Raw genomic sequence first — 52,247 nt, 5'->3', positions numbered from 1 at the left:
CACTGGACGAGGGTTTACGGCGGTTTTTGCTAACTATTACCAATAAGAATCTGTTATATTATCAGCCTCAAAACGATTCTTTTCTGACAAAATCAATCAATAATTCAACAAATTCATCAGGATGAGAAATAAAAGGCGCATGGGCGGCATGACGCATCATCGCTGACACTGAACGCAGCCATTTCTCATCAAGAATACTGATCACTTTTCTTGGCACCAAACCATCCAGATAACCGTAAATCCGCAGGAACGGTATGGAAAGTTCAGCCAAAGGTTCCCTTAAATCTTCAGTGCGCAAAATCTCCAAACCAACATTAAGCACTTCAACAGAAGGCATCGGCTGCGCCAATACAACGGATTTCAGTAACCGCGCATCCTGACGGGCGCTGTCAGTGCCTAATGTCTGTAAAGCAAGGAAACGCTCCACTGTGCGCTGGAAATCTTCACTAAGCTGATGCTCGAAACCGCTCAAAACCTCAGGTTTAATCCCCGGCCAGTCACCTTCTGCACTGAAATGTGGTGAAGACGCCACAGTAATTAATCCGGCAACCTTATCCTGATGGTCAAGCGCAATCCGGCTGGCAACCAGCCCACCTAACGACCAACCCAGCCACAACGCATTTTCAGGCGCATACCGCCAGACTTCATCCGCCATCTCATCAAGGCTCATCGGACCGTATTTCTGGCTGCGGCCATAGCCCGGTAAATCCACCAGATGTAAACGAAAATGCGGAGCGCATCGCATTTCAATGGAACGCCAAACTTCCGCATTCAACCCCCATCCGTGCAGCAACACAAGATCACGCGAATCTCCCGCAGAAGTCTGCCAAAACAGATCAGCCATTGTTATTCTCAACTTTATTTGCCATCAAGGAAGAAGCCTATGCTAACAATGGTTGGGTACTGTTGGCTATGCCATCAACCCCTTTGGTTTCCACATCACGGAATATGCAGCTTTTGCAGCAAGCAGCTGAAACGTCTGACAAATATGTGCCCTCGTTGTGCACTGCCCTCAGAATTAACTTCACTGCCTTGTGGACGCTGTATCAAGAAACCCCCGCTATGGGAACATATGATCGCGATTACCGATTATCGCCCACCATTGAGCGGCCTGATTCGCCGCTATAAATATCACAGCACGCCACAACTCGCCTCAGTTCTGGCGCGTCTGTTTCTGCTGCACTGGCAACAAGGCTATCGTGATGGACGATGGTATAAACCCAATATTCTGCTCAGTGTGCCACTGCATCGGCACAGGCGCTGGAAACGGGGATTTGATCAAGGTGTATTAATCGCAAAGCAACTATCAGAATGGCTACAATGCGATTATCAGCAAAGCATTCTGCAACGGACGCGTGCTACACTACCGCAAAGAAATTTATCAGCGGCACGTCGTAAAACTAATCTTAGGAAAGCGTTCCGGCTTTGTGGCTCCGTCATAGGACAACATATAGCCATAATTGATGATGTAATTACCACCGGAGCGACGATGACCGAAATTTCCCGTTTGTTAATTCGTGCTGGCGCCCGCTCAGTGCAGGTCTGGGCGATTTGCCGAACCTTGTAGTCAAGATGAGAATGGGCGTATTATAACCAACTAAAGCAGTCAACTATTGAGCAAATGATATGATTAATATTACTGAAGCAGCGCAAGCTCATTTTGCCAAATTACTGGCAAACCAAGAACCTGGCACTCAAATCCGCGTATTTGTCATCAATCCGGGTACACCTACCGCAGAATGCGGTGTGTCTTACTGCCCGCCTGACGCCGTTGAAGCAACAGATACCGAGCTGAAATTTGAGAAACTGTCAGCTTACGTTGACGAGCTGAGTGCGCCGTTCCTTGAAGAAGCAGAAATCGATTTTGTCACTGATCAGTTAGGCTCTCAACTAACACTAAAAGCCCCTAACGCCAAAATGCGCAAAGTTTCTGATGATTCTCCACTGATTGAACGGGTGGAATATGTCTTACAATCACAAATTAACCCACAATTAGCGGGCCACGGTGGCCGCGTCAGCCTAATGGAAATCACTGATGAGGGCTTTGCTATCCTTCAGTTCGGCGGCGGTTGCAATGGTTGTTCAATGGTTGATGTCACCCTGAAAGAAGGGATTGAAAAAGAGTTGTTGAACATGTTCCCGGAATTAAAAGGTGTCAGAGACTTGACTGAACATCAACGCGGTGAACACTCTTATTACTGACAACTGACTTTCCCGTTCGGATAACCGTCGGGAAAATGTCACTACAATAATAATCTAATGGGATAATCTCTAAGTTCTAAGAGCAATTCAGAATACATATGGAACATTTTCAAACAATCAGCCCTGAGCAGGCTTATCAACATTGGCTAGATAAATCCGCCATTATGGTGGATATCCGCGATCCACAAAGTTTCCGGGGCGGCCATGCATCTGGGGCCTTTCATTTAACCAATGACACATTAAATGAATTCATGTTGCAGACCCATTTCGAGCAACCTGTCATGGTCATGTGTTACCACGGTCACAGCAGCCAGAGCGCCGCTCAGTATTTACTGAACATGGGTTTTGAAGCAGTTTACAGCATTAATGGCGGCTTTGAAGCCTGGCAGAGAGACTATCCTCAAGCTGTTGATTCCTTATTACATAATCCGGCATAACAACACCTCATGATCCACGTAATCGCTATTTCAAACCCGCGTCTGGCACAAGCTTTTATTGATTATATGGCAACCCATCAAGTACATCTGACTATGCGTCCGGGTCACGATGGGCAGCACGTAGAACTGTGGCTGGAAGATGACACTAAACTCACCATCGTTCAACAAGAGCTTGAACAATTTACCCGTGATCCGCTGAACGAACGTTACCAGACGGCCAGCTGGCAATCCGGCGATGTGAATCACTCATTGAAATACCATAACAACCTGAATTGGCAATATTTGAGTCGTCAGGCTGGCCCGCTGACAATGACAGTTCTGATCCTGAATATCGCCGTTTATCTCTGGATGCAATTCTCCGGGGATTATCAGGTTATGTCCTGGCTAGCCTGGCCTGACAACAGTCAACATCTGGAGCTATGGCGTTGGGTTACTCATGGTTTACTGCATTTTTCACTATTGCATATCATCTTTAATCTGATGTGGTGGTGGTATCTTGGCGGACAAACAGAAAAGCGCCTTGGTACAGGAAAACTGTTTGTTATCACTATCGTTTCCGCTGTTTTCAGTGGCTGGGGACAATCATTATTCAGTGGCTCTCATTTTGGCGGTCTTTCCGGTGTTGTTTACGCTTTAATTAGTTATGTCTGGTTAACCGGTGAACGTGCACCTGAGCGCGGCATTGGCGTCCCCCGCGGTTTGATGGCTTTTTCGATCCTCTGGCTGATTATTGGCTACTTCGACACATTTGGACTCGCTATTGCCAACGCGGCCCATTTTTCCGGTTTAATTATCGGCTTACTGATGGCGCTGTGGGATAACCGTCATACCTTCAAAAATAACACTCACAACCGGCATTTTTAAGAACATTAGGGGACTATCGTGAAGCAAACTCAACGGCATGATGCAATAGTTGAGCTGGTACGTCTTCAGGGCTATGTCAGTACTGAAGAGTTGGTTGAACACTTTAATGTCAGCCCCCAGACTATCCGCCGTGATTTGAACGACCTGGCAGACAAAAACAAAATACAGCGACATCACGGCGGTGCCGCATTGCCATCAAGTTCAGTCAATACCGCTTATAATGACCGCAAAAGCATGTGGTCAGAAGAAAAAGCCCGTATTGCCCAACGTGTTGCCAGCCATATCCCGGACGGCGCAACACTGTTTATTGATATCGGCACGACACCGGAAGCCGTCGCTCACGCACTGCTAAACCATAAAAATCTGCGGATTGTCACTAACAACCTCAACGTAGCTACCCTATTGATGACAAAGGAAGACTTCCGTTTAATCCTTGCGGGTGGGGAGATTCGTACCCGTGATGGGGGGATTATCGGTGAAGCTACACTGGATTTTATCTCCCAGTTTCGGCTCGATTACGGCATTCTCGGCATCAGTGGTATCGATATGGATGGCTCACTACTGGAGTTTGATTACCATGAAGTACGCATTAAACGCGCAATTATCGAAAATTCCCGTTGCGTCATGCTGGTGACGGACCATTCTAAATTTGGTCGCAACGCTATGGTCAATCTGGGTAACATGAATCTCATTGACTACTTATTTACTGACCAACTTCCCCCGTCAGACATCCAAAAAGTGATTGAACAACATAACGTTCAGCTCGAGATCTGCTGATAATTTTCTCTCTATTTGGGGATAGCGCTATCCCCAACATCCCCTTCTCGTTCCACGTCACCCCAGCTTTATCACATTCTAATTAATACCATGTGAATTATATGATAATAATAATATTTGTTACCTATATCACGCGAGCATGTTTTTTCTAAGTAAATAGTTGGCTATTTATGGATTTCTGATTACAATTATGAGCGAAAACGAACATTAAAGAACTGTTTCGAACATTTTAGGGGGATGCATGGAAACTAAAGACTTGATTGTAATCGGTGGCGGGATCAACGGCGCCGGTATCGCGGCAGATGCCGCTGGCCGGGGACTCTCTGTTCTGCTGCTGGAAGCGCAAGACTTAGCCAAAGCCACTTCATCCGCCAGCTCAAAACTGATCCACGGTGGCCTGCGCTATCTGGAACATTATGAGTTCCGTCTGGTCAGCGAAGCGCTGGCAGAACGTGAAGTTTTATTAAATCTCGCACCACACATCGCTTTCCCAATGCGTTTTCGTCTGCCGCACCAGCCGCACCTGCGCCCGGCATGGATGATCCGCATTGGCTTGTTCCTTTATGACAATTTAGGCAAACGCGTCAGCCTGCCGAGCAGTAAAGGGCTAAAATTCGGTACTCATTCCGTTCTGAAACCAGAATTAGTCCGCGGCTTTGAATATTCCGACTGCTGGGTTGATGACGCTCGTTTAGTTGTCCTTAACGCTCAGGAAGTCAAAAAACACGGTGGAGAAGTCCGTACCCGAACAAAAGTTACCCGTGCATGGCGTGAACAAGATGGCTGGATGGTTGAAGCCGAAGATCTGCGGACAGGTAAAACCCATACCTGGCGTGCAAAAGGTCTGGTTAACGCCACCGGTCCTTGGGTTAAAGAATTCTTTGACGATGGCCTGAAACTGAAATCACCTTATGGGATTCGCCTGATCAAAGGCAGCCATATTGTGGTGCCAAGAGTGCATGATGAGCCGCAGGCTTATATTCTGCAAAACGAAGATAATCGTATTGTATTTGTGATTCCCTGGATGGATGAATTCTCCATTATCGGAACAACTGATGTGGAATATAACGGCGATCCAAAAGAGGTAAAGATTGACGATCAAGAGATAAACTATCTATTGGAAGTCTATAACAACCACTTTAAGAAGCAAATTAGCCGTGAAGATATCGTCTGGACCTATTCCGGTGTACGTCCACTGTGTGATGACGAATCTGATTCACCTCAGGCGATTACCCGTGACTACACTCTTGATATTCATGATGAGCAGGGTAAAGCGCCATTGCTGTCTATATTCGGCGGTAAATTGACCACTTACCGTAAGCTGGCAGAACACGCAATGGAGAAAATGATTCAATACTATCCAAATGCCGGAGAAGCCTGGACTAAAAATGGTCAATTACCGGGTGGTAACCTTGAAGGCTGCGATCGCGACGGTTACGCCCGCTTACTGCGTAAACGCTACAACTGGTTACCGGAAGGCGTTGCTGTGCGCTATGCCCGTACTTATGGCAACAATAGTGAACTGATTCTGCAAAGTGCTAACAATCTGGCGGATCTCGGTGAATCCTTCGGCCAAGGTCTTTATGAAGCTGAACTTCGTTACCTGGTTAACAATGAGTGGGTTGTTGAACTGGATGATGCAATTTGGCGCCGTACCAAATTGGGTATGTGGCTGAATGAAGAGCAGAAACAGCGCATTGCAGTATGGCTAGCAGAGAATGCGAAACCACACACCGAGATTTGATTTTTCTTCATAAGAAATCATTGCTCTTTCAGTTTAGAAAATACGATTACCGCGAGAAAGTTTTTAACATTCTTGCGGTTTTTTATTGGATCTTTGCTCAAATTATCTACCCTCCTTAAACGCTATAATATGATCCGTGAACAGATATTTTCTATATTTGAAATATCTGTTATTAGAATTATCTTAATTGCAAAAATTTTTTCTTTATATTGACATCTAATAGCGACCTCATAGCAATTATTGCCATTCCTCGCGCAAACTATTTTTATATTCCAATCCATCCGATCTTTTATCCCTTCATAAACCAAAAGCACTATTATTCTGCTCTGAAATATTAGCATCAAGATAAGCACCTATTGCTCCAGAAGGAGAATTTCCCTTCTGGAACAGACCATTAGAAGTTTGGACGTTGAAAGTGCCATTAAACATTAACCCAATCCACCGCCTCACGGGTCAGACGACCAATTTCCTGCCAATTATGACTATCCACCAGCGCTTTACTCACCATCCATGAACCGCCACACGCCACAATACGCGGTACTGCAAGATAATCACGAACATTCTTCAGCCCGATACCTCCGGTAGGCATAATCTGGAGTTCAGTATAAGGTGCCAATATCGCTTTAATCATCGGCAAACCACCGGAAGGTTCTGCCGGGAAGAATTTTAACAGTTGCAGCCCCAATTCCATTGCCCCTTCAATAGCACTTGGGTTATTCACACCCGGAATAATGGGAATATTCAGTTCCTGACAGGCTTTGACAGTATTTGGATTAAAACCCGGAGAAACAATAAAAGTCGCTCCTGCTTCTTTGGCAGCAACCACTTGCTCACGATTCAGAACGGTTCCTGCGCCAATCAGCATATCCGGCCGAGCTTCTTTTAGCAGACGAATCGCTTCTGCTGCTGCCGCAGAACGGAAAGTAATTTCTGCTACCGGCAAGCCATTGTCAGCCAGCGCGTTACCCAGCGGAATAATGTCTTCCGCACGATCAACCGCAATCACAGGAACAATTTTTAGCTGGCGTAGCTGCTCAATCATTTGTTTCATCGTTTTTTCTCCTGCCCTTAAAAGAAGCTGTCGGTTATCGTTTTGGTGGCGCTGATTGGAATAATCGCCCCTTTATGCTGAATAACGATACCCGCAAGACCATGCCCCATTTTTATCGCTTGTTGTACTGAGCAATCTGTCAGATATCCAGCCAGAAACCCGGCGTTAAAAGCATCTCCCGCAGCCGTGGTATCGACCACTTTAACAACCGGATCGGTTGGGATCTGCTCAATCGGCGTACCTTGCACCAAATTCTGATAATAGCAACCGGCTGCACCCACTTTAACAATAGCTTCTTTAACCCCTGACCGTTTGAGGCGAGTCATGATTTCTGTCACTGATTTATCACCCCACAAATTGCCTTCATCATCATCTGTCACCAGAGCCAGTGCAGTGAAAGAGAGCAATTTCTGATAACAGGCTTGGGTTTCTGCCACATTTTCCCATAATGCCGGACGGTAATTACTGTCAAAAAATATTGTTTTTCCTTGTGCAGCCAGTTCAGCTAACAGATTCAGTAATATTTCACGATCATCAGCAGGCAAAATAGCCAGGCTGATGCCACTGAGATAAATAGCATCCATCTGCTGCAACGATTGAATAACAGAAAAGAAATCAGGATGGCGAACCATATAACGAGCGGCGGAATCATTACGCCAGTACAGAAAAGTGCGTTCTCCCTGCTCATCAAGCTGAATCAGATACAACCCTGGCTGATGAGCCGGATCACGCAACACCAGATGCGTATGGATACCCTCATCTTGCCAATGTTTGATCATGCCTTCGCTGAGTGAGTCCATTCCCAGCGCAGTAACAAAATTCACAGCAATCTTTTGCTGGCTTGCCCGTGCTAAGTAAACCGCACTATTCAGCGCATCACCACCAAAAGTCTGATGCATAGTGCCAAAAGGCGCACCATTAAGCTCAATCATACATTCACCAAGAAATGCAATCCGCTTCATTGGTTTTCTCCCGGCAAAGCAAAATAACGGCGGGCGTTATTAAAGCAAATATCCTCAACCATCTTTTCCTCCAAAGGGTACTCCCGCCGACATAAGGCGGGAGGGGAATTTAGACGGGCTCGAAAAACCCGAAGAATCATCAGCCACGCTGATGCTGAATATACTGTTTAACCCCTTCCAACGGCGCATCACCGCACGAACCCGCAAAATTTGTATTTTTGCATTGAAATTAACCGGATATTCCGTAGGATAGCGAACAAAATGACGACATACTGAATGCCCATGCTCATCCTGAAAGCCTACAAATTCAGACTCGAACCTACAGTAGCACAGTCGCAGCGTTTGCGGCAGTTGTGCGGTTGTGCCCGTTTTATCTGGAATTACGGGCTTGCCGAAACGCAACGCATTCTGGGCTCGGGTGGCAGGCTCCCTTCAGCCTTTGAGCTGAACCGGATGCTCACCGGATGGAAAAAAATGCCGGAGCATGCCTTCTTACAGGCCGCCTACACCGATAATCTTCAGCAGAAGCTTAAAGACTTACACGGCGCCTGGCAGCGCTGTTTTGATAAAACACTGGCGGCAAAAGCGCCTGTATTTAAAAGGAAAAATGACGGTCGTGATTCGGTCCGTTTTGTTAACTTTGAAAAATATTGTCGGCTTGAGAGCCGACGTGTCAAGCTCCCGGCGGGTCTTGGCTGGATGAAGTTCAGGCCGTCACGGGATGTCAGCGGGAAAATCAAAAATGCGACCCTCAGCCAGCAGGCAGGTCACTGGTTCATCTCATTGCAGGTGGAAATTGATGTCCCGGCGCCGCAGCATCAATCCACCTCAATCGTGGGGCTGGATGCAGGCGTGGCCAAACTAGCCACACTCTCAGACGGCACCATTTTCGAGCCGGTTACCCGTTTTAAAACCCGTCAGCGCCAACTGGCGAGGCTCCAGCGCCATCTAAGCCGAAAAGTGAAGTTCAGCGCTAACTGGCAGAAACAGAAACGAAAAATTCAGCGCCTGCACGCGCATATTGCCAATATTCGCCGCGACTATCTTCACAAGACCACCACGACAATCAGCAAAAACCACGCGATGATAGTGATTGAGGATTTGAAAGTGAAAAATATGTCGAAATCAGCGGCAGGCACGCTGGCGCTGCCTGGACGGAACGTGAGGGCTAAATCCAGTTTAAACCGCTCTATATTGGATCAGGGCTGGTACGAAATGCGTCGTCAGCTTGAGTACAAACAACGCTGGCGCGGAGGTCAAGTGTTAGCCGTCCCGCCGGCCTATACCAGCCAGCGGTGCGCCTGCTGTGGTTATACAGCGAAAGCAAACCGCCGGTCACAAAGCCAATTCGTCTGTCAGGAATGCGGATATACCGCGAACGCCGATATAAATGGCGCTCGTAACATCTTAGCGGCAGGGCATGCCGTGCTGGCCTGTGGAGGGAGGGTGCAGTCAGGCCGCCCGTTGAAGCAGGAACCGGACACTGAGCGATCAGCAGTCACCCACTAACGGGGATCCCCCTCCTGAGTCACAAAGTGCGAAGGTGGGGGAGGATGTCAATTATAGTGATCCCCTTTTTCCTGTTCCCCCGTTCAGAATACTGCCGCCGCCTGACGAGCGCCGCAATCTAGTAATCGCTGGTAAGCTTCAGTCACTGCCCGGACAAAATGCGGATTGCCTGACAATGGGTTGCCAAAAACAGCCAACAATGCAGGTACCACATCAGCAGATAACCCATATTGCTGGTAAATAGATTTAAATTGATCCACCAGTGGATCGCACACATCAATCCATTTGTCTTGCTCATCTTTACCGCTGACATAACGCATCCAACCGGCGATACCTAAAGCCAAGTGAGGATAATCGCTGCCATTGGTCAGGTGATAAGTCACAGAGTCCAACATACGCTGTGGTAATTTCTGGCTGCCATCCATTGCTATCTGCCAAGTCTGGTGTTTAAGGCTGGGATTACTGAAACGCTCAATCAACAAATGGGCATATTGGGAAAGATCTGTTCCTATCGGCATCGTCAGAGTGGGTGCTTGTTCTTGCAACATCAGATCCAAAACGGCTTGCCGGTAATCGGGATTAACCATCGTATCAGCAATATGTGCATACCCTCCCAAATAGCCCAGATAAGCCAAAAATGAGTGACTACCGTTCAGCATCCGTAATTTCATGGTTTCAAAAGGCACAACATCTTTAACGAATTGAGCCCCTGCTAAATCCCAATTTGGGCGGCCATTGGCAAAATTATCTTCAATCACCCACTGACGGAAAGGTTCACAGGTGATTGCACAGGGATCATATACACCTAACTGTTCGGCAATCTCCCCCAACGATTCTGATGTCGCGGCAGGAACAATGCGGTCAACCATTGTACATGGGAAAGTCACATTCAATTCAATCCACTGTGCCAGTTTTTCATCACGCAAACGGGCAAAACCCACCACCGCTTCACGGGCAACATTGCCATTCTCTCTAACATTGTCGCAGGACATCACCGTCAGCGGCGGTAAACCACGTTCATAACGCAGGCGAAGCGCTTCAACAATATAGCCAATAGCGGATGTTGGTGCGGTTGGGTTGGCTAAATCTTGTTGAATCAACGCATTATTTTCATCCAGCTTACCGCTGGCTATATCGGTACAATAACCTTTTTCAGTGATTGTCAGAGAGATAATCGCAACCTGCGGCTGTGCCATGGTTTCCAGAATACCTTGCTGACCAACAAACTCAGGATGCAAAGCATCAACCATAGAACCAATAATTTTCAGCTCAGTTTTTTTTGCCCCTTTTTCCGCAATGGTACACAAGCAATCCTGATCTTTAAGTTGCTGAATCAACGTATGGCCGGAGAATAAACTGACTTCACAAATTCCCCAATCACTGTTTGTTTTTTCCAGCATATGATGCGTAAAAACTGCCTGATGTGCCCGATGAAACGCGCCACACCCCAGATGAACAATACGGGCAACCAACCTTTTACGATCATAGGAAGGGCAAGAAATAGCAGAGTTGATTTTGCAATTGGCTATATTGCGAATCATGGAACAATTCCTTTTTAAAACGCAAATTACCTGAATAATTAGTAATTCAGTAACATCTTAGGCAACCACAGACTCAGCTGTGGCATAAAAGTCACCAGCATCAAGGCGATAATCAAAGCGCAGTACATTGGCACCAGCGGTTTCAAGACCTGATTAATGCTGACCTCACCAATGGAACAGCCAACAAATAGCGCACTCCCTACCGGCGGCGTACAGATACCAATAGCCAAATTGAAAGTCATAATGATGCCGAAGTGTACCGGATCAACCCCCATATTCTGCGCCACAGGCAGAAAAATCGGCGTAAAGATCAGAATCGCCGGGGTCATATCCATAAAGGTTCCAACCAGCAACAGAATGATATTAATGACCAGCAGAATAACCAGCGGATTTTCTGAAACTACCATCAATGCATCAGCAATTAGATAGGGCAGATCAGCATTTGCCATTGCCCAAGACATTCCCATTGATGCACCAATCAGCAACAGAACAATGGAAGTGGTCACAGCAGAATCCAAAATGATTTTTGGCAGTTTGGTGATACTGACTTCACGATAAATCAGGACTGCCAGTACAAAGCTGTACAACACTGCAATCGCGGAAGCTTCTGTCGCGGTAAAAATACCGGCAATGATACCGCCCATAATAACCACAATCAGCATCAGAGAAGGCAATGCGCGAACCAAAGTGATAAAAAACTCGTTCCACGTGGGCCTTGGTGAGACTGGATAGCCACGGCGTTTAGCAATAATTGCCGCCACTATCATCAGAGATACCCCCATCAGAATGCCAGGAATATAACCAGCGAGAAACAGGGCGGCAATGGATGTACCACCAGAAACCAGTGAATAAACAATCAAGGTATTACTGGGCGGGATCAACAAACCAGCAGGACAGGAAGCAATGTTGACAGCGGCAGAATACTCCGGTTCATAACCCTCTTTTTTCTGCATTGGCGCCATCGTTCCGCCGACTGCCGCAGCAGATGCCACCGCAGAACCCGAAATCGCACCGAAAAACATATTCGCCATAATATTGACGTGAACCAGTGAACCGGGCAAGCGACCACCAATAACTTTTGCCAGATTAATCAACCGGGTAGCAATTCCCCCCTGATTCATAATATTTCCCGCCAAAATAAAGAACGGAATAGCCAGTAAAGAGAAGTTATCAACACCCGCAGCCATACGTTGAGCGACAACAGTAATAGCCGCTTCCATTGGTAGCGTCATCATAATGGCCAGTAATGATGACAAACTAATCGCAAAGGATACCGGGACACCCAGTGCCAGTAATACCGCGAAACTACCAAACAAAGCTAAAACAACTTGCCAATCCATAAGCTCATCCCCTTCTGTCTTGTCTGGTGATTTCAATAATTTTCTGAAACGGTGGTATCTTTGCCTGAAAAATTCTGAATAAGAGCAACGCTATCTACCAGTGCATAGAAGATTATCAGAACACCACTGATTGGCAGACATAAGTAGACATATCCCATCTGTAGCCCCAACGCGGGAGTGATTTGCCCAGTTTCAAGCGTCGAGATAGCCAACACCGATCCGCCATACACCAGCACCACGGAAGCAAACAGAGCAATCGCGGTCTGTACAACTAGACCCACAATATTTTTACCTACCCCCTTAAGTTTCATCGCTAACAGGTCGATAGCTAAGTGGCGGTGTTGGCCTGTGGTATATGCCGCGCCAATCATGGCGACCCACATAAACAGATAACGGGCGAACTCATCCGTTACCGTACTCGGTGTACCAAGCACATAGCGGGAAACGACTTGCCATGTAACACAAAACACCAAAAAAGTGGAAAGGCAGATTGTAAAAAATGCCAAACCTTTATTGATGCAATCCACCAAGCTTTTCATGGAACTTATCCTTTTATTGATCTTAACGGAATTGACCTTAACGGATTCCTTTGGTCAACCAGATAATAGGAAACTGCCTGACCAAAATAAGTAAAGAGAACCTTACGTCACCGGGATTATAAGATCCAGGTCAAAAAAACATCCAGTGAGCGGGATCACAAACTGATTGGTTGACCAAAAAACCCGGTTATTTTGGGATCTTGGTCAACCAAATGGTTTTTACTTTTTGACGAAAGCCAAAGTAGCGCTTATGGTTTGGCCGTCAGTTCAGTTGTGCCCGTAACCTATTTACAGCAATTGGAGAACGAACAATGAACCATTCTAAGCGTGTTTTATGTACTGTCATCGGCGCGATGTTCGCCTTAGGAGCATCACAAGTCATGGCAGCGACAACATTAAAACTCAGTCATAACCATAACCGCGATCACGCAGTACACAAGGCAATGACTCAGTTTGCTAATGAAGTTCGCCAAAAAACAAATGGTGATGTTCGTATTCGGATCTATCCGGATGCACAATTGGGCAATCAGCGGGAATCGATGGAGCTGATGCAAAATGGGGCGCTGGATTTGGTCAAATCTAACGCAGCGGAATTGGAAGCGTTTACGCCTGCCTATTCCGCTTTTAATTTACCTTATCTGTTCCGTGATAAAGCACACTACGAAAAAATCAAAAACGGAGAGATAGGTAAAGAGATCCTCGCTTCCAGCAAAAACAGCGGGTTTGTCGGTATAACCTATTATGAAGCCGGTGCACGTAGCTTTTACGCCAAAAAGCCGATTCGCACTCCTGCGGATTTAAAAGGCATGAAAATCCGTGTACAACCTAGTCCAACCGCCATTTCAATGGTGAAAAACTTGGGCGGCAACCCAACACCGCTAGCTTACGGCGAACTGTATACCGCCCTGCAACAGGGTGTAGTGGATGCCGCGGAGAACAATATTCCCTCTTTCAACCTGAGCCGTCACAGTGAAGTTGCAAGGTATTTCTCACTGGATAAACACACTATGGTGCCGGATGTCCTGGTGATTTCTAATAAATCACTAAATAAACTGTCATCAGCACAACAAAAAATCCTCATGGATGCGGCAGCCAACTCTTCCAAATATATGACGAAATTATGGGAAAAGTCAGAAGAGAAAGAGCGCCAGAACGCAGAAAAAATTGGGGTCAAGTTTGTTGATGTTGATAAAAAATCATTTGAAGAAGCGGTCAAGCCTATGTACGACGATATCAAGAAAACTGATCCGATGCTTTACCGCATGGTAGAACGCATTCGCGCAGTAAGATAATTATCCTCGGTGAAGGTCAAATGGCCTTCACCCTTAAGCGGCGTTTTTGGTTGACCAATTTCTGTTTTTGACTATGATCTATGCAATACAATAATAATTATCATAATGGTAGTGATGTAATGAAGCATTTACTTGAGCCAAAACGCCCTTACCAAGAAGTCGGCGTTTCATTAAGGCAGATGATTGCCAACCAGCAATATCGTATCGGGGATCGTTTACCACCAGAACGAGAACTTGCTGATTTATTAGGGGTTTCTAGAACCGTTGTCCGTGAAGCCTTAATCATGCTCGAACTGGAAAACCTGATTGAAGTTCGCAAAGGTTCCGGGGTTTATATTATCAACCTCCCTCACTTGTCGTCGTCTTCATGCTCAGTCAACGCGGCAGGGCCTTTTGAACTGTTACAGGCTCGCCAATTGCTGGAAAGTAATATTGCTGAATTCGCCGCAATGCAAGTCACACCCAACGACATTGCGAATATGCGCCGGGCATTGAAAAGAGAGTCGGAAGATTTGGCTGCCGGTGAAGATGAATCCGGTGACAGAGAATTCCATCTGGCAATTGCGGAAGCAACACATAACAGCATGTTAGTTGAACTGCTTAAACAATCCTGGGCATGGCGGGAAAATAATCCCATGTGGCTGAAACTCCATAGCCGAATCACCGACAAAGATTACCGTAAAGAATGGTTGCATGATCATCAGATCATTTTTGCCGCCATGATCAAGAAAGATCCGGCGGCAGCCAAACAGGCAATGTGGCAACACCTGGAGAATGTGAAATTACGTTTGCTGGAATTGTCTGATATTGATGATCCCTATTTCGATGGTTATCTGTTTAACTCATATCCCTTTGAAATAGCAAAGAAGCGTAATTAATTCAGCAAGATAATTTACAAATAAGTTTTTATATCCAGTTATTCTGGTGGCTGTTTTTCATTCTGAATTTATGCAAAGGTAAATAACAATGGAACAAACCTGGCGTTGGTTCGGCCCAAATGATCCTGTTTCCTTAGATGATATCTGTCAGGCTGGTGCAACGGGTATCGTCACCGCATTACACCATATTCCTAACGGACAAGTTTGGCACAAAGATGAAATCTTGGCTCATAAAGCCCTAATCGAAAATAAAGGGCTTATCTGGTCAGTTGTTGAAAGTGTGCCTGTTCATGAAGAAATTAAAACTCAGACAGGTCACTACCAGCAATGGATTGATAACTACAAAACTTCGCTGAAAAATCTGGCTGAATGCGGCATAGACACCATTTGTTATAACTTCATGCCGGTGCTGGACTGGACACGTACTGATCTTGAGTATTTACTCCCTAATGGCTCTAAAGCCCTGCGTTTTGATCAAATTGCCTTTGCCGCATTTGAGATCCATATCCTCAAACGCCCTGATGCAAAAGCCGATTACACCATTGAAGAACAAGCGCAGGCAAAAATCTATTACGACAATATGTCTGATGCTGATATTGATAAACTCACTGCTAATATCATTGCCGGTCTACCGGGTGCCGAAGAGGGCTACACACTGGAAGAGTTTCAGGCGCAATTGGATCGCTACAAAGATATTAGCCGCGATAAACTGCGTGAGCATCTGGCTTATTTCCTGCACCAGATTGTTCCTGTGTGTGAAGAACAGGGTTTACGTCTGGCAATTCACCCGGATGATCCACCTCGCCCTATTCTGGGCTTACCACGTATCATTTCCACTATTGAAGATATTGAATGGCTGACAACCATTGAACCAAGCCCGGCTAACGGTATCACGATGTGCACCGGCTCCTACGGCGTTCGTGGTGATAATGATCTGATTGAGATGATTCAACGCTACGGCAACCGGATCTATTTTACTCACCTTCGTTCTACCCAACGGGAAGAAAACAGTAAAACTTTTCATGAAGCCGCTCATCTAGCAGGTGATGTAGATATGTATAGTGTGGTTATGGAAATCCTGCGTGAAGAATATCGCCGCAAAGCAGCCGGTGATAACCGTTTAATCCCAATGCGTCCTGATCACGGCCACCAAATGATTGATGACCTGAAAAAACAGACGAACCCCGGTTATTCCTGTATTGGCCGATTAAAAGGTTTGGCAGAATTTCGCGGGCTGGAATTAGGTTTAAAACGGACGTTTTTTGAGAAAAAATAATAACTGCCTATCCCATTAGGTTATTTCATTTGCCATTCTTTAGTAATAATAGCGATCACTGAGCAGGGCCCAAATTCTTCATGTACTGTTACTGCATGTACGTTTTGAATTTTGTACGCTATCTGTGTTCACTATTTATCCATAAGAATGGCCTGCACTAAATTATATCTACTGAGATAGGCTATAAGTTTGAGTAATTAACACTATTTATTAGTAACCCTAAAAAGGGTTACTTTTTATATTTATTTACATCAAGGTTATTATCAGGTTATTGAAATAAGATCTTACTTTACTATTTTAATTATTTTTCTAACGGCAGAAAACAAAAAACTCTCAGCAAGTTTTCTGTTTTCCAATAAGTAGTAACAAGTTATACCAATTTATTTTTAGCAAAAATCGCATAGCCTCTAGTTTTTAATGCAGTATGATCTTTACGGGATATATGCTGGTTACGAGTCGTTCTCAACCCACCCTTCTTCCATTCTGGCCATTGTTCAACTATTTTACTCGCTTCGCTTAAATAAGAAAAGAACTCTTCTCTATTAGTCATTTTTTTAACTCCTTCATTAAATCATCCACGTTAGCTGCTGATTCGGTCTCTTTTTCTATATAAGATAATGATAGCATCCTCATTCTAAGCCTTCCATCTTTTCTATGCCATTTAACAACCTTACCATTCTTATCTTTTCTTTTTATTTTATATCCTATCCCTAGATTTATTGAGAACAAGTTAAAGAAACAGCGAGGCCCAACTCCCACGAATGGCTCAAAAATCACTTTATTATCAGAAACCTCTTCTTCAGAAGTCGCAATAGAATCAGGATGAAAATCAAAAGCCTTACTTTTAGGATAAGGTTCAATATATACAACTCTCCTTATACCACTGGCAACAATATGCTTTGCGCAGTTATGACAAGGAAATGTAGTACAATATAATATCCCATTATGAGTATTAGTATTACTTCTTGCACATGTCAAAATTGCTTCCATTTCAGCATGTACAACCCTTCCATATTCGGTAATATCTTTTATCTTACTTTTTAGAAGATGTTTTTTGAATTCCTCTTTTTGTTCATCTCCGACATCTTTAAGTATATCTTCAATAATTAATCTTTTCTCCTTAGCGTTTGAATCTTCACCTATTTTATAATCTCTACTATTTTTGGTATCTTCAATTATATCTCCTATATAATCAGGCCAATATAATCCTCCCCCAAATTGTGGTACATCATTAGCTCCAGTTGAGATGATATTTTTATCTTTTGTTAATACAGCACCAACCTGACGGGAAAGATCTCCTGATCGTAGCGAAGCAGAAAAAGCCATGAACATAGCGTATTCATCAAAAGTTGGTGTAACATATGGATTACCAAAAATAAGATCTAATATTCTCCATATATTATTATCAGTCTTATTTTTATTTCCATCATAACTTATAAAGAAGTCAGATAGCTCATAAGTATCTCTGGTCTGCTGCCCCCACTTATTCCCCTCATTAGAATCACGATTAATTAACTCTCTGGCTTTCACCTCATCAATATATTTGTCGACAGTAAGGTTTCTTAATCTTTGGGATTCACTCGTATATACACCTATCAGGAAAAATCCATTTGCATAAATATCCCTTAATGCATTTACTTCATCCGGGTGTTTGAGAGAATTTATAATATACGCACTCCTGACAGATGGTCTTGGTAGAGAATATATCTTTTCTCTTCTTTTATTTATTTCTGCCACCGCCGCTAATGCCAATATAGAGTTATCTTGACTAGCCTCTCTTAAATAATTTCCCTCTGACATTAAACAACTTATTTTTTCATAATTATCCATTGTTGATGGAACATCTCTTAACACTGAAATTATCTCAGAGGATATTCTTACTTCCTGTGTTTCATATCTGAACGCATTAAGCTTCTGTGTTATCGAATTTTTAATTATTTCCAGATCTGTTCCTACAGCACCAACCAACCCAATAACGACCTCAGAATCAAAATCACAAGGCATCTGATTATTTCCCGATGGATATATTTTATTGATATTAATCATATTAAAAATTTCTGCCTATTATTGCTTTACTTTATTTATCAAAAATAATGATGAATTAACAGGTAACTATATCTATAAAAAATGGATGTTCACATTAGAATAAATATAATTTCGTGACTAAATAAAAATCTATTTTCACTATATCTTATATATCCCAGATTAAGATATTTTTTCAATATCAGGTTGGATAAATAGGAATCAATATCACATAACTCATCCTCCATAATAAATTTATATTCATTTTATTGTGATCAAGATTAAACTCTGTTCCTCACTTGTTCATCCGCCACTCCTTCCGCGTTAATAATTCGGTTTTCTAAGTACAATTCACAAAAGTGTTTTTCCAATCATTCAATTACAACACCATATTACTGAATCTATTTATAAATACATCTGACCAAAACATATCTTCTATCCAATCAAAAATATCGTAGCCATGTAAAAAAGGCAGAACATAAATACTACAGTTCTGCCAGAGAAACGTTTTACTTAACTCCTATTTTTTATTTACAAAAATATCCATTACTTAACCCGGACAAACCCTATCTTCCAACAACGTGAATCATTGACATAAAGATGAGGTTCATTCGTATCAGAGTCCAATTCAAAATCAATAATCAGCTCTGTAGCCTGGGAAAAATAACTATTCCCGTAAACCCACCGTAAGACTTCTTTTTTTCCAGACAATACAACTGCATCAATATAAAGCTTATTACCGGAGGCTTCAATAGTAAGCATTGCTTCTGTTTCGTGACTATAATAGCGTCCTGACAATCGCTGAATATCAATATCACCTTTACCGATCATCTTTTTCAAATAAAAAACATTGCCATTCTCGTCAATCTGCTCCAATGCGATAACATCATTATTTTCAATGATGGGTCTGAACCGAAATTCTCCCCTCTTCTCTTGGAATGTGCCATCAAAGTTGAAAATAATCGGATTACCCTTTTCGAATAAATTACCTAATAAATAGCAATCCTCCCTGGTAATAATATAGGGATAGGGATCTACCCCTTTAAACATACCGGTGATATCAATATCACCGGTATAACAAGGCTGTTTTTCTGGTTCCGTCATATTAGAATTGAACAATACATCAAAACCCTGCTCAATCAATTGAGTAACATCAATATTTGTCGCAGCGGTAATGACAATACCTAATTTGACATCAGGAAAGATGCAAAGATAGGATTTAAAGCCACCATAAGAGCCGCCGTGTCGTATTATCTTTTGCCCTTCACGTTGGCCGATAAAAAAACCGTAAGCATAATTATTACGATTACCATTGGTTAAATCTGGCGTGCGGAATAAATAAGGCAACAAATCCTGTACAATAGATGGCGAATAAAATGCTTTTATCCAACGACACAAATCATTTACCGTAGAACGCAGGCCAGCACTACCGACCGTTGAATCGTTATGGTCATCTCTTTTCCAGCGATTCGTCCCCTCGTTATAAGAATAGCCTATCGCCCGGTCAGTGATAATCTCGGTGACATCATCATAAAAAGACGTATTATTCATCTTTAATGGGATAAAAATATTTTCTTTCGCGTACTCTCTCAATGACTTACCTGAAACCACTTTAATTATCTCTGCCAGCAAATTATAGCCCGTGTTGCTATACAGATGGTATTCCCCCGGAGTAAAGTTAAGGGCTCGTTGCCGTTGAATCAGTTTTCTCAATAACTCCATACTTCGGTGATCAAAGTCTGCGTTTTTACCTGCCAAGCCATAAGGGACATATTTATCCCGTAATCCACTGGTATGATGAATAAAATGTGCAATGGTAATATCAGAGAAATCGGCAGGGAAATAATCCACATATTTCCCAACCTTATCATTAACAGAAATCTTTCCTTCTTTCTCCAACAAAGCAATACAAAAAGCGGTGAATTGTTTTGAAACACTCGCCAAATAGAATTTAGTTCCGGGATGTACCGCGACCGCGTGTTCAATGCTGGCTTTCCCGATATAACGTTCATAAATGGTTTTATTGCCGTGAGTGACAGCAACAGCGAGGGCACCACCATTCTTTTTATTTTCAATGTCAATTAAATTATTTATTTTCCTGATAAACAACTTAATATTACTTTCAGATATATCTAATTCCATTATTAATTCCCCTATTTCAGATTATATAAACAGGTACATACAGGTATTTTGGTAGACAATATCTTTATAATCGCAATAGAATCCACACTATCCTGCCAGATAAACGCTATTTTCAGCCATACAAATTAAACTGCGACGAATTCTACCTTCCAGCAACGGCTATCGTTGAGAAAAAGACGAGGTTTATTCGTTTCAGGCTCCAACTCAAAATCAATAATAAGCTCGGTGCTAGGAGAAAAATAACTATTGCCGTAAACCCGACGTAAGACCTCTTTACTTTTAGGAGAAATGATCGCATCAATATAAAATTCATTACCAGAAGCCATGACAGTAAGAATCGCTTCTGTTTCGTGATTATAATAACGCCCTAACAGTAGCTGAATATCGACACCACCATCATCAATCATCTTATCTAAATAAAAAACACTGCCATCTTCATTAATCTGTTCCAACGCAGTAACACTGTCATTTTCAATAATAGGCCTAAACCGGATTTTCCCTCCCTCTTCTTGGAATGTACCATCAGCGTTAAAGATAATCGGATTACCTTTTTCGAATAAATTACCTAATAAATAGCAATCTTCTTTGGTAATAATATAAGGGTAAGGTTCTATTCCTCTGAATATACCAGTAATATCAATATTACTGGTCCGGCAAGGCTGTTTTTCTGGTTTAGTATCGTCAAAATTAAACAATACATCAATACACTGTTGTATAAATTGAAAGGCATTAGTATGCGTTGCAGAGGTCACAACAATACCTAATTTAGCGTCAGGCAAAATACCAACTTCTGATTTGAAACCACTATAACTACCACCGTGTCGTATTATCTTTTGCCCTTCACGTTGGTCAATAATAAAACCGTAAGCATAATTATTACTATTGCCACTGGTTAAATCTGGCATACGGGATAACTGAGGTAATAGATCCTGAACAATGGATGGAGAATAAAACGCTCTCATCCAGCGACATAAATCATTCACCGTAGAATGAAGCCCTGAACCCCCTACCACTGCATCATTAAGATCATCTCTTTTCCACTGGTTCAAATTCTCGTCATAAGCGTAGCCCATTGCCCGATCAACGATAATCCCGGTAACATCATCATAGAAAAAGGTATCTTTCATCTGTAATGGGGTGAAAACTTTTTCTTCTGCATATTCTCTCAGCGATTTACCTGAAACCACTTGGACTATTTCCGCCAGCAAATTATAGCCCGTGTTACTATACAGAAAATATTCCCCGGGAGTAAAATTAAGCGCTTGTTGCCGTTGAGCTAGTTTCCTCACCAACTCAATACGGCGATGATCAAAATCTGTATTTTTACCCGCCAAACTATAAAGCAAAAACTCATCCCGTAACCCGCTGGTATGATGAATAAGATGCGCAATGGTAATATCAGCGAAACCAGCAGGGAAATAATCTAAATATTGTCCTACTTTATCATTGACACAGAGCTTTCCTTCTTTTTCCAACAAGGCAATACAAAAAGCCGTGAATTGTTTTGAAGTACTCGCCAAATAGAATTTCGTTCTGGGATGTACAGCAACAGAATATTCAATGCTGGCTTTGCCAATATAGCGTTCATAAATGGTTTTATTTCCATGGGTAACAGCAACAGCAAGGGCCCCACCCTTTTTCTTATTTTCAATATCAACCAGTTCGTTTATTTTCTTAAGAAGCAAGTTAATATTATTTGTAGATATATTCGATTCCATTATTAATTTCCTTATTTTAAGGTTATACAAACAAGGTATATAAATGCAGTCTGGTAGATAATATATCGACACTATCCTGCCATAAAAACACCATTCTCAGTTGCTATTTTATTTGTAACAACACCAATTAAATCGGGACAAACTCTATCTTCCAGCAACGTGAATTACTAATAAAAAGGTGAGGTTTATTTGTGTTAGAGTCTAATTCAAAATCAATAATGAATTCAGTGCGAGGAGAAAAATAACTATTCCCGTAAATCCGCCGTAAGACTTCCTTTCCCCCAGGATAGATAATTCCATCAATATATATTCCATCGCCAGAAGCTGCGATAGTAAGAATCGCCTCTGTTTCGTGACTATAATAGCTCCCTAATAACCTCTGAATATCGATACCACCTTCATCAATCTTCTTATCTAAATAAAAAGTATTTCTATCTTCATCAGTCTGTTCCAGTGCTATCACACGATCATTTTTAATGATAGGTCGGAATCGGTCTGTTCCTCCCTCCCCTTGGAATGTACCATCATGGTTAAAGATAATCGGGTTACTTTTTTTCAATAAATCATCCAATAAATATGAATCTTCTTTGGTAATAATATAAGGATAGGGTTTCACCCCTCTAAAAATACCGGTAATATCGACATTACTGGTCCGACAAGGCTGCTTTTCTGGTTTAGTACCGCCAGGATTAAACAATACATCAAGACATTGAGCAACCAGTTTAACAACATCAATACCCATTGCAGTAGTAGTAGCAATACCCAATTTAATATCAGGCAACATGTAAATATTAATTCTGAAACCAACGTAGTTACCACTATGTTGTATTATTTTTTGTCCTTCACGTTGGTCAATAATAAGACCGTAGGCATAATTGCTAATATTGCCATTGGCTAAATGTGGCGTACGGGATATTTGAGGCAGTAGATCCTGAACAATAGATGGCGAATAAAACGCTCTAATCCAGCGACATAAATCATTCACTGTAGAATAAACTGCTCCTGCACCGGCCACCGAATCGTTGAGGTCATCTCTTATCCATTGGTTCGACTCCTCTTTATAAGCATAACCCATCGCCCGATCAACGATAATCTCGGAGGCATCATCACAGATACGGGTATCTTTCATCTTTAATGGGGCAAAAACATTTTCTTCAGCATATTCTCTCAGTGATTTACCTGAAACCACCTTGACTATTTCCCCCAGCAGATTATAGCCAGTGTTGCAATACAGATGGTATTCCCCCGGAGTAAAGTTAAGCACTTGCTGCCGTTGAATTAGCTTTCTTGCTAAATCAATATTCCGGTGGTCAAAGTTTGTATTTTTACCCGCCAGATTATAAAGCAAAAGCTCATCCCGTAACCCACTGATATGGTGGATAAGATGTGCAATGGTAATGTCAGAGAAATCTGTGGGTAAATAATCCAAATATTGTCTAACCTTATCATTGACACAGAGCTTTCCCTCTTTTTCCAACAAAACAATGCAAAAAGCCGTAAATTGTTTTGAAGCACTTGCCAAATAGAATTTAGTTCCAGAATGAGCAGCGACTGCATGTTGAAGGCTAGCTTGCCCAATATAGCGCTGATAAATTGTTTCATTTCCGTGGGTGACAGCAACCGCGAGGGCACCACCCTTTTTCTTATTTTCAATATCAACTAATTTATTTATTTCATCGATAAACAATTTAATATTATCTGTAGATATATCCGGTTTCATCATTAATTCCTTTGTCTTAAAGTTATAAAAATAGAGCATATATAGGCAGTCTGTTAGATTACGGATGCGGTCAGTACTGTAAGACGGAAATAGGCAATATCCAAGCGACAATGATCATCATTTAATATATAAGGAGCAATATAAAGTGACTGAGGACGCTCATCCAGATCAATGAATTCATGGCGGGAATTATTTTAGAACTGATAATGAAATAAAGAATATGGCTGTTACCGGGCTAATTACCACCCGGCAACACCGCTTTATTCAGTGGAAAGAGGTATTTTCTTTGTACGAAAGACCAATATAAGTCCTGACAAGATAGCGACCATGCCCAATAAACTTAACGCTGGTAATGAATTTCCCAAAAATAAATAATCCATTACGGCGGTAACACCAGGAACGAGATAAAACAGACTGGTTACATTCACCAAATTACCACTCTGAATAAGCCGGTAAAGTAATAGTTGAGCGACAACTGAAATAACTAACCCAAGCCATAATAATGAAATAATAAAACCAGGCACCAGTTGAAATTCAAAAGGCTGGAAAGGAACAAACAGCAAGCAAAGCAGTAAGCTAACACTATATTGTAGAGGTAAAACCACAGAAGGAGCTTGATGAATTCGTTTCTGTAAAATTGCGCCAGAACTCATACAAGCCAATGCTGCTAAAGCAAAAGCAATACCCGCAAAGGAAAACCGGGACAACACCAGGCTTTGATACACCACCAATATCAAGCCCAATAACGCTAATAATAAACCCGATAAACGCACAACCGAAAAACGGCGTTCGATCACCAGCAGTGTGATAATCGGTTGAATTCCCATCACTGTCGCCAAAACCCCAGGCGTGATCCCGTTATCCAAAGCAAAAAAATAACAAATAGAATAGCCGCCAATTAATAAAACACCGGTACTGGCTATCTGTTTGCGTGTGCCGTGTACCGGCAGATAATGGCTATTACGCCTAAATAATAATCCCAAAAATACCAAAAAAATAAGCGCAATAGCAAAACGCATCGTGAGAATGGCAAATGCGGTACTGTGATCAAGTCCCCATCGAGAAAAAATCGCACCACTACTCCACAATAAGACAAAAAGCAAAGTCGAGCTATAAGAGATCCATTGAGCTTTAGAAATCATAGGAATTTACACCTATCTTACATTTAACGTACCCAAAACAACGCAGCCAGCCAAATCTGGCAACACTTGAATGTAAACCCTCTCTCAAAGACGGGCATATTACACAGTTATGGATAATAACGGAGGAGGTGGAGAAGCAGGAGGAGAAATGAAAGCAAAACGCATGCACACATATGCTTCGGCTAATACTAACCTGACAGGTGAAATCTGTGTGCATGCGGGTAATAGCATAGTCTTCATCTTCTAACACTTACATTAGTCATTTCTAAATGTAGACGAATATTCCACTATGGTCAAATAGCTGTGAAAAATTTTTAACGTCATGAACACACCTATGTCCACCAAATAAGATCACCATTTTGCTGTAATCCCATAAAACAGGTCACAAGTAAACGCCGTTCCGGTGAAAAGATAGCATTACCATTCAGTACCGCATGGACTAAATTCCCATTCAGCAATACCAAATCCCCCGCATCAATATTAATCACCATACTTGCATGATCTTCCAATAATTCAGATGGATATGGATAACCGCTGTAAGTTAAACCAAGGGCACTACGTGATTGTTCATCAGGCTGAATATTCCATACTTTTAATTGTCCCCCATTTTGGGGAACGTCAGCGTAAAAATTTACCGCCATGACACAATTAACTTGTTTGATCTCAAAATCACTCTGGCGTGGATCACTCAACGGTGCAAGATCATCATGAGGTAATAAAAGGAATTCACCAAAGTTATTCCAATACACCAGTTTTACATTTCCCGCAGCAACACCATGATACATGGCAGGACGAATTACCTGCGAGCTATTACCGCTAAAATGAGTTATTTGCTTAATGAAATGATCCATTGGATTGATTGTGTCCTGAAACATCTCATTAATTGCCGAACGAAAATTCTCGGCTTCTTCTATATATTGACGGGTATCTTTTTCAATATGAGATGCCCCAATAAAATACCCCTCAACACCATCAATACCCTCGCCGTAACGGGGGATGCGATCTGGAGAACGCCAAAAATTCTCAACTATTTTCTTTCTCTGTTCTGGTGGAAGAAAATGACGAATTCGACAAGCCGCAAGGTGACCATCCAAAAGGTCAGAAACCGCATCCGTTGATATATCGTTCGACGTTTCGTATACAATAAATTCTGATTCTGCCAGCTTTGTTCCTCTAATACCGGATCTTTCTTGCATCATAACAGACCCCCAATAGTAAATTCGTCGTGCTATCTATCAAACCTGTCGTGATTAACTGGGATTATTTTTGCTTTATAGATCTGTGCAGCAGAGATCTACGCCTATGTAAAAAACCTAATATTGCAGGTACCGGACTAATAACCCTCTTCTGCGCAGCGAGCTGGGTTGAATATTTCCTGCGTAAATCAGGTAACCGCTTCCAGTGGGTGCCACCTGAGATATGATGTTCTTGATGATAGCCATCATTAAACATGAATAAATTATAGATACGTCCATAATAGCTCACTGAGTTTGCAAATCTGTTCTCCGGCTGTGCACCATAATGTTCGTAGTAGTTTTGAATATTAACCAAAACAAAGGCAAAATAGAGAGAAGGTAAATAACAAAATAAAGCCCATTTCCAAGACAGAGTGAATAAGATAATAATCCACGCCGCCTGGAACAATCTGTCTAACCTCAATTGCCATAACTCTTTAATTCTATTGGTTCTGGCATTAGAAAGAAGTTTTTCATACCCTTTATCAGCTTTACTAAGTGGTTTGTGCCAGATAAATAGAGACCAGCACATACGAACAAAACTATTATAAAAGGTAGATGCTGCGCCAAGGATAGAATAGTTCCAAAGAGTCGTATGCTCCCCAATTTCTTTTCCATTCATAAAGGTAGAAGAGGTATCCAAAGGTCCGCCTTCACCGACTCCCCGATCGTTATTATATTTGTGGTGATTACGAACATGGGACAGGTGATAAGACTGTACAGACTGCCCAATATTCATTGAATTCAGTATCGACACAAACATATTCATTACACGAGAAACGAACCAGGGAGTATGGGTGAAAAAATGTGATATCACTATTATGTTGTAAGTTGTCATCAATGTAAGAAGCACAATGTTGACCAACCACCCCATAATAGTGAAATGATCCCAATACATGACCAGTGTAACCGTGGCTACCGTATGCAAAATGCTTAATATAAACATAACTGCATCCCAAGCGGAATATTTCCAGATAGCCATCATTACTCTCCTAGCCAAGATAAGACTGTAAACTTCCGCGCCGCCTTACATCCACTGTTGCACAATGGAAGGAACCGCCGAAGGAGTTAAAGTTCCTGAAATTACATGGAATCGGAGTAAAGCCCCAACGTTTCATCGCCGCGATCATGGGTTCATCCTGCTTTTCAACAATCACCCGCTTCTCATCCAACATCAGAATATTCATGTTGATCCATTTACTGGTCATATACAGAGGATGGTTGTCAGGAATAACCGGTTCAGGCGCATACAGCACATCCCATCCTTTAAACAGCTCAGGAACTTTTAACACCTTTTTCGGGTTAATTAATAGTTTCCCTGGCGCCATAGGAACAAATGTGGCATCAATGTGCATAGGACTATCATCATTAAATTCAAAAACATGAATACGATAATCATCACCTAAATGACGACGAAGCCACTCGATACCAAATTCATTCGTGACATGGCTTTTTTGCGCAATGATATCGCGCCCACACCGGATAAAATCCGCAGCATCAAATGTAGGTTCAAACTCGGTCACCGCAAGAGGAACACGATCCTTGCCATTAGGTTGATCCCATTCGAAATTATATTGTTCATCGATCAATTGTGGCTTTGGCCCAGAGCTCCATTTCGCGCCCTGTTTAAAATAATCTTTAAGTAGAGTCTTATATGCCGCCGTTTCAAAATAGCGGGAGCGCCACGCCAGCGGGCATTCAATAATATCATCACCAATCACTAACAACACATCACGGGGCATTGCACAATATAGCCCGGTGCTGCTCCAGCCTGGCGCACCAAATACCAGAGATTGATCCTGAGGTTCTGGCCGACGTACTGTTACCCCTTCGCTTTCAAGAATATGAACAAACTCTTCTAATTCCCTGGAAGCCGCTTCAATTTGCTCTTGTGGAAATGACCGGCCAGCATGGCGTTGAAAAGTAGCAACTTGATTTTCTGGTAGTACAGGCTCCAGAGACATATGCCAGGAAGGGAATCTGGCGCCATCAACAACACCGACGATCACCTCTTCAAGAGGATCCCATTCGTTAAAAGAATTAACTGGGGAAGAAATTTTACTATCACGATCTATTAAATTTGAATCGAGCATGTCGTCTCCTGATATTTTAATACTATGTCGCCTTAAAACTGTAACAACTGTATTAATTGCGACCCTATCGCCATCAATGGTGACTTCTTAGAAAGAATTCAGTTTAAATATGAAGTAATGACTAATATGATGGCTCTACGCATCCCTACAGTCTGAAAAATTAAATAACTATGACTCTTTCAGGTTTAATAAGCCCGGAACTGAATTATAATTCTTTCATTAAAAACGGTAATACACAGTTAAAAATTTTATTTTTTCATCATAAAATATTAAATCACTGTAATAATATACGATAACAACATTATAATTCTACCGTGCTTTTATAAACCTAAAATGACGCTATAAATTTACCTGCCAATAATAATATATAGACATTTAAATTTGTAAAGGCATTAGATTTAAGCACTGTGAAATAGAGCACATGTTATTGTTTGTCATATTATTATTTACTTATAAAATATTACCATGGGTAAATAAAGTTGAATTTATTTATGAGATATTGTTGTTTTATTTTTACAATAATTAATTCCAATAGAGGAAGGCAGGCCAATAATATTATTGGCCTGCTTTTAGTTAATTATTACTTATTAATTTTATTCTATTTTTAAAGTTTTTATCAGACCGGAAAGTCCTGAAACAGTAGAGCCATACTTAGGGTCTACAAGTGTTCCTGATATACGAAACTTATCATTAGACATAGCCGCTAACAATATGCCATAAACTACTAGCGAATGAGCCGTGGCTTTATCATCGCTATTGTCTTCCCAATGTATACCATACTTTTTATTGACATCCCCTGTTAATACAGATGCAATAACTCTTGGCGATTTTTCATCATCAAATTCGACCGATACTACTTTACTCTTCTCTAGAATTATATCGCTCATTTCAAACTCCATAATGTAATAAATAAATTTATATTACCCAAGATACAGAACAACAAACTGTTTACTTGTGGAATATAAGATAGAGGACACTTCTACTATAAAATCAGTATGCATTAATAGATCATCCACACATCAGATATAGTAGTTAGCATTTTTAATACTACATTAATACTTTATCTAACACATATAACTATAGATGCCATTCATACGTTGTCAAATAAAGGTGATAGCTTAATTTAAAAATACGTCTACCTTGTCACAAAAAATAGAAATGCAGATCTTTCATATTAAATAGCATTTCATAATTTTGCTACACATGGCCTTCTTCAACCCATTGTTATATATAAAATTATGAGTAGTATAAGATGTAGCGCTATTTTGGAATCTTATTTAAAACCTTAATGTATCATTAACTTCTTCCACATATAACAGTTACATATATAAATGATAATAATATGGATATTTATTACCCTCCTTAAAAAGGTAAAATTATTGGTACAATCACAGAGTTAAAAAATAAATCATAGAAATTATAATCGATGTATTGATCGTATAACTATATGCCGCTCTTCAGGTAATATTAATTATGACTCTCTACGTTTAGATTAAACTATACCCTTCATCTTTCAAGTTGCTGCTTTGTTGGCTGCGTTCACTTGCCGCCGCGCTGCAACTTGAAATCTATTGGGTATAATAGTATGTAAAATAGAGATAGTTTAGTTTCTCTCTATATTATTATTACCACAGAAAAATAAATTGCGTTTATTTGTAAGATATTATTTCTTTAATGCTATAACAATTCATTAAAATAGAAAAAGGCAGAACAATAATATTACCATTCTGCCTTTGACTAAGTGCATTTAGTAGAAAATATATTTATGATTTGAATAAAACCAGCTCTATCTGATTATATCTTTCAAACCAAATTAAATTATTCTACAGAGTCTGTGATTCCACGCACTCATTCAGAGATTTAATAAATACTTATTAAATCTCTACACCTACTATATATTTTAGCTTAGCAAGCTTACTTTTTGCGATTTTTACTTTTACATCTAATTTTTCATGAAGAACACGTAAAAGAGACAGATAGAGCAGCATAATCTTCTCTTTATCTTTTTCACCATCAACTAGTAATAGATGAAAATCTTCAACCACACCTAAAATATTCAGACTAACGATAACTGAACCGGGTGACAGAATATCAATCAAGACCTTCTCTACTTTACCCACTTTCAGTTCATCATCTACAAGCAGCTCTTCATGTAACAAAATATCTTTCTTAATCATGATATAAACTCCGAGATTTAATGTAACTAATTGATAAATAACTTATATGGCTTCAGGATACAGACAATAAGCTATTCATTTTTGCAACATAAGATTGTGACCATTTTCACTAGAAAATAAGTGCCAATCAGGAATTTATCCAGCATTTAGATAATATACACAGCATTTTTGATGCCATATTAACGCTTTATCTAATACATATAACTATAGATGCCATTAATGTATTGTCAATAAAATAAAAAAATAAATTTAATTATTTAAAATCAATATTTTATTACCAAACAACAAATAAAAAGATATTTCACCATGAAATAAATTTAATATTTAAGTGATTTTTTCTACCGAACATAATGAAATACATCAATAATAATGAGAAATAACACGGCTATTTACCTCTACTATATAAAAGGCAAAAACCATGAATTCATATCAAAAACAACAAATAGCTTATAACATTCAGCATTATATTTTATAGAAATTACAAGAGGCTAATTAATCATGTGATCTTTTATTGGCAATATTATATATTACGTCTCATTCTGTTATTATAACAAGAAGATAAAATAAAGATTATGCAATTGTTATATTATTAAATTAATTGCAGCCTATTAGTTATTGTTTTGTTATTTATATCTATTTTAATTTTCTCATTAAACACAATTATCTATCGTAAGATAATTTTTTTGACTCAAAATAAATATGGAATTAACAACGAAGACAATCCCAAGATAATACTATTAAAACGTGGCATCAATATTAATTATACCACGCTTTATTACTGAACTCAGTCTGGCTTCCCTAACATGGAGACCTGACTCACCCCCTTTAAATCACAAACACTTATCCAGAAGCCCTGGATAACCAATCTTTGATGTCTTCAACAATAGGCGTAACTTGCAAAACATCCTCTCTGTCTTTAAACCCATGGCTTAGTCCCGGGTATTGATAGAAGGTAATATTATCTTTCTTTAATTGCTCTTCCATTTCCATAGCTGCACTCACATTGACGGAGTTATCATTCAATGTTTGAATAATCAAAATCGGTCTTTTCGTCTGACTTAACACTTTATATTGATTAATACCAAGCGAGACTTTCCACCAATTAACGCCATGATTACTCATTTCCAGCTCACCAGCATGATTACCGGTACGTATTTCTTTCTGGAACTCTCTAAATCCTTTAATAGCCTCATTAATATGTTCTGGTGGGACCTCACTCCTCATACTATGAATAACATCATCAGCGAAATACTGGCCACCACCATTCAGTGCAATCGTTCTATCAATATAATTCACTTGCGATGTAATTAAATTGGCGACTACAGCGCCCTCACTTCCACCTAACGTAATGATTTTATTATATTTATTTTGATTTTTCAGATAACCAATAATCTGAATATAATCCTTAACCCGCTGTTCTGACGTATCTGATCTTATATAAGCCTTAGGACAATCCGAACGTTCCACCGCATCAGACCAAGGGAGAGAGGCATTAATACCATATTTCTCTACAGTCAAAACATCAGCATCCGGATAAATATCACTGAATGTCTCATTCACAAATTTATTATTAGCGATACTATTACAATCAGAACCTTGTATCAATACCAATAAGTTCTTTCCACCTCTTTGCTTGAGATAGTAAGTTATTTCACTACCATCATGCCGGAAAAACTGTTTATGCGTATCTGAGTAAACAGAGCTTATACAACATAAAAAAACCAGCACAGACGCCAGAATTTGCTGTTGTAAATTAAAACCATATGCTTTCATTAATACCTCCTTTAGCTGACATATTAAAGACCACAAACTGGCAATATTGTTCCCGTCAGAAAAATTTTTAGAATTTGAAAGCAAGGTTCAGCGTTTTCTTACCTTAATTCCTAACTATAATTACTACACTACTGGCATATGAGAAAAAACAATCGCTGTAACATTTGAGATTTTTAAAATGAAAACCACTTTATCAACAAAAATCACATTACCCGATAATTACCATACCCACGATTTTTTCGCCTTTCATCAAAGGGATAAACAAAATATCGCTGAAATTGTCGAACAGAATCAAGTCAGAAAAGGGATCAGTTGGGATGGAAAACCGGCTGAATTAATCATAGCTATTGATTCGGCAATCGCACAGATACAACTCAATATTGATGGTAACACAATAACAGATATGGACGATCGCCTGCCGGCTTTAGCCTCTCATATGTTAGGGCTTTTACAACCTGTTCATCTATTTGAGCTTTTATATAAAGAACATCCGATTATTGGTTCACTGATTTCCAGACAATCAGGTTTAAGAATTTATCAGTCAGCAACACCATTTGAAGCATTAAGCTGGGCTATTATTGGTCAGCAGATCAGCGTCAGTGCTGCTATATCTATTCGCAGGCGATTTATTCAGGCAATAGGGGTTCAACATTCTTCCGGGCTCTGGTGCTTCCCAACCCCCAGACAAATAATCAACCGTTCAGAAGATGAATTGCGCCAATGTGGATTTTCTGTCAGCAAAGCCAAAGCGCTACTTCTTTTAAGCCAATTAATTGAATCTGGCGAATTAACATTAGAAATCTCTGATAGTGAACAGAATATTCAACAATTAACACACAATCTGCTAGCGATAAAAGGCATTGGCATATGGACCATTAATTATGCCCGGTTACGGGGATTTAATTACCTGAACGGTTCATTACATGGTGATGTCGCAGTAAGACGTAATATCCAGAGGCTAATCAACCAAAATGAGAAAGTTTCTGCGGAACAAGCAGAAAAATGGCTGGCAAATTTCGCTCCCTGGAAAGCCCTGTTAGCCGCACATTTATGGCGACAAGAGTCAAGTGCGGGGTATTGATGTTGGTTGTCAGTTTTTACTTGGCAGGTGTTGCTCTGCGGCTCACAGCAGATACCAAAAATTGCAAAACTGCTTCCACTTTCATGAAACCTTGCTTTACTTAAACGTAAATAATGATAGATATAACCGGTCAATTCAGAAAAGAAAGGCACTTTTATGAACTGTGCAGCTGCAAACAAAATACGGTTTAACCCTGCTTCTCCAACATTTTCTCAGGATTTGTATCAAATCTATCGGCATATGCAACAGCATCAGCCTATCTTGCGGCTTGGACATACTTGGGTGCTCACTCGTTATCAGGATATCAGCTATGCGATGAAAGAACCTCGTTTAGGTAACACTGATATTCTACAGCATTTTCTGACTGAGCTTCAGCGTCAACAAATAATGCTAAACCAACCACTGCAAGACTTATTACAGAGGTCTTTACTGTTCCAGGAGGGGAATGTCCACCATGCGCATAGGAAGGCATTACAGTCACTGTTCAGCGGCACATGCTACCAATCGCTAAAGCAACTGATTCAAGAGGAAATAATACTGGTTGTTCAAGCGCTAAAGGGGAACAACCAATTTGATGGTATCGCGCAGTTAGCCAAGCTGATTTGGCCCCGCATTTTTGCTCGTTGGCTTAATCTGACAAGTGAACAGCAGGAGATTATCGCTCAAGAAAAGCAAAGCATCCGACTATTGTTGGACCCCAGTGCGATTACATTTGCCAGCCTGCAATCGACGATGAAAGCAATGAAAACATTAGATGATCTCTTCAACCAGTTGTTGAACATGCATTTTGCTGGCCGAGAATCAACGTTTTTTGCAGCCCTCTCACTAGGGTATCACCAAGACCACGATGCATTGAGGCGCTTCTTCAGTACAGATTGCCTTACGCTCGTAATAGGCGGAAGTGAAACGGGCGAGGCGCTTATTGGCAACCTGATTCAGGAGGTAGCAATGGACGCAACCCTTCAACAACGTCTCCGTGAGGATCCGGCATTGATACGACTCGCCGTTCAGGAAACCATGCGCTATGAGTCACCTCTACAAATGGTGCGCCGTACTGTTCTTAAGCCTATATCGTTCCACGGTAGAACACTGGAAGAAGGGGATAGCGTATTACTGTGTATCGGGGCAGCAAATCGTGATGAGCAACAATTCAATGACACAGGACGTTTTATTATGGGAAGAAAAAATGGTCAGCGACATTTGGGATTTGGTGTTGGTATACACCAGTGTATTGGGCAATTACTGGCTCAATTTCAAGCGGAAAGTACATGTGAAGCTATGCTACGTATTTTGCCGCCATTTGTTATGGCAGCACCAGGGCAGTGGCAACAAAATAACCGGATGTTGCGAGCACTGGATGTGTTGCCGCTAACGACTGCTGAATTATTTAAAGGAATACAAACCGATTTACTCACAGAGTAATTACATTGCACTTATTATGCGAATCCGCCTTTAATAAGGTGAAAGTGTAATTATAAGGATATTACATATTCACACTCTTCCCCTTTAAAACAACAAAAAAGGACCACTGTACAGAGGTCCTTTAGCTATATTCTGTCAGTTATTAGAATCAGTAATATCCTCGGAGACTCTGCAAAGCAAGATTATCGCTGTAACCGGATAGAACATTACCCATCAATATGATTGTTGCATGACATAGCTGTTACCCCTTTGCCAGAAGATTAAAACTGGTCATCAGGTTACGGTAATCTGGGATATGATTGGAGAAAAGATTCCCCAGGCCTTCAATATCATTTCGCCAGTCACGATGCAGCTCGCACGCAACTGCAAACCAAGTCATCAACTGAGCCCCCGCTTGTGACATGCGCTCCCATGCTGCGTTTCGTGTTATTTCATTAAATGTACCTGATGCATCGGTTACGACAAACACATCAAACCCTTCTTCAATAGCTGACAATGCCGGAAATGCCACGCACACTTCGGTGACAACACCTGCAATGAGAAGCTGCTTTTTACCCGTTGCTTTTACAGCCTTAACAAAGTTATCGTTGTCCCAAGCATTAATGTGACCAGGTCTGGCAATGTAAGGCGCATCAGGGAACTGCTCCCTTAACTCAGGGAGCAGTGGGCCATTAGGTCCGGTTTCAAAGCTAGTAGTGAGAATTGTAGGAAGGTGGAAATACTTAGCAAGAGCGCTTAATGCCAGAATGTTATTCTTAAACTTGTCAGGCTCAATATCACCATGTTTTTCGCGGGAAGCCCCTTCCTTTCAGGTAGGGGAGGCAGAGCGAAGCGCCTGCAAGGGCGCTCAATGAGGGCGGCTCTGCTGCTCAATATATTGCTTAACAGCTTCAAGAGAAGCACCGCCCACACTACCTGCAAAGTATGATGGCGACCAGAGCGCATCGCTTTTCCATACGGGTTTGTGTAATTCAGGGAAAAACATTTTCATTTTTCGGCTGCTAACCCCTTTCAGACTGTTAACCAGCTTGCTGATGGCTACTTTGGGCGGGAAATCAATCAGCATGTGAATGTGATCTGCTGCCCCGTTGAACTCTTTCAGTTCGACTTCAAACTGCCTGCATATGCCTCGCATGAGCGCTTCCAGCTTTGTGAGGTGCTCATTGCTGAATACCTGACCCCGATATTTTGTGAGGAAAATAAGATGAGCGTGCATCATGAATACACAGTGCCGACCTGTTCGCATTTCATTCATAGACTAACTTTGATTTTATGATTAATTTTTGTATATAATAACACATTATGATAATGCAGACCAAAACACTCTCTGTCCGGGTTAAGGACAAACATGTGAAGCTCCTGCGCCAGATGGCGTATGAGGTGAATCAGGTGTTTAACCTTGCCAACGAGATAACCCGCAAGGCGTACAGTCATGCGGGTGAGTTTGGTGCGCAAAAACCTCAATGGCTTTCTGCGTTCGATGTCCAGAAGCAGACAGCCGGTATTCAGAAAGAGAAAGGCTGGATTATCGGCAGCGCCACCGTGCAGGAGGTCATCGCAGAGCACGGAAAGGCCAGAAAACAATTTAAGCGGGCAAAACTTCGCTGGCGAGTCAGTGGGGGTGCTAAGCGCTCATTAGGTTGGATCCCGTTTAAATCCCGTGCGGCCACCTGGCATAACGGGCAGATAAAATTTGCCGGACACTTCTTCAACGTGTGGGACAGCTACGGGCTGTCCGGTTACAAATTCCGGGCGGGCAATTTCTCCGAAGATGCCCGTGGTCGCTGGTATTTCAATATCTGCGTTCAGGTTGAATGTGAAGCAACAAAAGGAACCGGGGCTGTTGGTATCGATTTAGGTCTGAAAGAAACCGCCATGCCAACAGAAGGGGAGCCACTGGCAGCAGGCCGGTTCTACCGCGAGCTGAGCGCCCCATTAGGCAAAGCGCAACGGGCAAACAAAAAATCCCGGGTAAAAGCTATCCACGCCAAAATAAAAAACCGCCGCAAAGATGCAATCCATAAATACACAACAGCACTGGTGAACACGCATGCGGCGATATTCGTAGGCAACGTGAGCAGCAGCCAGTTAGCCAAAACCAGAATGGCAAAGAGCGTGTTAGACGCGGGCTGGGCGATGCTCAAAACACAACTGAAATATAAAGCGATTGCGCGGTCAGTGATGTTTGATGTTGTCAACGAAAACTACTCCACCCAGACCTGTTCGTGTTGCGGAGCTATCTCCGACAGCAGTCCGAAAGGTAGAGCGGGTTTGCGAATAAGAGAATGGACATGTGTTGAGTGCGGAGCAACACACAACCGCGACAGAAATGCGGCAATGAACATTCTTGCGGCGGGGCATCGCCGTCTGGTTGCAGGAATCCCCTTCCTTTAGGAAGGGGAGGATGTCAATTAAACGTAGATCATTCGGCTGGATTTACCACTACTATGGTATAAAAAGGTAATACTAGTACTACAACCGTAGATACCAGAAAGTTGCATTTTCCTTGATGCTCACAACTCTGAGAAACCGCATGAATTAAGCTTTTCTATAAGTGTCTTTTCTGTTGAAAAAATTAAGTACGACTGTAGTACTAAGTCAAAGTGTCACTTCCATCTACGCTGACATGGCACTTTCACCTATCAACTTCTTCTGTAACTTGCTATAAATTATAAAAAATGTAGCGGAGGTTCTTCCTTGTATCTTCACTCGTATCGCCTCAGGAATTTTAGACGTCTTAAAGACGCTCATATTGAACTCGCTGATGACATTTCAATATTCGTAGGATCGAATAATAGTGGAAAAACGTCAGCAACCCAGGCCATCTACTCATTCATCACGGGAGGAAAAGAGCGTTTCAGTCTCTACGATTTCAGCTCTTCGTGCTGGAAAACCTTCGATGAAGCTGGCGATATCAACCTGACTGACCCGATTCCTGAAGGCTTCACACTGCCGAGTATAGACCTTGATCTCTGGTTTGAAGTTGCAGCACCCGACCTTTATCTGGTGATTGCCTTGCTACCGAGTACTACGTGGAAAGGAACCAAGGTTGGTATACGAATATCTCTGACCGCTCGAAATCCCATCAACCTCATTCAGAACTATCAAGAAGCTAAGGCTAAGGGTACTGAGCCGTCTGCTCAATTACCCCCCGGGTCACAATATGTTCCCTGGCCCCGCTCCATGACGGACTATCTCCAACGTGAGCTGAAGAGTGAATATGAACTGCGTTACTTCATCCTGGATCACACTCGGTTTGATGATAACTACCGTGAAATCGGTGACTACGTTCCTGATGAACTAGGTGGAGAGCCGGGCGGTGGAACGATTCTAAAATCGCTTATTCAGATCGATAACTTAAGTGCTCAGCGACATCTCGCTGATCCTAACCCGGAAGCAGGTGGCAGATCAGAAGACTTATCAAAGCGTTTGAGTCGCTTCTATAAGCGCAACCTCAATCAGAGACAAGACGATCATTTAGCCCTCAAAGCGCTGTTTGACTCAGAACAAGCACTAAATGTTCACTTGGATGGGGTATTTAAACCAATGCTTGATCGGCTCGCCAAGCTTGGCTACCCCGGTATCAATAATCCTCAACTGAAGATTATGTCTGCGTTAGACCCCGCTCATGTCATGAGTCAGAATGCTCGGGTTCACTACCAGATCGGGGATGGAGATGACATAGCCACTCTTCCTGATAGTTATAACGGTCTCGGATTCAAAAATTTGATCTACATGGTTGTGGAAATCCTTGATGCCCAAACCAGGTGGTCGACGATGGAGAATCGCCCCCCATTACACCTGATTTTTGTGGAGGAACCCGAAGCCCATTTACATGCTCAACTCCAACAGGTCTTTATCCGCAATGTTCTTGAGCTCCTAAGCATAGAGGGCGACAACGGAAGTATTTTTGACAGTCAGATGGTCATCACGACCCACTCGCCTCACATTCTATACGAACGAGGTTTCAAGCCTATTCGTTACTTTCGGCGCAAGAAGGTTGGCAAAGAGCAGCAGACCGAAGTTCTAAATTTATCGGCTTTTTATCACGCTCAGCCAGACGATCGTGATTTTCTGGAACGATATTTAAAACTCACTCACTGCGATCTTTTTTTCTCAGATGCTGCCATCCTTGTTGAAGGCAATGTTGAGAGATTACTCCTGCCAATAATGATTCGTAAGGTGGCAAAAACTCTCCGTTCAGCCTGCCTTTGTATTCTGGAAGTCGGAGGAGCCTTTGGTCACCGTTTTCAATCACTTATCGAATTTCTCGGTCTAACAACGTTGATTATTACCGATATTGATAGCGTTGCCCTTGTAGTTCCTGCGGCGAATGACATCACTGATGATGAAGAACTCGAGGAGTTCGAAATTTCAGGGGACATAGAGGAAGATCAAGTTCTGGAAGAGACACAGAGCCCTGTCGTGGAACCAGAGCTTAAGAAGAAATACGGCAAGGCCTGTTTGCCCTGTAAACTAGGGGCTGCGACCTCGAATCAAACCCTAATAAAATGGCTTCCTAGCAAGCTCACCATCGAAGACCTACATGCAGCCTCTGAAGCGGAGAAAACTCATGAGCTGGAAGACGGTGCGAAGGTTCGTGTGGCCTATCAGACTGAGCGGGATGTTACTTGGAACGGAACCACTGATAGCCTATGTGGGCGAACGCTTGAAGAAGACTTTGGCCTCGAAAATCCGGAATGGTCACAAGCTACGGCAAGGAAACATCTCGGCCTGATTATAAAGGGGAACATTGAAAACCCTAATGCTCTTGCCAAAGGTCTTCATGAGAGAGTATCACGGAAAAGTTTCGATAAAACAAAGTTCGCACTTGCTGTACTTACTGAAAAAGAGGATGAGTGGGATGTTCCGGCTTACATCCGTGAAGGGCTTGTCTGGTTGAAGGACGAAGTGCGAATCGAGCTTGATACTGCTCTGCCCGGTATCATCGATGATGTAGCTGTAGGAGGTGAACATGAGTAGTAGGGCGAATAAACCGGATACCCAAGCTGATATCGATTTACGAATCTGCCTTGGTGATGTTCCTCCACGCAGCTTCATAATGAAAGCTGGTGCCGGTTCTGGCAAAACGACATCTCTCATTAAGGGCTTATCGTCGGTCATCCAAATGCACGGAAATAAGCTAAGGAAAGCCCGTCAGCGCGTTGCCTGCATTACCTACACAGAGATCGCAGCTGCTGAGATCTGGAGAGACGTCAGCAATGACCCACTGATTCACGTTTCGACAATCCATAGCTTTATGTGGTTGCTAGCTAAACCGTTCCAGAACGACATTCGCGCTTGGGTATCAGTACGCATTCTGGAGAAAATTGAGGCGCTTGAAGAGAAACGATCAACCTACGGTCCTAGAGTTCAGCAACGCACGAAGGATAAGGATGCGCGAGAATTGGAGCGTCTCCACCGTCAGTCAGAACGGATCTCCACCGTCAAAAGTTTCCGATACGGCATTGGGAGTGATTACATAAAGGGGATTCTGGGTCATGACGACATTCTGAAACTCGTGCCCCATCTCATTGCCGAACGCCCTCTCTTTCGAACCCTCTTGGCGCGCCAGTTCCCCTTCGTCTTCGTGGATGAAAGCCAAGATACGACTGCTGAAGTCGTGGAAGCTTTAAAAACCGTCGAGAGTGAACCTGGTGTCTCACTTTGTCTCGGTTTCTTCGGAGATCCGATGCAGCGGATTTACGCAACGGGAACCGGATTAGTTGAAGCTAAACCTACTTGGGTTGACATTCCTAAGCCTGAAAATTTCCGGTGTTCAAGCAAGGTTCTAGATCTTGCAAATGCCATTCGTCGTGATGGTGATGATCTCGTCCAAGTGCCTGGTCAACGCCTGGGCCCTGATGGAATTATTCCAACCCCTGAAGGCTCAGCCCATCTTTTCATCTTACCGGCTGACGATACGCGAGATATCAATCTGATTCGAGTACGAGAATGGATGGCGATGCAAACTGGTGATGATCATTGGCAACGTGGTGGTGATGACCAGGAACGAGTGAAACTTCTAGTTATTGTTCACCAAATGGCTGCAAAACGCTTAGGATTCGGTGATCTATATACTGCACTCAATTCCAAAACCCCGTCAGCGTTCAAGGATGGCTTTTTAGATGGTTCTGCATGGCCCATCTCGCCGTGTGTAAAGTTTTTAATCCCAATAGCGATCGCCCACACTGAAGGCCAACATCTCGAAGTGATGCAACTTATCAGGAAATATTCCCCCCTCCTTGATAAGGATTATCTCATTAAGGTAAGCGTAGCTGAACGCCTTAAAGAAATTAGAGAACTTGTTGCTTATATTGCAGCAGGTATAGCGGGGGATTCTGGCATAACAATCGGAGAGCTTCTTAAGCGGGTGCATGCGGCTGAGCTTTTGCTGCTTGATCCTCGACTGGTCTCATACTTAGACCCAGGAGCAAGTGTACCAACCCCATCCGAACCAGAGGAAAGACTCGGAAATAACGATGATCAAGAAGATGATGAGTCCGACAAGGAAATGGCTTCAATGGACGCTTTTCTGGCGTGCCCCGCCAGTCAACTCTTGGCGTACCAAACTTACATTTCGGAACGTTCACCCTTCTGGACACAGCAAGGTATTAAAGGGGCCGAGTTTAAGAGGGTTCTCGTCGTCCTTGACGATGCCGAAAGTACTCACTTCCAGTTTTCCTACGAAAAATATCTGGGTCTCAAACCCCTCTCAGATGCTGATCAAAAACATTTAGATGCGGGTGAGGAAACTACTGTAGATCGAACACGCCGTCTCTTCTACGTCAGTTGTACTAGAGCGTTAAAGGACTTAGCTGTCGTCCTATTCACAGCAGACCCTGAGCTGGCAGAGGCGCACATACGCCAGCTTAACCTTTTCGAAGATGGAGCCATTCACACTCAGCTTGTTTTTCAGACAGCGTAACTATCTAATTTATTGTGGTAACTAGCATAATTTTGAGACCTTCTTCGTGTATCCGGAGTAGGTCCATGCACCATCAATGCTATTGAGCCTCTGAATAAAGCCATCCAGGTGTCTAGATTGCCAATTTGTTCATTTCACGCTGTTATCCCAAATGTCCCTTCTACCACAATCCCACCATTCCCCAGTTCACCGATATAATCCGCATACCACTGCATCATTTCCCGCCTCCCTTCCAGATACTGTGCATGGTTATACGTGCCGCTAATCGCGTTCTTATCCACATGTGCAAGCTGCGTTTCAATCCACGCTGAGTTAAAGCCCTGTTCATGCAGGATTGTGCTCATCGTGTGGCGGAAACCGTGCCCCGTCGGCCTACCTTTATACCCCAGCAACTCAATAACCTGATTAACGCTCTCCTTGCTAATAGGCTTGTGTGGATCGTTCCTACCGATAAACACCAGAGGGTGATGTTTTGAGATCGGTTCAAGCTGCTTAAACAATGCAATGACCTGCTCTGATAGCGGCACAATGTGAGGTCGCTTCATCTTCATCACTTCAGGCGGGATCTCCCACAATTTCTTCTCAAAATCGATACCTTCCCAGCAAGCGAAGCGCAGTTCCTGCGTGCGCACACCGGTTAACATAATGATCTGCGTGGCAGTTTTGGTGATGATACTGCCAGTATAACCAGCCAAGTCGTTGAGAAAATAGGGCAGTTCATTGGCCGTAAGGAAAGGGAAGTGAACTTTCTTTGGTGTTGCCAGGACTGTGGCAAGATCGGGGGCGGGATTGTAGTCAGCTCTGCCGGTGACAATCGCATAACGGAACACCTTCACCGCAACGTTGGCGAACCTTTCGCATCTTCTCCAATGCGCCGCGTTTCTCCATTTTGCGCAGCGCTTCCAGTAGCTCCATTGGTTTGATTTCGGCAATAGGGCGCTTGCCAATATAGGGGAAGATATCTTTCTCGAAGGTATCGATAATCTCGTCGCGATAACATGGAGACCAGCGTTCGGCTTTTTGTTGATGCCATTCACGAACAATAGCTTCGCGTTTGTCCCGCGCTTCAGCAAGTGAAATCTCTGGGTAAGCACCAAATGCTAAACACTTTTCTTTACCGGCATAACGGTACTTCATTCGCCAGTAAAAGGAGCCACTGGTCATCACTTCAAGATATAGCCTGCCACCATCAGAGAGCTTATAAAGCTTGTCTTTAGGCTTGGCGGTATCAATTTGTCAGGCTTTTAGCTTTATTGGGGGCACCTTTTATGCCCCCAGATTAGAATTGACTCTAGTACTACAGCCGTAGATACCAGAAAGTTGCATTTTCCTTGATGCTCACAACTCTGAGAAACTGCATGAATTAAGCTTTTCTATGAGTGTCTTTTCTGTTGAAAAAAGTAAGTACGGCTGTAGTACTAGGCGGCATTCGTTAACATAGAGCGAGCATAACCTGTTGCAATATCAGAGAGTATAAGGGATTTGTGGAGTTTCGGAGGGCTTAACTTGGCGGAAGATCACAGGAGTCGAACCTGCCAGAGACCGCTGGCGGCCTCATCTGGATTTGAAGTCCAGCCGCCCCACCGGGGACGATGATCTTCCATATCAATACGAAAGAATTATGAAAATATGCTGATTATAGCGCGTGCTGTAAGGCTTCTGAATCGATCCGTGGAAACAATTCATCAATTTCCTAAAAAGCATTAAATTTTGTTGTTAAAAAACTCGATATTCGCGTTGAGTTTGCCAAATTTTACCTACATCTTATTAGCCGATACCCATTACGATACACTGCTCGTTCAGCCATGTATCCCAAACACAAACAGGACCCTATATGACTAATCCGTTACTCGTTCCATCAGGTTTACCAAAATTTTCTTCTATTAAACCAGAACATGTTGTTCCTGCTGTAAAAGAAGTCATTGCAAATTACCGCCAAACTGTCGAAAAAATCCTGGCCGAGAATACCGTTTTTACCTGGGATAATCTGTGTCAGCCACTGGCCGAAGCAAATGATAAACAGTCACGTGCATGGTCACCAGTCAATCATCTGAATTCGGTCAAAAACAGCCCAGAGCTGCGTGCAGTCTACGAAGAAAGTTTACCATTGCTGTCTGAATTCAGTACCTGGTTAGGTCAACACAAAGGCCTGTATCAAGCGTATAAGTCATTACGTGAGAGTGCTGAGTTTGAGAAACTCTCTCAACCTCAACGCAAAGCTGTCGAAAATTCACTGCGCGATTTTAAACTGTCAGGTATCGGTCTGCCTGAGGAGAAACAGAAACGTTATGGCGAGATCAGTGCGCGTTTGTCAGATTTAAGTTCTCAATTCAGCAATAACGTGCTTGATGCCACTATGGGCTGGACCAAGTTAATTACTGATGTGGAAGATCTGTCTGGTCTGCCTGAAAGTGCAATTGCCGCAGCTAAAGCTCAGGCAGAAGCGAGAGGAAAAAAAGGCTGGCTGCTGACTTTGGAAGCGCCAAGTTATCAGCCGGTTATTACTTATGCAGAAGACCGTGAATTGCGTCGGGAAATTTATCACGCTTATCAAACTCGTGCTTCTGATCAAGGCCCAAATACCGGTAAATGGGATAACAGCGAAGTAATGGCTGAACTCCTTGCATTACGTCATGAGCAAGCCCAATTACTTGGCTTTAAAAATTATGCTGAACAATCTCTTGCAACCAAAATGGCAAAAACGCCTAAGGAAGTTTTAGATTTTCTGAATGATTTGACAAAACGCGCTCATACACAAGGTGAGGAAGAAGTAGATGAGTTAAAATGTTTTGCGAAATGGCATCATTGCGCCTACGAGCTGGAAGCTTGGGATATGACTTATTATGCCGAAAAACAAAAACAGTATGAGTTTTCTATTAATGACGAACAGTTACGTCCTTACTTCCCTGAACAACGAGCTGTTGAAGGGCTATTTGAAGTTGTTCGCTGTATCTATGGCATTACAGCCAAAGAACGCCATGATGTAGAAACCTGGCACCCAGATGTCCGTTTCTTCGATCTATATGATGACAAAAATGAGCTGCACGGCAGTTTCTATATGGATCTCTATGCGCGCGAACATAAACGGGGCGGCGCCTGGATGGATGAATGTATCAGCAAGATGCGACATTCCAACGGCGAACTGCAAAAGCCAGTCGCTTATCTGAACTGCAACTTCAACAAACCTGTTGGTGGTAAACCAGCCCTGTTCACCCACAGTGAAGTAAACACGCTGTTCCACGAGTTCGGTCACTGTCTGCACCTGATGCTGACCCAGATTGAAACTGCTGCTGTTTCCGGTACTAATGGCGTGCCATGGGATGCGGTTGAGATGCCAAGCCAGTTCATGGAAAATTGGTGCTGGAAACCAGAAGCACTGGCATTTATTTCTGGTCACTATGAAACTAAAGAGCCTCTGCCGCAATCTATGCTGAATAATCTTTTAGCAGCGAAAAACTATCAAGCTGCAATGGCTATGCTGCGTCAGCTTGAGTTTGGTCAGTTCGATTTCCGCCTGCATGTTGAGTATGATCCAGCAAAAGGTGCTCAAATCATGCAAACCCTGAAGAAAGTGAAAAAATTAGTCTCCGTAGTACCTTCACCTAAATGGGGCCGTTTCCCTCACTCATTCAGCCATATCTTCTCCGGTGGTTATGCCGCAGGTTACTACAGCTATCTGTGGGCTGAAGTGCTGGCAGCTGATGCCTTCTCACGCTTCGAAGAAGAAGGAATTTTCAACCGCGAAACCGGCCAATCTTTCCTTGATAACCTTCTGTCCCGTGGTGGTTCCGAAGATCCAATGGAACTGTTCAAACGTTTCCGTGGCCGTGAACCCAAACTGGATGCAATGCTGCGTAGTTCTGGTATCAAGGGATAATCAGGGTGGGTATCTGTTTAATCTGTGAACAAGGCGCTGATAGCAGCGCCTTATCTCAACTGGCAGAGCGCTGGCAGCTGGTACATGACGAAAACGCTGTTATGGCATTGGTTCTTACACTTCAACATCTCGAACTCCGTAAAAGGGATGAGCCCAAACTGGGCGGCATCTATGTGGATTTTGTATCGGGCACAATGGCACATCGCCGCCGCTTTGGTGGCGGACGAGGTGAAGCAGTTGCGAAAGCCGTAGGAATCAAAAAAGATTATCTGCCAACCATCGTGGATGCTACCGCAGGTCTGGGACGTGACGCCTTTGTACTGGCATCACTGGGTTGTCATGTAAGAATGCTGGAACGCCATCCTGTAGTCGCAGCATTGCTGGATGATGGGCTTCAACGTGGTTATCAGGATGAAGAAATCGGCGGCTGGCTAAGAGAACGCATGACATTGCTCCATGCCTCCAGCATCACGGCTCTGACCGATATTACTCCGCAGCCTGATGTGGTTTATCTTGATCCCATGTATCCACATAAGCAGAAAAGTGCACTGGTGAAGAAAGAGATGCGGGTGTTTCAGTCTCTGGTTGGTGCTGATGAAGATGCTGATAATTTGCTATCCCCTGCACGAGCTCTGGCAAAACGCCGTGTTGTGGTAAAGCGACCTGATTATGCAGAACCCTTAGCTGGAATAGCTGCATCAGCGGCTATCACCACAAAAAACCACCGTTTTGATATCTATCCTTGTTAAAACATCAGCCGCATATTGCGGCTGATCACGTTAATTTACAGGATACCCTGAGAGAGCATAGCGTCAGCAACTTTTACAAATCCGGCAATATTCGCCCCCTGAACATAATTGGTCTGTTGGCTCTCGCCACCATACTCAACACAGGCGTGATGAATATCCAGCATGATGTGATGCAAACGTGCATCCACTTTCTCAACCTTCCAGCCTAAACGTGCTGCGTTTTGCGCCATTTCCAAACCAGATGTTGCTACGCCGCCCGCATTGGCTGCTTTACCTGGTGCGAATAGCACGCCTGCTTCAATAAAGGCTTCAGTCGCTGAAATGGTTGCTGGCATATTCGCGCCTTCAGCTACGGCTTTAACACCATTCTTGATAAGGACCTTAGCCGCATCCAAATCCAACTCGTTCTGAGTAGCGCATGGCAAAGCGATATCAACCGGCACAGACCAAGGTTGTAACCCTTTCAGGAAAGTCAGCCCCCGCTCTTTGGCATATTCTTCCACTCGACCATAGTGCTGGTTTTTAATCTCTTCAAGGTGAGCCAGTTTCTCCAGCGTGAAACCTTCTTCATCAACCACTGTGCCACCGGAATCAGAAGCAGTAACCACTTTCGCCCCCAGCGCCATGCATTTCTCAATAGTATATTGTGCAACGTTACCGGCGCCGGAAACCGATACCCGCATACCATCAAAGCCCATACCATGACGTTTCAGCATGGCATTGGTGAAATAAACCAGACCATAACCGGTTGCCTCCGGGCGAATCAAACTGCCGCCGAAAGAGAGACCTTTGCCGGTAAATACACAAGCGGTGTTATTAGAGAGCTTTTTCATCATCCCTGACATAAAAGCCACTTCACGGCCACCCACACCAATATCCCCCGCTGGAACATCGGTATCTGGCCCCAGATGGCGGTACAATTCTGTCATTAACGCCTGACAAAAACGCATCACTTCACCCTGGCTTTTTCCTTTGGGATCAAAATCTGAACCCCCTTTACCTCCACCCATCGGTAAAGTCGTCAGCGCATTTTTCAAGGTTTGTTCAAAGCCAAGGAATTTCAGAATAGAGAGATTCACCGATGGATGAAAACGCATACCACCTTTATATGGACCAATGGCTGAATTGAACTGTACCCGCCATGCACGGTTTACCTGAACCTTACCTTGATCATCTACCCAGCAAACTCGAAACTGGATAACCCTTTCCGGCTCTACCATACGCTCCAGCAAGCTTTGTTCACGGTATTTCGGGTTTTGTTCAAGGAACGGCCAAAGAGAGGTGAATACTTCCCGGACAGCTTGAAGATATTCTGGTTGATATTCATCCCTGAGTTGAATCGATCCAAGAAATGAAGACAAAGATAATAAACAGCTCATAGTTATTCCTTATTTCTACCTTGGTTGTAATGTCTCCTCAGCAATTTCCTAATTATTATTTTTGTCGAAAATGTGAGGTAAGTTGTGTTTGCCCTTTGAATATATCACTGTTCTATATTCATCTTTCAAGAAGTTTTTTTACAGAAAGGTAAAAAAAGCTTCTTGATTGCATCGGACATAAACCAAACAACACCTCATTTAATCAAAAAAAACGCCTGCATAAGCAGGCGATTTTATCGAATAAATTTTCAGTTTATGGCTATTCATCGTCACGCAGAGGAACGATCAGCATATCAACATGAACAGTGTTAATCAGCTGACGCGCAGAGGACATCAGTTTGCTCCAAAAATCCTGATGATGACCACAAACAACCAGATCTATGTCATATTTCTTAATCGCATCAACCAATACCTGAGCCAGATCACCGCTACCGCTCAGGGTTTCCTGAATATCATAATCTGTATTTGCAGAGAGATCTTTCAACGCATTACGAGTCTCGTCAGTAATGCGTTGCTGCATATCACCGAGATTAACATCAATCAAACCGGTGTAGAGATCGGAATAGTTAACATCAACATGGATCAGGGAAACTTTGGCATTGTACGGCTTTGCCATGGAAATGGCTTTTTGTACCAATACCTGACTTTCCGGGGATAAATCAACCGCAACAAGAATATGTTTATAAGCCATAAGCGAACTCCTTCCATAATGCCGATTAATGAGTTGGCAGGGCAAATTGCCACTATCCTGTGTTTATTACTATAACTACTTAGAATGTCCTTAAAATGCTGTTTCGATCACAACTCATCATTGGCTATCCAGCAAAGAACATTCACCAAACAACATATACCACAATAGCTATTCCTTCCACTTGATAGAGAACAAAATCAGGCTCTGGGTTTATGGTCTTTCTTGTCCAATCCATGTCTTTCAATGCTCAAATCGAGTTTTTTACGTAGAACCCCAATAATCTGAGGTAGGTATTACTGATACGGCCCGCAAACAGAAACAAGACATCTCCAATTAATCTGTGTTCATTCATTCTAGTACTACAGCCGTACTTACTTTTTTCAACAGAAAAGACACTCATAGAAAAGCTTAATTCATGCGGTTTCTCAGAGTTGTGAGCATCAAGGAAAATGCAACTTTCTGATATCTACGGCTGTAGTACTAGATTACCCAATGGCCCTTCCGGGAGGCGGACGGAACGTACAGACGTCTGCATCAGACTTTATACTGCTAAAAATACATTTCAATCCCAGTAACAATGACAAGCGAAGAATTAATAGAATATTTATTGGTTATCGTTAATCCTAATTCACTGTAATGAAATGTAGGTTCATTTTCAGATAATTCCGGCTTGTCAGATTTGGATTGCAGATCACTATAATCTGGAAATAGACTTGTTCAATTTGTTTATTTTTATTAATGTAGATAGCGATACATGACAATATTTTAAAGAAGAGGATTATGATGGATGTTTTAGATGAATTCTACGGAAGAAATCCGTGGGCCAGAGGATACTTTGATGATGCCACTCAGAAAGAAAGGCAGCTTATGAAGATTCAAATGGATAAACAAAATGAACTGATTATAGTTATGAATGGTGTTGCTAATAAATTTATAAAATGGAGCCTAGCTAAAGATCATTTCATCAATGAAGTTATCGCCTACTCTCAAGATATTACAGCAAAAATAAACACAGGGGAACTTTCAATACTTGAGGCAATAGGCTTATTAGAAGAGGAAATAAAATCCTTAAAAGAACAAGATAGAATGATTTCGCAAAAAAATGTAAAGCAAGCGATTGTTGTACAAAAAGAGATTATAGATAGCCCTAGAAATAGCAAAAGACGTGAATTTGATAAATTAATTATTGCAGGTGTTGGTTTCATTTCAGGGGGGCTTCAAATAGTTGGCGGGTTAACTGTTACGAGACTTTCACGTTCTGGCTATGGAGGATTATTATTAGCTCATGGATATAATAATATTATAGAAAACGGCTATTATATACTTTACCGGGAAGATTATGCCGGCCCAGTAAGATTTGTGTATCGTCAGGTTGCAAAAGAAACATTCAATATGAATGAGCGTGATGCTGATGCCCTCTACGCATCTGTTGATATAGGTATATCTCTTACTGGGATGTTAACTTACCAACTTTTACCCGATCATCAGAGACTATATCGATATATAAACACAGATCTCCTATACGGATTAAAGAATCGCGGAATAAAAATGATGAGTATAGAAGAAATCATTATTGAGATTGTTAGCGATATAAGTACTGTATATGGATATATGAGGAGTAATTAATGGGATTTCTTTATATATTATTATCTTTGATAATACTAAGACCTACATATGTTTTCATAAAAAAGCTTTTAATATCAGATAATATCTATTATCATCTTTATGCTATAATATTACCATTATCTCTATCTGCTTTTCATCTTTATGTTTTTCATTTTGATTTTATCCCTTTGCTAAATATAGACACAACAAATGATGATTTTCTACATTATGCTTCATTTGTTCTTGCATATTCATGTTGTATCCCATATATCATTGCTCGTCGTAAACACAATACATGAATTATAAATAAGATAATTATCTAAGCATAACTAAGAATATTTAGTTATGCTAGGTCGTTAAATATATTAATAGTTCCTATCATCCCAAATACTATAAGCACTGGTTCCTGCAATATGATGGGTCCACGTGATACTCTTGTATCGTAAAGAGAGAGTTTCCTGTGGCTCAGAACCTGTATGCGTTATATTATGTGGATGAGTAGCTGTTAAATCGGAGATAGTGGCATCAACCACTTTTATGGTGTAATACAACTCTTGAGCACCTGATTGATTTGTTCTATAACACTCAAAAATAGCATCAAGTACTTCGTTATCTGAAATGGCTAACCCTAAAAGTGGAGATGATTTATCAATAGGTTTTTTTATTACGATAGGGTGATGGCTGACATTCTGTTCTCTGCTTATCGAATGAGAAAGGCTGTATACCAATATTTGATCTGTATGATTCACCTGGCCCTTGTTTCCTATTGAATCGATGGATGAACAACCCGCCGAAATAAGTCCTTGCTTACGACCTTTTAAAGTTAAATAAATTAAGTTTGCCATTTACATTCCTATTTAGTGTTTTATCAATGAACTATTCAGTGGTCACAACAACTCAGATAATGGAATTCACGATTAATTTCATTATATAAGCCGTACTTATTATCAAAATATCATCACATTAAGGGATTAACGCTTCTGACTATTACCATCTGGTATCGGCAACAATCACCACAACTTGACCGCCATTTTATGGCTTTGTCCAAATTTAAGCCACACGAAAGGGTTTTTTTGTACTATCTGACTATCTTTCCTACAATAAATATAAGGCGTCACCGCCTACAATTTTGATTTTTTTCCTTTTGTGACAGCCTTGGCTAACCATTCTAAGGAGGGGGATTATGTTCAGTTCAATTGCACTGTTTTGGGCGCTGTGTCTTGTCTGCATTATGAATATGATGCGCTACTTCTCTTCACTGCGGGCATTGTTGTCTATTCTTCGCCAGTCCGATCCCTTGCTTTATCAATCAGTAGACGGTAACGGTTTTTTTACTGCTCATGGACAGCTCAATAAGCAGATAAGGCTCGTGCACTATATCAATTCGCAACGTTACCTTGATCATCATGATCCAGAAGTGGTGCTTCGCTGTGAACGGCTGAGGAGGCAATTTATTCTGACGAGCGCGCTGAGTGGATTAGTTGTTGTTTGTCTGATTTCGATGTTAATTTGGTAGTGACTGCTTCCCCGCCGTAAAAAACGGCGAGGCTTCCCACTTCTCAGGCCGCAACCGTCTTTATGACGGATTTACACTGGCCTCCGTGGGCAGAAACGACGAGTCCCGCCGCCTGTAATTCTCTCGTGCCCTTGCGCTGGATGTTGAGCGCCGCATTGATATCGCGATCATGTTCGACTCGACAGAAAGGGCATTGCCAGAGCCGCTTATGCAGCGGCATTTCCGGCATTTTGTGACCGCAGCAATGACAGGTTTTCGAACTGGCGAACCCCTGATCCAGTTTGACCAGATGGACGCCCGCTGCTGCGGCTTTGTATTCCAGTTTCTTGATGAAACCATGCCAGCCCGCATCCCCGATAGCGCGGGCAATGCGGTGATCCTTCATCATGTTGGCCGATTTTAGTGTCTCAACAATGAGCGCCTGGTTTTCGTCAACCCTTGTCCGAGAGAGTTTGTGTTGAAAATCGGCGCGGGCATTGGCTACCCGCTCATGGACTGCCGCCAGACGTAATCGGGCCTTCCCGCGGTTAGCACTGCCCTTTTGTTTGCGGGACAGCGATTTCTG

At 42.4% G+C, this 52,247-nt stretch carries 43 protein-coding genes, 1 tRNA gene and 3 pseudogenes; 19 read left to right on the top strand and 28 right to left on the bottom strand.

Going from position 1 to position 52,247, the window contains the following annotated elements; translation table 11 throughout:
* Positions 1 to 67: 67 nt before the first annotated feature.
* Positions 68 to 844, bottom strand: coding sequence for a pimeloyl-ACP methyl ester esterase BioH (bioH, locus tag LGZ99_RS15365; RefSeq protein WP_023044404.1), 777 nt, complete (start codon positions 842 to 844; stop codon positions 68 to 70).
* A gap of 39 nt (positions 845 to 883) precedes the next feature.
* Between bioH and gntX the strand changes: the two genes are divergently transcribed.
* The 6 genes from gntX to glpD all read left to right on the top strand — a co-directional run bounded on the left by gntX (position 884) and on the right by glpD (position 6,024).
* A complete protein-coding gene (gene gntX / locus LGZ99_RS15360) occupies positions 884 to 1,567 on the top strand; it encodes a DNA utilization protein GntX (protein ID WP_036839607.1) in 684 nt (227 codons plus the stop codon).
* A gap of 59 nt (positions 1,568 to 1,626) precedes the next feature.
* Complete coding sequence (nfuA, locus tag LGZ99_RS15355) at positions 1,627 to 2,202, top strand: Fe-S biogenesis protein NfuA (protein WP_021323379.1); 576 nt, start codon at positions 1,627 to 1,629, stop codon at positions 2,200 to 2,202.
* A gap of 98 nt (positions 2,203 to 2,300) precedes the next feature.
* Entirely contained in the window at positions 2,301 to 2,639 is a 339-nt protein-coding gene (gene glpE, locus LGZ99_RS15350; RefSeq protein WP_021323380.1) for a thiosulfate sulfurtransferase GlpE, read from the top strand.
* Between the two features lie 9 nt (positions 2,640 to 2,648).
* Entirely contained in the window at positions 2,649 to 3,503 is an 855-nt protein-coding gene (glpG, locus tag LGZ99_RS15345; protein ID WP_262979290.1) for a rhomboid family intramembrane serine protease GlpG, read from the top strand.
* Between the two features lie 18 nt (positions 3,504 to 3,521).
* Positions 3,522 to 4,280 (top strand): DeoR/GlpR family transcriptional regulator, encoded by a 759-nt coding sequence (locus tag LGZ99_RS15340; RefSeq protein ID WP_021323382.1) that lies wholly within the window; start codon positions 3,522 to 3,524, stop codon positions 4,278 to 4,280.
* Positions 4,281 to 4,521: 241 nt separating this feature from the next.
* Positions 4,522 to 6,024: a glycerol-3-phosphate dehydrogenase gene (glpD, locus tag LGZ99_RS15335; RefSeq protein ID WP_036839610.1), complete on the top strand. Its 1,503-nt coding sequence runs from the start codon at positions 4,522 to 4,524 to the stop codon at positions 6,022 to 6,024.
* Positions 6,025 to 6,321: 297 nt separating this feature from the next.
* Here glpD and LGZ99_RS15330 read toward each other — a convergent pair whose 3' ends face one another.
* The 4 genes and pseudogenes from LGZ99_RS15330 to LGZ99_RS15315 form a co-directional block, all read right to left on the bottom strand.
* A complete protein-coding gene (locus LGZ99_RS15330) occupies positions 6,322 to 6,453 on the bottom strand; it encodes a hypothetical protein (RefSeq protein WP_262979289.1) in 132 nt (43 codons plus the stop codon).
* The gene (locus LGZ99_RS15325; protein WP_036839613.1) at positions 6,446 to 7,075 is read right to left on the bottom strand and encodes a bifunctional 4-hydroxy-2-oxoglutarate aldolase/2-dehydro-3-deoxy-phosphogluconate aldolase; all 630 of its coding nucleotides are present in this window, start codon (positions 7,073 to 7,075) and stop codon (positions 6,446 to 6,448) included. The genes LGZ99_RS15330 and LGZ99_RS15325 overlap by 8 nt, the downstream gene beginning before the upstream one ends.
* 17 nt (positions 7,076 to 7,092) lie before the next feature.
* Positions 7,093 to 8,037, bottom strand: coding sequence for a sugar kinase (locus tag LGZ99_RS15320; protein ID WP_036839614.1), 945 nt, complete (start codon positions 8,035 to 8,037; stop codon positions 7,093 to 7,095).
* 139 nt (positions 8,038 to 8,176) lie between these two features.
* Positions 8,177 to 8,245, bottom strand: a pseudogene (locus LGZ99_RS15315) (IS200/IS605 family transposase); the annotation flags it as partial.
* Between the two features lie 74 nt (positions 8,246 to 8,319).
* Here LGZ99_RS15315 and LGZ99_RS15310 point away from each other — a divergent pair.
* The gene (locus LGZ99_RS15310; RefSeq protein WP_036839617.1) at positions 8,320 to 9,546 is read left to right on the top strand and encodes an RNA-guided endonuclease InsQ/TnpB family protein; all 1,227 of its coding nucleotides are present in this window, start codon (positions 8,320 to 8,322) and stop codon (positions 9,544 to 9,546) included.
* 83 nt (positions 9,547 to 9,629) lie between these two features.
* On the opposite strand, the gene LGZ99_RS15305 is transcribed toward LGZ99_RS15310, so the two are convergent.
* The 3 genes from LGZ99_RS15305 to LGZ99_RS15295 are packed head-to-tail and all read right to left on the bottom strand — an operon-like array spanning position 9,630 to position 12,966.
* On the bottom strand, positions 9,630 to 11,087 hold the full coding sequence (locus tag LGZ99_RS15305) for a fructuronate reductase (RefSeq protein ID WP_036839619.1): 1,458 nt from the start codon (positions 11,085 to 11,087) through the stop codon (positions 9,630 to 9,632).
* 38 nt (positions 11,088 to 11,125) lie between these two features.
* Positions 11,126 to 12,427 (bottom strand): TRAP transporter large permease, encoded by a 1,302-nt coding sequence (locus tag LGZ99_RS15300; RefSeq protein ID WP_036839621.1) that lies wholly within the window; start codon positions 12,425 to 12,427, stop codon positions 11,126 to 11,128.
* 32 nt (positions 12,428 to 12,459) lie between these two features.
* On the bottom strand, positions 12,460 to 12,966 hold the full coding sequence (locus LGZ99_RS15295; RefSeq protein ID WP_036839623.1) for a TRAP transporter small permease: 507 nt from the start codon (positions 12,964 to 12,966) through the stop codon (positions 12,460 to 12,462).
* A 311-nt stretch (positions 12,967 to 13,277) separates the two neighbouring features.
* On the opposite strand from LGZ99_RS15295, the gene LGZ99_RS15290 reads away from it, so the two are divergent.
* The 3 genes from LGZ99_RS15290 (at position 13,278) to uxuA (ending at position 16,412) form a co-directional block, all read left to right on the top strand.
* Entirely contained in the window at positions 13,278 to 14,258 is a 981-nt protein-coding gene (locus tag LGZ99_RS15290) for a TRAP transporter substrate-binding protein (protein WP_036839625.1), read from the top strand.
* A 119-nt stretch (positions 14,259 to 14,377) separates the two neighbouring features.
* Positions 14,378 to 15,136 carry an FCD domain-containing protein gene (locus LGZ99_RS15285; RefSeq protein ID WP_036839627.1) on the top strand — a complete coding sequence of 253 codons (759 nt, stop codon included), beginning with the start codon at positions 14,378 to 14,380 and terminating at the stop codon, positions 15,134 to 15,136.
* An 88-nt stretch (positions 15,137 to 15,224) separates the two neighbouring features.
* Entirely contained in the window at positions 15,225 to 16,412 is a 1,188-nt protein-coding gene (uxuA, locus tag LGZ99_RS15280) for a mannonate dehydratase (protein ID WP_021323392.1), read from the top strand.
* A 370-nt stretch (positions 16,413 to 16,782) separates the two neighbouring features.
* On the opposite strand, the gene LGZ99_RS15275 is transcribed toward uxuA, so the two are convergent.
* From LGZ99_RS15275 to LGZ99_RS15220, 12 genes are all read right to left on the bottom strand, one after another.
* The gene (locus tag LGZ99_RS15275) at positions 16,783 to 16,962 is read right to left on the bottom strand and encodes a hypothetical protein (RefSeq protein ID WP_023045347.1); all 180 of its coding nucleotides are present in this window, start codon (positions 16,960 to 16,962) and stop codon (positions 16,783 to 16,785) included.
* Complete coding sequence (locus tag LGZ99_RS15270) at positions 16,959 to 18,458, bottom strand: anti-phage dCTP deaminase (protein ID WP_036839629.1); 1,500 nt, start codon at positions 18,456 to 18,458, stop codon at positions 16,959 to 16,961. The genes LGZ99_RS15275 and LGZ99_RS15270 overlap by 4 nt, the downstream gene beginning before the upstream one ends.
* 522 nt (positions 18,459 to 18,980) lie before the next feature.
* Positions 18,981 to 20,576: a serine hydrolase domain-containing protein gene (locus tag LGZ99_RS15265; protein WP_036839631.1), complete on the bottom strand. Its 1,596-nt coding sequence runs from the start codon at positions 20,574 to 20,576 to the stop codon at positions 18,981 to 18,983.
* Positions 20,577 to 20,701: 125 nt separating this feature from the next.
* Positions 20,702 to 22,294: a serine hydrolase domain-containing protein gene (locus LGZ99_RS15260; protein ID WP_036839633.1), complete on the bottom strand. Its 1,593-nt coding sequence runs from the start codon at positions 22,292 to 22,294 to the stop codon at positions 20,702 to 20,704.
* Positions 22,295 to 22,421: 127 nt separating this feature from the next.
* Complete coding sequence (locus tag LGZ99_RS15255; RefSeq protein WP_051769527.1) at positions 22,422 to 24,017, bottom strand: serine hydrolase domain-containing protein; 1,596 nt, start codon at positions 24,015 to 24,017, stop codon at positions 22,422 to 22,424.
* 257 nt (positions 24,018 to 24,274) lie between these two features.
* Positions 24,275 to 25,156: a DMT family transporter gene (locus LGZ99_RS15250; protein ID WP_036839636.1), complete on the bottom strand. Its 882-nt coding sequence runs from the start codon at positions 25,154 to 25,156 to the stop codon at positions 24,275 to 24,277.
* 332 nt (positions 25,157 to 25,488) lie between these two features.
* Positions 25,489 to 26,355 (bottom strand): 2OG-Fe(II)-dependent halogenase WelO5 family protein, encoded by an 867-nt coding sequence (locus LGZ99_RS15245; RefSeq protein WP_200875292.1) that lies wholly within the window; start codon positions 26,353 to 26,355, stop codon positions 25,489 to 25,491.
* Between the two features lie 61 nt (positions 26,356 to 26,416).
* The gene (locus LGZ99_RS15240) at positions 26,417 to 27,373 is read right to left on the bottom strand and encodes a fatty acid desaturase family protein (RefSeq protein ID WP_036839639.1); all 957 of its coding nucleotides are present in this window, start codon (positions 27,371 to 27,373) and stop codon (positions 26,417 to 26,419) included.
* 10 nt (positions 27,374 to 27,383) lie between these two features.
* Complete coding sequence (locus tag LGZ99_RS15235; protein WP_051769530.1) at positions 27,384 to 28,484, bottom strand: amidinotransferase; 1,101 nt, start codon at positions 28,482 to 28,484, stop codon at positions 27,384 to 27,386.
* Between the two features lie 593 nt (positions 28,485 to 29,077).
* Positions 29,078 to 29,371 carry a hypothetical protein gene (locus LGZ99_RS15230; protein WP_036839641.1) on the bottom strand — a complete coding sequence of 98 codons (294 nt, stop codon included), beginning with the start codon at positions 29,369 to 29,371 and terminating at the stop codon, positions 29,078 to 29,080.
* Between the two features lie 987 nt (positions 29,372 to 30,358).
* Entirely contained in the window at positions 30,359 to 30,661 is a 303-nt protein-coding gene (locus LGZ99_RS15225) for a hypothetical protein (RefSeq protein ID WP_051769531.1), read from the bottom strand.
* An 840-nt stretch (positions 30,662 to 31,501) separates the two neighbouring features.
* The gene (locus LGZ99_RS15220) at positions 31,502 to 32,434 is read right to left on the bottom strand and encodes an alpha/beta hydrolase family protein (RefSeq protein WP_036839646.1); all 933 of its coding nucleotides are present in this window, start codon (positions 32,432 to 32,434) and stop codon (positions 31,502 to 31,504) included.
* A 178-nt stretch (positions 32,435 to 32,612) separates the two neighbouring features.
* Here LGZ99_RS15220 and LGZ99_RS15215 point away from each other — a divergent pair, with 178 nt between their 5' ends.
* Complete coding sequence (locus tag LGZ99_RS15215) at positions 32,613 to 33,515, top strand: DNA-3-methyladenine glycosylase family protein (RefSeq protein WP_036839649.1); 903 nt, start codon at positions 32,613 to 32,615, stop codon at positions 33,513 to 33,515.
* A 156-nt stretch (positions 33,516 to 33,671) separates the two neighbouring features.
* A complete protein-coding gene (locus LGZ99_RS15210; RefSeq protein WP_051769532.1) occupies positions 33,672 to 34,937 on the top strand; it encodes a cytochrome P450 in 1,266 nt (421 codons plus the stop codon).
* A 241-nt stretch (positions 34,938 to 35,178) separates the two neighbouring features.
* On the opposite strand, the pseudogene ycaC reads toward LGZ99_RS15210, so the two are convergent.
* A pseudogene (gene ycaC / locus LGZ99_RS15205) lies at positions 35,179 to 35,715 on the bottom strand (isochorismate family cysteine hydrolase YcaC); the annotation flags it as partial.
* A gap of 69 nt (positions 35,716 to 35,784) precedes the next feature.
* Positions 35,785 to 36,192 carry an IS200/IS605 family transposase gene (gene tnpA / locus LGZ99_RS15200; protein ID WP_036839653.1) on the bottom strand — a complete coding sequence of 136 codons (408 nt, stop codon included), beginning with the start codon at positions 36,190 to 36,192 and terminating at the stop codon, positions 35,785 to 35,787.
* A gap of 47 nt (positions 36,193 to 36,239) precedes the next feature.
* Here tnpA and LGZ99_RS15195 point away from each other — a divergent pair, with 47 nt between their 5' ends.
* From LGZ99_RS15195 to LGZ99_RS15185, 3 genes are all read left to right on the top strand, one after another.
* The gene (locus LGZ99_RS15195; protein ID WP_262979288.1) at positions 36,240 to 37,331 is read left to right on the top strand and encodes an RNA-guided endonuclease InsQ/TnpB family protein; all 1,092 of its coding nucleotides are present in this window, start codon (positions 36,240 to 36,242) and stop codon (positions 37,329 to 37,331) included.
* A gap of 303 nt (positions 37,332 to 37,634) precedes the next feature.
* Positions 37,635 to 39,920, top strand: a complete 2,286-nt coding sequence (locus LGZ99_RS15190) for an ATP-dependent nuclease (protein WP_036841459.1) — start codon at positions 37,635 to 37,637, stop codon at positions 39,918 to 39,920.
* Positions 39,913 to 41,865: a UvrD-helicase domain-containing protein gene (locus LGZ99_RS15185; RefSeq protein ID WP_036841460.1), complete on the top strand. Its 1,953-nt coding sequence runs from the start codon at positions 39,913 to 39,915 to the stop codon at positions 41,863 to 41,865. Before LGZ99_RS15190 ends, LGZ99_RS15185 begins: the two co-directional genes overlap by 8 nt.
* A gap of 134 nt (positions 41,866 to 41,999) precedes the next feature.
* On the opposite strand, the pseudogene LGZ99_RS15180 reads toward LGZ99_RS15185, so the two are convergent.
* Both LGZ99_RS15180 and LGZ99_RS15175 read right to left on the bottom strand, forming a co-directional pair.
* Positions 42,000 to 43,098, bottom strand: a pseudogene (locus tag LGZ99_RS15180) (tyrosine-type recombinase/integrase).
* 274 nt (positions 43,099 to 43,372) lie between these two features.
* Positions 43,373 to 43,467: transfer RNA gene (locus LGZ99_RS15175), tRNA-Sec, on the bottom strand.
* 232 nt (positions 43,468 to 43,699) lie between these two features.
* Here LGZ99_RS15175 and prlC point away from each other — a divergent pair.
* Both prlC and rsmJ read left to right on the top strand, forming a co-directional pair.
* On the top strand, positions 43,700 to 45,742 hold the full coding sequence (gene prlC / locus LGZ99_RS15170) for an oligopeptidase A (RefSeq protein ID WP_036841463.1): 2,043 nt from the start codon (positions 43,700 to 43,702) through the stop codon (positions 45,740 to 45,742).
* A 5-nt stretch (positions 45,743 to 45,747) separates the two neighbouring features.
* On the top strand, positions 45,748 to 46,491 hold the full coding sequence (gene rsmJ / locus LGZ99_RS15165; protein ID WP_023044155.1) for a 16S rRNA (guanine(1516)-N(2))-methyltransferase RsmJ: 744 nt from the start codon (positions 45,748 to 45,750) through the stop codon (positions 46,489 to 46,491).
* A 35-nt stretch (positions 46,492 to 46,526) separates the two neighbouring features.
* Here the strand turns inward: rsmJ and gdhA are convergent, their stop codons facing one another.
* Entirely contained in the window at positions 46,527 to 47,870 is a 1,344-nt protein-coding gene (gene gdhA / locus LGZ99_RS15160) for an NADP-specific glutamate dehydrogenase (protein WP_023044154.1), read from the bottom strand.
* A 259-nt stretch (positions 47,871 to 48,129) separates the two neighbouring features.
* On the bottom strand, positions 48,130 to 48,561 hold the full coding sequence (uspA, locus tag LGZ99_RS15155; protein WP_023044153.1) for a universal stress protein UspA: 432 nt from the start codon (positions 48,559 to 48,561) through the stop codon (positions 48,130 to 48,132).
* 780 nt (positions 48,562 to 49,341) lie between these two features.
* Between uspA and LGZ99_RS15150 the strand changes: the two genes are divergently transcribed.
* Complete coding sequence (locus tag LGZ99_RS15150; protein ID WP_036841464.1) at positions 49,342 to 50,187, top strand: DUF4225 domain-containing protein; 846 nt, start codon at positions 49,342 to 49,344, stop codon at positions 50,185 to 50,187.
* 344 nt (positions 50,188 to 50,531) lie between these two features.
* Here the strand turns inward: LGZ99_RS15150 and LGZ99_RS15145 are convergent, their stop codons facing one another.
* Complete coding sequence (locus LGZ99_RS15145; RefSeq protein ID WP_036841469.1) at positions 50,532 to 51,011, bottom strand: Hcp family type VI secretion system effector; 480 nt, start codon at positions 51,009 to 51,011, stop codon at positions 50,532 to 50,534.
* 338 nt (positions 51,012 to 51,349) lie between these two features.
* Here LGZ99_RS15145 and uspB point away from each other — a divergent pair, with 338 nt between their 5' ends.
* A complete protein-coding gene (uspB, locus tag LGZ99_RS15140) occupies positions 51,350 to 51,682 on the top strand; it encodes a universal stress protein UspB (RefSeq protein WP_036841471.1) in 333 nt (110 codons plus the stop codon).
* Between the two features lie 43 nt (positions 51,683 to 51,725).
* Here uspB and LGZ99_RS15135 read toward each other — a convergent pair.
* The coding region (locus LGZ99_RS15135) for an RNA-guided endonuclease InsQ/TnpB family protein (protein WP_262979287.1) at positions 51,726 to 52,247 on the bottom strand (522 nt) is incomplete at its 5' end.

Source organism: Photorhabdus temperata, assembly GCF_025384845.1.
GTDB classification, from domain to species: Bacteria; Pseudomonadota; Gammaproteobacteria; order Enterobacterales; family Enterobacteriaceae; genus Photorhabdus; species Photorhabdus temperata.
This window is presented reverse-complemented; position numbering and strand designations above follow the sequence as displayed.

Bases quoted from the DNA above. Each gene is read 5' to 3' on its own strand.
- bioH (WP_023044404.1), bottom strand. From the start codon at position 844: ATGGCTGATCTGTTTTGGCAGACTTCTGCGGGAGATTCGCGTGATCTT.
- gntX (WP_036839607.1), top strand. From the start codon at position 884: ATGCTAACAATGGTTGGGTACTGTTGGCTATGCCATCAACCCCTTTGG.
- nfuA (WP_021323379.1), top strand. From the start codon at position 1,627: ATGATTAATATTACTGAAGCAGCGCAAGCTCATTTTGCCAAATTACTG.
- glpE (WP_021323380.1), top strand. From the start codon at position 2,301: ATGGAACATTTTCAAACAATCAGCCCTGAGCAGGCTTATCAACATTGG.
- glpG (WP_262979290.1), top strand. From the start codon at position 2,649: ATGATCCACGTAATCGCTATTTCAAACCCGCGTCTGGCACAAGCTTTT.
- glpD (WP_036839610.1), top strand. From the start codon at position 4,522: ATGGAAACTAAAGACTTGATTGTAATCGGTGGCGGGATCAACGGCGCC.
- LGZ99_RS15330 (WP_262979289.1), bottom strand. From the start codon at position 6,453: ATGTTTAATGGCACTTTCAACGTCCAAACTTCTAATGGTCTGTTCCAG.
- LGZ99_RS15325 (WP_036839613.1), bottom strand. From the start codon at position 7,075: ATGAAACAAATGATTGAGCAGCTACGCCAGCTAAAAATTGTTCCTGTG.
- LGZ99_RS15320 (WP_036839614.1), bottom strand. From the start codon at position 8,037: ATGAAGCGGATTGCATTTCTTGGTGAATGTATGATTGAGCTTAATGGT.
- LGZ99_RS15310 (WP_036839617.1), top strand. From the start codon at position 8,320: ATGCTCATCCTGAAAGCCTACAAATTCAGACTCGAACCTACAGTAGCA.
- LGZ99_RS15305 (WP_036839619.1), bottom strand. From the start codon at position 11,087: ATGATTCGCAATATAGCCAATTGCAAAATCAACTCTGCTATTTCTTGC.
- LGZ99_RS15300 (WP_036839621.1), bottom strand. From the start codon at position 12,427: ATGGATTGGCAAGTTGTTTTAGCTTTGTTTGGTAGTTTCGCGGTATTA.
- LGZ99_RS15295 (WP_036839623.1), bottom strand. From the start codon at position 12,966: ATGAAAAGCTTGGTGGATTGCATCAATAAAGGTTTGGCATTTTTTACA.
- LGZ99_RS15290 (WP_036839625.1), top strand. From the start codon at position 13,278: ATGAACCATTCTAAGCGTGTTTTATGTACTGTCATCGGCGCGATGTTC.
- LGZ99_RS15285 (WP_036839627.1), top strand. From the start codon at position 14,378: ATGAAGCATTTACTTGAGCCAAAACGCCCTTACCAAGAAGTCGGCGTT.
- uxuA (WP_021323392.1), top strand. From the start codon at position 15,225: ATGGAACAAACCTGGCGTTGGTTCGGCCCAAATGATCCTGTTTCCTTA.
- LGZ99_RS15275 (WP_023045347.1), bottom strand. From the start codon at position 16,962: ATGACTAATAGAGAAGAGTTCTTTTCTTATTTAAGCGAAGCGAGTAAA.
- LGZ99_RS15270 (WP_036839629.1), bottom strand. From the start codon at position 18,458: ATGATTAATATCAATAAAATATATCCATCGGGAAATAATCAGATGCCT.
- LGZ99_RS15265 (WP_036839631.1), bottom strand. From the start codon at position 20,576: ATGGAATTAGATATATCTGAAAGTAATATTAAGTTGTTTATCAGGAAA.
- LGZ99_RS15260 (WP_036839633.1), bottom strand. From the start codon at position 22,294: ATGGAATCGAATATATCTACAAATAATATTAACTTGCTTCTTAAGAAA.
- LGZ99_RS15255 (WP_051769527.1), bottom strand. From the start codon at position 24,017: ATGATGAAACCGGATATATCTACAGATAATATTAAATTGTTTATCGAT.
- LGZ99_RS15250 (WP_036839636.1), bottom strand. From the start codon at position 25,156: ATGATTTCTAAAGCTCAATGGATCTCTTATAGCTCGACTTTGCTTTTT.
- LGZ99_RS15245 (WP_200875292.1), bottom strand. From the start codon at position 26,355: ATGATGCAAGAAAGATCCGGTATTAGAGGAACAAAGCTGGCAGAATCA.
- LGZ99_RS15240 (WP_036839639.1), bottom strand. From the start codon at position 27,373: ATGGCTATCTGGAAATATTCCGCTTGGGATGCAGTTATGTTTATATTA.
- LGZ99_RS15235 (WP_051769530.1), bottom strand. From the start codon at position 28,484: ATGCTCGATTCAAATTTAATAGATCGTGATAGTAAAATTTCTTCCCCA.
- LGZ99_RS15230 (WP_036839641.1), bottom strand. From the start codon at position 29,371: ATGAGCGATATAATTCTAGAGAAGAGTAAAGTAGTATCGGTCGAATTT.
- LGZ99_RS15225 (WP_051769531.1), bottom strand. From the start codon at position 30,661: ATGATTAAGAAAGATATTTTGTTACATGAAGAGCTGCTTGTAGATGAT.
- LGZ99_RS15220 (WP_036839646.1), bottom strand. From the start codon at position 32,434: ATGAAAGCATATGGTTTTAATTTACAACAGCAAATTCTGGCGTCTGTG.
- LGZ99_RS15215 (WP_036839649.1), top strand. From the start codon at position 32,613: ATGAAAACCACTTTATCAACAAAAATCACATTACCCGATAATTACCAT.
- LGZ99_RS15210 (WP_051769532.1), top strand. From the start codon at position 33,672: ATGAACTGTGCAGCTGCAAACAAAATACGGTTTAACCCTGCTTCTCCA.
- tnpA (WP_036839653.1), bottom strand. From the start codon at position 36,192: ATGAATGAAATGCGAACAGGTCGGCACTGTGTATTCATGATGCACGCT.
- LGZ99_RS15195 (WP_262979288.1), top strand. From the start codon at position 36,240: ATGATAATGCAGACCAAAACACTCTCTGTCCGGGTTAAGGACAAACAT.
- LGZ99_RS15185 (WP_036841460.1), top strand. From the start codon at position 39,913: ATGAGTAGTAGGGCGAATAAACCGGATACCCAAGCTGATATCGATTTA.
- prlC (WP_036841463.1), top strand. From the start codon at position 43,700: ATGACTAATCCGTTACTCGTTCCATCAGGTTTACCAAAATTTTCTTCT.
- gdhA (WP_023044154.1), bottom strand. From the start codon at position 47,870: ATGAGCTGTTTATTATCTTTGTCTTCATTTCTTGGATCGATTCAACTC.
- uspA (WP_023044153.1), bottom strand. From the start codon at position 48,561: ATGGCTTATAAACATATTCTTGTTGCGGTTGATTTATCCCCGGAAAGT.
- LGZ99_RS15150 (WP_036841464.1), top strand. From the start codon at position 49,342: ATGATGGATGTTTTAGATGAATTCTACGGAAGAAATCCGTGGGCCAGA.
- LGZ99_RS15145 (WP_036841469.1), bottom strand. From the start codon at position 51,011: ATGGCAAACTTAATTTATTTAACTTTAAAAGGTCGTAAGCAAGGACTT.
- uspB (WP_036841471.1), top strand. From the start codon at position 51,350: ATGTTCAGTTCAATTGCACTGTTTTGGGCGCTGTGTCTTGTCTGCATT.